The organism is Streptomyces sp. NPDC045778 (assembly GCF_056431945.1).
Genome location: NZ_JBWKJZ010000008.1, coordinates 1 through 56,100, shown reverse-complemented (window position 1 = coordinate 56,100; position 56,100 = coordinate 1). Strand labels below are relative to the sequence as shown.

Sequence of the window (56,100 nt, the reverse complement as noted above, 5' to 3'; positions counted from 1 at the left end):
GCAGCTGCGGCCAGCCCAGCTCCGCGCCACGAAACCCCTTGGGCAGCCCGGTGGCACCGCCCGACTGCCGCGTCGTCTGCGCCACGGCCACCATCTCCCTTGCCGACAAGCCGAGTTCGGCCTTCTTGTACGTGGATTCAATAGGCGGGGCCAGTCTCCGCCCGCTGTTGAACCGACGTCAAGTAAGGTGCTCGCATGGCCGCGAACGCCCAGGAGCGCATCCGCCGCAGACTCAGCACGCAGGAGCGCAGGGAACAGCTGCTCACGGTGGGCGCCCGTCTCTTCGCGCGGAACCACTACGACGAGGTCTGGATCGAGCAGGTCGCCGAGATCGCGGGCGTCTCGCGCGGCCTGCTCTACCACTACTTCCCGACCAAGCGGGACTTCTTCGCCGCCGTCGTCCAGCGGGAGAGCGCCCGCATGCTGCGCCTGACGGCGGCCGAGCCGGGCCTGCCCTTCCGGCAGCAGATCAGCGCCGGTCTGGACGCGTTCCTCGGCTACGTCGAGAGTCACGCCCAGGGCTTCCGCGCCTTCCACAGCGCGGAAGCCGCCGGGGATCCGGTGGCGCGCGAGGCCTACCGCGCGGGCCTCGCCGCCCAGGAGCGGCAGATCCTGGAGGCCATCGCCGCCGATCCCGGGACCGCGCACCTGGGTGAGGACCTGCCCGCCGTGCGCCTCGCCGTGCGCGGGTGGCTGGCCTTCATGGTCGCCGTGTGCCTGGAGTGGCTCGACACGCTGGACAGCGGGGAGCTGGGCCGCGACCAGGTGCGGGACCTGTGCGCGCGGGCACTGCTCGGAGCGATCCTGCCGTGAACGGCGGCCCGCGGGCCGCCGGACGACGACGGCGGCCCGTGGGCGTGTGTCGCTCAGGCCGCTATGGCCAGCGTCGGAGGCCGCGGTGAGAGCGGGCGCAGCGGTGGCACCACGCGTCCGTCGGGCAGGAGTTCACCGGTGTCGTCGAAGACGATCGTGCCGTTGCACAGCAGGCTCCAGCCCTGTTCGGGGTGGGCGCTGACGACCAGCGCGGCGTCCCGGTCGGATCCCTGCGCGGACGGGCACGGCGGCTGATGAGCACACATGGCACACCTCCGGGTCGCTGTACGTCGGTGCCGCTTCGCGTGGCACCCTCTAGTACGTGTAATGACTCCGGCTCGCTCATGGATCCATCGCGTCGGGGGCTTACTAGGGCATGTCGAGTCACGCGGGCAGGAAGCCCGTCGCGAAGTGCTCCAGCAGTGCGCGCCGTGCGCCCTCGGTGTCGCCGGTGAGGCGCTCGGCGGCCCAGAGGAAGAAGTCGTCAGCGACCGTGTCGATCCAGTCGTCCGCGGGGCCGGCGGGGCCCGGATCCGGTGCCGGGTAGCGAAGTTCCAGCTCAGGGCCGCGCGGCCCGAAGACCGTGAACAGGCGGTGCCCGTCCGCCTCGCACGCCTGCTGTACGGCCACCGTGGCGCAGTCCCACCGGCGGGGCCCGTACTGGAGCCACAGGACGCCCGTGCCCCGCTCCTCGGCGTACAGGGCGGCGGCGACGCGGAGTTCGCCCGCGCCGTCCGGTCCGGCGTCGAGGTGCAGGAAGCCGTGGCAGCGCCCGGACGCGGGGGTGAGCAGCCCCGTGGCCGGGGCCAGTGCCCACACCCGGCCGTGCTGGTCGTAGTCCTGGAGCACCACGGCGTCGCTCGCCGGTCTGGGAGACATCGGGGGCCTTTCCGAGGGGATCAGCGGTGAAGGGCGATGCGGACGTTACGACGACACGCGCGGCTTGCCGGGGCATGACGGGTGCGCGTCCGGGTGACGTGCCACGGGGCGCGTGCCCGCGCCGGTCGCCGTGCGCGCTCCGGCTCATCCTCGGGCGTGGAGGCGGCCGACGCGCCGGGAGGGCGCGGTGCAGGCCACATAGCCCGCCGCCGCGAGGAGTTCGCAGCCCGCGGCCACGAGCAGGGCGCCGGGCAGGGACCAGGTGGCGAGCGGCCCGCCGAGGCCCGCGCCGACCGCGTATCCGGTGATCTTCAGGCTGGCGCCCGTGGTGAAGATCTGGCCGCGCAGCCGCTCCGGCGCCTCGCGGTGCCGGACCGCGAACAGCGCGGTGAGCTGAGGGCCTGTGGCCGCCCCGGCGAGGATCATCGCGACGACGAGCGGCACCGGCGCGGCCGTCGCGGCGAGGGCGAACGCGACGGCCAGGACGAGGGTGCTCGTCAGCACGAGGGCGTCGGGCCGCAGCAGCCGCGGCCGCTTGGCGAGGACGGCGTTCGCGGCGAGGGACGCCGCGGCGAGGACGGTCAGCAGGACCGTACCTGAGTGGGACGAGCCGAGCGCCGCCGCGCCGAGCAGCGGAGTGGAGGTGACGAGCACGCCGACCCCCACGTACGACACCACGGACGTCAGCGTCGCGCGGGCCAGCGGCCGGGTGCTGCCGATGGCGACGAACCCGGCGACCAGATCGGCCGCGATCGAGGCCACGGGGCCGCGCCGGGAGGCCGCCGCAGGGCCGTCAGCGGACGCCGTGGGGCGCCCGGGCAGGGCCCAGGCCGCGGGCAGCGCCAGCAGGATCAGCGCGAGGGACACCACGACGCCCGCCGGGGCGCCCGCGAGCAGGGCGACGAGCCCCGCGAGGACCGGGCCCGCCAGGCCGGCGACATTGTAGGTGAGCGCGTCGAGCGCGGTGGCGCGCGGCAGGCCTTCCGGGGTGGCCACGCGCGGCAGTTGAGCGGTCCAGCCACCGGCGAGCGCGGGCCCGAGCAGCCCGCCGAGCACGGCGGTGGCGACCACCACCGGCAAGGGGATCCGCCCCAGGCCCACCAGGACGAGCAGCAGCGTCGCCGCGTACCCGGCAAGGGCGCCCGCCAGCAGCCGCCCCGGACGTGCCGCCCGGTCGAGCATGGCGCCGATGACGGGGCCGCCCACGGCCGCCGACAGCGTGATCCCGGCCAGCAGCGCGGACGCGGCGGACGCGGACCCGGTGACGGCGAGCCCCACGAGCAGCAGGGCGGGCCCCGACATCTCGTCACCGGTACGGGCCGCCGCGGCGCCCGCCAAGTAGCACGACAGTCTGTAACGTCTGATCATCATCAGGACGTTACGCAGTAACGTAAATACATGGAAAGAGCGTTACACTGCCGACGTGGACACTTCGAGAGACTCCAGGGGCGACACCGACGGCGGCTCGCACGACGACTGGTCGACCCGGCACTCCGTGCTCCGCACCGCGCAGCGCACCGCCGCGCTCGTCAACGTCCTCGCCGGCACGGCACCGGAGGTGGCGGCGGTCGAGGCGGTGCTGAGCGAGTACGGCGAGGACGGTCCGCTCGGTCTGACCGCCGGGGACGTCGAGGCGATGCGCGCCGCCGCCGTGTCCCTGCGCGACGTGTTCGCCGCGCCCGACGTCGACGCCGCCGCGCACCGTCTGAACAGGATCCTCGCCGAGAGCTGCGGTCCGGTCCGCCTGAGCGCGCACGGCGGCGGCGCGCCCTGGCACCCGCATCTGGACAGCGACGACGAGGCGCCCTGGGCGGAGTGGCTCCTGGCGTCATCGTGCATGGCCCTGACCGTGCTGGTGTGGGACCGCCAGCGCCCTCCGGGCGGTCTGTGCGCGTCGCCGCGCTGCGCGAACGTGTATCTCGCGGTCGGCGGCGGTGCGGCGCGGCGCTACTGCTCGCGCCGCTGCGCCACCCGGGAGCGCGTGGCGAGCCACCGACGGGCGAAGGGCGAGGAGCGCGCGCTGCCCGGACCGGGTGGCCCCGCCCGGGCCTAGCCCGCGTAGCCCGCGAAGTCGTTCCAGCCCGGCGCCTGCGTGAGCTGCTCCCACTCCGGGTGCGGAGTACCCTTCCGCTGCCGCAGCAGCTCGCCGGGCAGGCTGAACAGCGGCGCCTTGCGCGGCTCGGCGAGGGCCTGGCTGACGATCACGTCGCGGAGCACGGCGGCGGTGTGCAGGCGGGGGAGCGCGGCGTGCACACGGTCCGCGTAGCCGGGCGGCAGATCCGTGGCGCTGCCCGCGATGTCCAGCCGGGCCCCGGCGCTCACCAGCGCGATCTCGGGCCGCTTGCGCGAGGCGATGCCCTCGGACGTGTGCAGGGCGATCGCGTCCCACACGACCTCCACCCGTTCCGTCGGCACTCCCTGCGCGGTGAGGAACTCGGCGGCCAGGTCCGCGCCGTCGACCTCGAACCGCTGGGCGCCGTTGCCCTCCTCGGTGAGGCCGACGTCATGCAGCATGCACCCGAGGAAGAGCAGTTCGTCGTCGTAGTCACGCCCGGGAATCGTGCCGCGCTGCTCGCCGGAAAAGCGGCCGTACAGATAAGTCCGGATGCTGTGGTGGAACATCACCGGTGTCTCGATGGCCCGTGTGTAGCGCAGAGTCTCCCGCGCCAGCGGGCTTTCCGGAATTCCAAAATCTCCCCACGCGGTGTCACCACCCGCGTCCCTTTTCGTCTCCGCCACTGCCTGAGTGCTCTGTCGCGTCATGCCGGAAATTCTTCAGCGGCCCGGCGATGTCAGCAATGACGAAAAGCCCACCTATCCTGCCACGCGGGCTACGGCCGCGCGACGGAGTCGCGAGCCGCGCGGGCTTCAGGGGGCGGGGGCGGCGGAGGAGCCGGGGGCCGAGCCCACCCGCGCACGGCCAGGCGCGGGTGAGCTGGGCGGAGGACGGCCACGGCCAGGTGCCGCGGCCGGGAACTACACCAGTTCGGGCTGGGGTTCCGGCTGGAGCGACCGGGCGGGCTTCGGATCCGAGCGCCGCGTGGTGCGTATGTAGCCGTAGATCACGGAGGACATCGCGAGAAGGAGGAGCGGCCCGAACACCCACGGGTACGTGGCCATTTCCACGGCCAGATAGCGGTAGGACACCAGGAGCGCGGCGAAGACCACCGTGCCGTGGGCGACCAGCTGGACCGCCGATCGGTCCCAGCCGAGCCCGAAGGAACGCACGGCCACCTCGACCGTGAGCGCGAACACGACACCGGCGATGAGGTCCACGCCGTAGTGGTAACCGAAGCCCAGCGTCGCGGCGAGCGTGGCGACGAGCCAGAACGTGCCCGCGTAGCGCAGCGCCCGCGGGGCCTTGCGGGAGTGGATGAAGATGATCGTGGCCCACGCCGTGTGCAGGCTCGGCATGCAGTTGCGCGGGGTGATCTCGTCGTACGTCATGGGGCCCGGCGTGGTGCCCGGCAGCGTGTCCGGCCAGATGTCGGCCACCGCCCAGTGCCCGCCACCGGTGCCGAAGGCGCCGGTGCCGTAGGCGAAGATCGGCCCGACCACGGGGAAGATCATGTAGATGCTCGGCCCGAGCAGCCCGATCACGAGGAACGTGCGCACCAGGTGATGGCGCGGGAAGCGGCGCTCGGAGGCCACGTTCCGCAGCTGGTAGGCGGCGACGACCACCGCGGCCACCGCGAGCTGGACGTAGACGAAGTCCAGGAAGTGCTCGCCCAGCGGGCCGGTGGCCCTGATCACGCGGCCCACCACCCACGACGGGTTGCCGAGCGCGTGGTCGGCCGTCGCCAGGTACTGGTCGAGCACCGTCGGGCGGGTCTTCGACGTGATGAGCAGCCAGGCGTCACCGGTCTTGCGGCCGGCCACGAGCAGCAGACCGAGACCGACGCCTTTCAGGAGCAGCGTCCGCTCGTGGCCGGTGCGGCGCGTGAGCGCGATGACCGCACAGCCGAGGACCACCCACAACGCGCCGTTGCCGAAAGTCAGCTTTTCGCCGAGCGCCCACCGCACCACGAAGAAGGGGATGTCGATGGCGACCGCGACGCCCAGCGCGATGAACCTCTCCCGCCAGGTGAGCACCACCATCATCAAGGCCATGCCGGCATACAGCAGCGGCCCCGAAGCAGGCGGGAACACCACCTCTCGCACCTGGTTGCCGATCGGCCCCGGCACGCCGTAGCGGCGCGCGGCGATCTCCAGCACGACGAGGAATCCGAGGGTCACCACACCCGCGGTGACCCACAGGATCACCCGTGGTCGGCGCCACGTGGTGAACGAAATTCTGGAGTTAATTCGCGAAAACAACCGCGATACTATGGATATCAATTGTTTGGCCGATTTGTTAGACGCTGACTAAACGGGTCGCTCGGTGTGCCGGACGGCACGGGTGTGAGGTCGGGAGCGGGCACGGGTCGTTCCTGAGTCGGATCATGCTATCGGAGCCGCGCGGGTGGGTTTCGCTGGTCACGGGCTGTAAGAACGTAAGTCGATCCTGTGCTCGAAAGTCACGTGGCTAACGGGGATCGTGAAACTCCCGGCACCCCGTGGGCACCGAGGTGGGCAGCGAGAGCGTCACGCGCCCGCTCTCAGTCTCCGGGCCGTCGAGCCGTGCGAACAAGGGCCGTGGCGCCGGGATCCGGCCGTCGGTCTCGGCCAGCTGGGCCGCGACGCGGGCCGCCGACTCCGGCACGAAAGGGGCGAGCTGCCCGCAGAGCGTGCGGCAGGCGTGCAGCAGCGCGGCCAGGACCGTGTCGAGGCGGGCGCCCGCCTGCCCGTCCCCCGCGCGCTCGGCCTTGGCCAGCTCCCAGGGGCGCGTCGCGTCGACGCAGCGGTTGGCCTCCTCCACGATCCGCCACACCGCGGCCGTCGCCCGCCGGAAGTCGAAGTCCGCCAGAGCCGCGTCGACCTCGCCCTGCACCCGGCGGCAGGCCGCGTCGAGGCGCTCGGTGCCCGCCGCGGCGGACCGCGTACGACGGACGCGGCCGTCACGGAAGCGGTGGGCCATCGTCACGACCCGGTTGACGAGGTTCCCGAGCCCGCCGGCGAAGTCGGCGTCCGCCCGCGCGACGAGCCGCTCCCGGGTGAAGTCGGCGTCCCCGACCCGGGGTACGTCCCGCAGCAGCCACCAGCGCACCGCGTCCGTGCCGTACGCGGCGACAAGCTCCGCCGGGTCGACGGTCGTCCCGCTCGACTTGCTGATCTTGCGGCCGTCGACGGTGAGGTAGTCGTGGACGAGGACGTCCGTGGGCAGCGGCAGGCCGGCCGACAGGAGCATGGCGGGCCAGTAGACGGCGTGGAAGCGCACGACGCCCTTGCCGACGAGGTGGACGCGGCGGGTGCTCCGCTGCCACCAGCGGGTGTACGCGGGATCGCCGGTGCCGTGGCCGAGGCTGGTGACGTAGTTGCCGAGGGCGTCCCACCACACGTACACGACCTGGCTCGGATCGTCCGGGACGGGGATGCCCCAGCCGCGGGCGCGGGTGTGCGAGCGGGAGACGGAGAAGTCGTGCAGACCGCCGTCGATGAGGGCGAGCACCTCGTTGCGGCGCGCGGCGGGCTCGACGCGCAGCTCGCCGGACGAGATCAGCCCGCGCAGCCGGTCCGCGTACCGGGACAGGCGGAAGAACCAGTTCTCCTCCGCGACGAGCTGCGGCTCGGTGCCGTGCTCGGCGCAGCGCCCGTCGACGAGTTCGGCCGGGGTGCAGAACTGCTCGCAGCCGACGCAGTACAGGCCCTCGTAGTGCTTGCGGTACAGATCTCCGGAGGCCGCGCACCGGCGCCACAGCCGCTCCACGCCCACGCGGTGCCGCGGGTCGCTGCTGGTGCGGATGAAGTCGTCGAGGGACAGCGCGAGCGGTTCGCGGAGCGCCGCGAAGGCCTCCGCGTTGCGGTCGACCAGCTCGTGCACGGGCACGCCCTCGGCCTCGGCGGCCAGGACGTTCTTCAGGGAGTTGTCGTCCGTCCCGCTCAGGAACCGGACCTCGTCGCCCCGGTGGCGCCGGTGGCGGGCGAGCACGTCCGCCTGGACGAGTTCGAGGGCGAAGCCCAGGTGCGGGCGGGAGTTGACGTACGGGATCGTCGTCGTGATGTACGTACGGGGTGCGGTCATCGGAACCTCCAGTGGGAGAGGCGGGGCTCCGAAGCCGCTGGGAAACGGAACGAGGCCCCGAATCGGGGCCTCGGAAACGCGAACGTCCGGTATCAGCGGCCCCGTTGACGGGGCATCATGGCGCGGCGGCACTCGGACGTGATCATGGTGGGGATGGTAGCAGCCGTCGCCGGACGGGGGCGCGGAGTTTTTGGCGGCACGGGTCCGGCGCCAGGCCTCCCGGCCCGGGGCGCGAGGGCCTCGGCGGTGGACCACGGCGTCGCGTACCTGCCAGACCGCGGGCGGGGTGCCCTGCTGGACTGAGGCCCGCGATCAGCCCCTCACCAGGACGGACCCATGCCTTCCACCCTCGCCGCCCCAGCCCTGCCCGACCCGGCCGACCGGCCCCCGCTCGTCCGCCGGCTCTCCGTCGTCTGCGTCACGACGGGGCTCTTCGCCATCGTGACGGTGGAGATCCTGCCCATCGGCCTGCTCCCCGCCATCGGCCGGGACTTCCGGGTCACGGACGGCACGGCCGGCCTCATGATGACCATGCCCGGTCTGCTGGCGGCGCTGTCCGCGCCCGTCGTGACCATGGCGACCGCGCGCGTCGACCGGCGCACGACGCTGGGCGCCCTCATGCTGCTGCTGGCCGCCGCGAGCGCCCTCGCGGCGGCCGCGCCCGGCTACTGGCTCGTGCTCGTCTCCCGCGTCGCCGTGGGCGTCACCATCGGCGGCTTCTGGTCGATCGCGGCCGGCCTTGCCGAGCGCCTCGTGCCCCAGGAGTCGGTGGGGCGGGCGAAGGCGGTCATCTTCTCGGCCGTGCCCCTGGGGTCGGTGCTCGGCGTGCCCCTCGGCACCTTCGTGGGGGACGGCGCCGGGTGGCGGACCGCCTTCGCCGCCATGGGCGTCCTGTCCGTGGCCGTATGGGCGGCGACGCGTGCGCTGCTGCCTCCGCTGCCGCCCGCCGACGCCGTCCACCCGCGGGTCCTGCGCGGACTGCTGCGGGGCTCCGGGACCCGGCTCGCGCTGCTCATGACGTTCCTCGTCGTCCTCGCGCACTTCGGCGCCTACACGTACGTGGCGCCCTTCCTGGGCGAGGTGACGCGGCTGAGCCCGGGGCTCGTGACCCTGTTCCTGCTGGCGTACGGCGCGGCCGGTGTCCTCGGGAACTTCGTCGGCGGCGCGGTGGCGGCGCGCAGGCCGCGTGCCGCGTTCGCCGTAGCGGCGGGGCTGATCGCCCTGGCCGCCCTCGCGCTGCCGGTCGCCGGGCGGTGGGCGGGCGGTGCGGTCGCGCTGCTCGTCGTGTGGGGGGTCGCGTACGGCGCCGTGCCGGTGTGCTCGCAGACCTGGTTCGCCGTGGCGGCGCCCGCCGCCCCGGAGGCGGCCTCGGTCCTCTTCACCGCTTCCTTCCAGGCGACCTTCTCGCTGGGCGCGCTGGCGGGCGGCGTCGTGGTGGACCGGGTGTCGGTGGTCGCGGTGATGTTCTGCGGTGGCCTGGTCGCCGCATCGGCGGTGCTGCTCGCGTGGGGCGCCGGACGGGCGGGCGGCCCGGCGCCCACCGCGGCCGGTGAGCGCCGGAGCAGGTGACGGCAGGGGTCAGACGGCGGCCGCGAGCGCCTCGAACTGGGCGTCGGTGAGGGTGATCTCGGCGGCCGCGGTGTTCTGCTCCAGGTGCGCGACGCGGGACGTGCCCGGGATGGGGAGCACCACGGGCGAGCGGCGCAGCAGCCAGGCCAGGGCGAGCTGCGAGGGGGCGGCGCCGTGCTCCTTCGCGGCGGCGTCGAGCGGACCGCCCGGGCGCGCCAGTTCGCCGGTGGCCATCGGGTACCACGGGATGAACGCGATGTTCTCGCGCTCGGCGTACTCCAGGACGTCCTCGGAGGCGCGGTCGGCCAGGTTGTACTTGTTCTGCACGGAGGCGATCTCCGCGATCTCGCGGGCCTGTGCGAGCTGCTCGACACTCACCTCGGACAGGCCGATGTGCCGGATCTTGCCCTCCTGCTGGAGCTGGACGAGCGCGCCCAGCTGGTCGGCGAGGGGCACCTGCTCGTCGACGCGGTGCAGCTGGAGCAGGTCGACGCGCTCCACGCCGAGGTGCCGCAGGCTCAACTCGACCTGCTGGCGCAGGTACTCGGGGCGGCCGAGGGCCTGCCATTCGTCCGGGCCCGGGCGGGTGAAGCCGGCCTTGGTCGCGATGACCAGGTCGTCCGCGTACGGGTGCAGCGCTTCCTTGATGAGGACCTCGTTGACGAACGGGCCGTAGGCGTCGGCGGTGTCGATGAAGGTCACGCCCAGTTCGACGGCACGGCGCAGCACGCGTACGGCCTCGTCCCGGTCCTCGGGCTCGCCCCAGGCGCCGGGGCCGGTCAGCTGCATGGCGCCGTAGCCGAGGCGGTGGACGGGAAGGTCACCGCCGAGGGCGAACGTGCCCGAGGCGGCGGCGGGACGCGAGGTGTTTGCGGTGCTCATGGGGAGCGGTCCTTTCACAGCGTACGGATCGCGACATTTGGATCACAACGTACGAACGACACGGCAGGGGGGACACGAGGTCTCTGACACAAGGTCTCTGACACGAGGTCTGTGACCCCGAACCTATGTGCAACGCGGCGTGAAGAGAGACTCCGGCCGGGCACCGGCAGCCCGTTGGCCGGTGCCCGGCCGAAGCCTTACGCGCTGGTGAGGCGTCACGTCGGACAGGACATCCGGGCCGCGGCCCCTCAGACGTCCAGCTGCTTCAGCAGCTCCGCCGCCACACCGGCGGAGGACGCCGGGTTCTGACCGGTGATCAGATTGCGGTCGACGACCACGTGCGGAGCCCAGGGCTCGCCCGCGTCGAAGGCGGCGCCCGCCTCGACGAGGCGGTCCTGGAGCAGCCACGCGGCCTTGTCCGCGAGGCCTGCCTGGGTCTCCTCGGCGTTGGTGAAGCCGGTGAGGCGGTAGCCCGCGAAGGCGTTGGCGCCGTCGGCCGTCGTGGCGGCGAGCAGCGCGGCCGTGGCGTGGCACACGGTGGCGAGCGGCTTGCCCGAGGCCAGCGTGAGGGCGAGCAGCCTGCCGGAGGCCGCGTGGCCGGCCAGGTCCTCCATGGGCCCGTGGCCGCCGGGGTAGAAGACCGCGGCGTAGCCGGCCGGGTCCACGTCCTCCAGCGGCACGGGGGAGTTCAGCTCGGTGAAGGCGGCCAGCGCGGCTGCGGTGTCGGCGGCGCCCTGCTCGCCGCCGTTCACCTCCGGCGCGAGGCTGGCCGGGTCCACGGGCGGGGCGACACCGCCCGGCGTGGCCACCACGATCTCGTGGCCCGCGGCCTTGAGGGCCGTCCAGGGAGCCACCGCCTCCTCGGCCCAGAAGCCTGTCGGGTGCGGTGTGCCGTCGGCGAGGGTCCAGTGCGCGGCGCCGGTCATCACGAAAAGAATCTTCGACATGCCCCGAAGGTAGGCCGCCCCAGCCATAGGCGGCCAATAGGAGAACGAGTCGCTGCCATTGGATATCCGATGGGTGGGCGGGAATATCCCACGCCGGGCGGCCGCGTGCTCCGAGCCCTGTTCATCGCCCGTTCACAGAGAAATAGACCACCCGGTCCCGGGGTTGGAGGCACACACGCGTCGACGGCATCCGGTCGCGACGCCTCCCGGCCCTGGAGGACCCCATGAAGATCGGCATCATCGGCGCGGGCGAGATCGGCGGGAACCTCACCCGCCGCCTGACCGCGCTCGGCCACGACGTGTCCGTGGCGAAATCCCGCGGCCCGCACACGCTCACCGCCCTCGCCGAGGAGACCGGGGCCACGCCCGTCACGGCGGCCGACGCGGCGCGCGGCGCCGAGGCCGTCGTCGTGACGATCCCGCTCAAGAGCGTCCCGGACCTGCCGTCCGGCCTGTTCGACGAGGCGGCCGACGGCTTCGCCGTGATCGACACCGGCAACTACTACCCGCAGCGCGACGGAAAGATCGAGGCCATCGAGAACGGCCTGACCGAGAGCCGCTGGACCGAGCAGCAGATCGGCCACCTGGTCATCAAGGCGTTCAACGGCACGTACGCGGCGGACATCCTCGACAAGCCGCTGCCCGCGGGCGACCCCGACCGCATGGCGCTGCCCGTGGCCGGGGACGACCCGGCGGCGAAGCGGATCGTCCGCGACCTCATCGACGCCCTCGGCTTCGACACCGTGGACGCGGGCGGCATCGACGAGTCCTGGCGCCAGCAGCCCGACACCCCGGTGTACGGCCTGCGGGCGGGCGCCGCGGAGGTCACGAAGGCCCTGGCGGCGGCGAGCCCGGAGCGCCCCGAGGCCTTCCGGGCGTAGGCGCGGGCCCCGCCGGTCGACCCTGCGGCCCGTCCCACTGGATGATCATGCATTGGGTAGATTGGCGCGATGACGGAGGGGACGGACATCCCGGCGGGTATACCCCCGGGCGAGCGACAGCAGCGAAGCGGGCGAGTGGGGCGACGGGGCGGCAGGAGGGGCCGGCACGCGGCACCGAAGCGCGGCGCCAGGCCGAGCAAGCACGCCCCAGGGCCGGGCAAAAGCGCCGCCGGACCGGGCAAAAGCGCCGCCGGGCCGGGCAAAGGCGGCGGCCTCGCCCGCTCCTCGCTCCTGATGGCCCTGGGCACCGTCGTGTCCCGCGCGACGGGCCTCATCCGCCAGGTCCTCCAGGCGGCGGCCCTCGGCACCGGCCTGCTCGCCAGCACGTACAACACGGCGAACACGGTGCCGACGGGCCTGTACACCCTGCTGATCGGCGGCGCGCTCAACGCCGTGCTCGTGCCGCAGCTGGTCCGCGCACGGACGACGCAGTCCGACGGCGGCAGGGCCTACGAACAGCGCCTGGTCACGCTCGTACTGTGCGTGCTCGCCGTGGGCACGGCCCTCGCGGTCTGGGCGGCTCCCGCGATCGTCGGCCTGTACATGCGCGACACCCCGGGCACCCACGAGGCATTCGAACTCACCGTCGTCTTCGCGCGGTTCCTGCTGCCGCAGATCTTCTTCTACGGGATGTTCGGCATGCTGGGGCAGGTCCTCAACGCCCGGGAGAAGTTCGGCGCGATGATGTGGACGCCGGTCCTCAACAACATCGTCCTGATCGGCATGTTCGGCGCCTATCTGAGCCTCATGACGGCGCCGGACCGCGTCGGGGACATCACCGCGAGCCAGGTCCGCCTCCTCGGGATCGGCACGACCTGCGGCATCGCCCTCCAGGCCCTCGCCCTCGTTCCGTACGTCCGCGCGGCGGGCTTCCGCTTCCGGCCGCGGTTCGACTGGCGCGGCGCGGGCCTGCGCAAGAGCGCCCGGGCCGCCCGCTGGACCCTGCTGTTCGTCCTCGCCAACCAGGTCGCGCTCACCGTCGTCACCAACTACGCCAACGCGGCCGACCAGCAACTGCCCACCGCGGGCGCAGGCTACACCGCGTACTCGTACGCGCAGACCATCTGGCTCCTGCCGCAGTCCATCGTCACCGTCTCACTGGTCACGGCGCTGCTCCCGCGGCTGAGCACGGCGGCGGCGCAGGGCCGCACCGACGACCTGCGCGGCGAGCTGTCGCGCGCCCTGCGCCTGACCGGGGTCGTCATCGTTCCCGCCGGGTTCTTCTTCCTCGCCCTCGGCCCGCAGACCGCGACCCTGCTGTTCGGGCACGGCACGGCCGACGCCGCCTCCGCGCAGCCCCTCGGCCAGATGCTCCAGGCCTTCGGCCTCGGCCTCATCCCGTTCTCCGCCCAGTACCTGCTGCTGCGCGGCTTCTACGCCTTCGAGGACACGCGCACGCCGTTCTGGATGGCCGTGTGGATCGCCGCCGTGAACATCGCCCTGGCCACCGCCTGCCACCACCTCCTCCCGCCGCGCTGGGCGGTCGTGGGCATGGCGGGCGCGTACACGCTGTCGTACGCCGTGGGGCTGCTGCTCACCGCGCGGCTGCTGCGCAGGCGCCTCGGCGGGCGCATGGACGGCAAGCGCCTGCTGCGCACCTACGGCAAGCTCGGCCTCGCCGCCGCCCCCGCGGGGGCCCTGGCCTGGGCTGTCGCACGGGGGCTCGGGTCATCGGCGCCCGTGGGCACCACGGGGACCGCGCTCGCGCTCACCACCGGCGCGGCCGCGATGGTCCTCGGCTATCTGCTGCTCGCCCGGCTGCTGCGGGTCGGTGAGCTGCGGCTGCCGCTGCGCCGACTGGCTTGAAATCGACGGTCGAATGTCCGTGCGGCGCGTCAGGTAACCCACCCCCGCTCTGCGTCCTGCCAGGTGTGACCGGCACGGCCCCCGCCTTGGGCGAGCGGCCCCCTGTCGAGAGACCCCACCGAGCAGACCAAGGCTGAGTAAAACGTGACTGAACACAGCGGTAAGGAGCCCCCGCAGTCCGAGAGCGAGACGGGCAGACCCGAGCGCCTGCCCGCCAGAGAGACCTGGAGCGTGCTCTACCGGCACTTCCGGCCGCACCGCGGCGTGGTGGCGCTCGGCGCGCTGTTCACCCTCGTCGGCGCGGCCACCGGTCTCGCCCAGCCCGTGGCCATCGAGGAACTGGTCAACCGGCTGTCCGACGACGAGTCGATCTCCTCGATCCTGATCCTCCTGACCGGACTCCTCGTCATCGGCACCGCCGTCGAGTCCGTCGGCAGCTACATCCTGGAACGCACCGCCCAGTCCGTCGTCCTCGACTCCCGGCGCTCCCTGATCCGCCGTCTGCTGCGCCTGAAGGTCAGCGAGATCGAGCGTGTACAGCCCGGCGACCTGATGTCCCGCGTCACCTCGGACACCACGCTGCTCCAGGCCGTCACCACGCAGTCGGTGGTGTCGGCGTTCTCCGGCGCCCTCACGGTCATCGCGACCATCGTGATGATGGCCTTCATGGACGCGGTGCTGCTCGGGGTCACCCTCGGCGTGATCGTCCTCATCGGGGGCGCCACCGCCCTGGTCATGCCGCAGATCTCCAAGGCGACCGAGCGCTCCCAGGAAGCCGTCGGTATGATCTCGACCGCCCTGGAGCGCGCCTTCGGCGCCTTCCGCACCCTGAAGGCCTCCGGTGCCGAGCGGCGCGAGATGGCGGCGGTGGAGGAGGCCGCGCACGAGGCCTGGCGGTACGGCGTGAAGTCCGCCAAGTGGCAGGCGGTGGCGTGGAGTTCCATGGGCTTCGCCATCCAGGTGTCGTTCCTCGCGGTGCTCGGCGTCGGTGGCGCGCGCGTCGCCTCCGAGGCGATCTCCGTGGCCACCCTGGTGGCGTTCTTGATGCTGCTCTTCTACTTGATCGACCCGGTGAGCCGGCTCGTCGACGCGGTCACCCAGTACCAGGTGGGCTCCGCCGCGGTCGCCCGCATCGTGCGGGCCGAGCGCATGGAGACCGAGGAGCTGGACGAGCCATCGCCGCGCGCGGCCGGGGCGGAGAGCGCCCCCGCCTCCGTCGCCTTCGAGGACGTCACCTTCCGCTATCAGGCGGAGCTGCCCCTGGTCCACCACGGCGTGAGCTTCACCGTCCCCAGCCCCGGCATGACCGCCTTCGTCGGCCCTTCCGGCGCGGGCAAGACCACCGTGTTCGGACTCGTCGAGCGGTTCTACGAGGCCACCGGCGGCCGCGTCCTCGTCGACGGCAAGGACGTACGGGACTGGCCGCTCGCCGACCTGCGCGCAGCCATCGGTTACGTCGAACAGGACGCGCCGGTGCTCGCGGGCACCCTGCGCGAGAACCTCGTGTTCGCCGCTCCGGAGGCCACCGAGACCGACCTGCGCGACGTCCTGGTGAGGTCCCGCCTCGACGCGCTCGTCGAGCGCCTGCCCGACGGTCTCGACACGGTCGTCGGCCACCGCGGCTCCAAGCTCTCCGGCGGCGAGCGCCAGCGTGTGGCCATCGCCCGCGCCCTGCTGCGCAAGCCCCGGCTGCTGCTCCTGGACGAGGCCACCTCGCAGCTCGACGCGGTCAACGAACTCGCGCTGCGCGACGTCGTCGCCGAGGTGTCCCGCGAGGTGACGGTCCTGGTCGTCGCGCACCGCCTGTCGACGGTGACGCTCGCCGACCAGATCGTCGTCATGGACGCGGGCAAGGTCCGGGCGACGGGCACGCACGACGCCCTCGTGGCGTCGGACCCGCTCTACGGCGAGCTGGCGGCCACGCAGTTCCTGGCGACCGCCTCGTGACGTCCGAGCCCCGGGCGGTGGCGTGTTCAAAGCCCGCGCCGAGGCCCGAGGCATGATCTACCGTGAGGCCATGACCAAGGTGAGCTTCGATCGCCACGTATCCGAAATCAGCACGCAGGCCGACCACTTGAGGGCCCAGGTCAAGGACGCCGACCTCGCGGTGCCGGTGCGGACCTGTCCCGGCTGGAGCCTCGGCAACCTCCTGCGGCACGTGGGCGGCGCGCACCGCTGGGCCGAGGCCGTGGTCCGCACCCGGGCGAGCGGACCGGTGCCCCACGACCAGGTCGACGACGTCGCCGGGGACGACCGCGCCGACGCCGCCGCCCTCGCGGACTGGGTGGCCGAGGGCGCGGCGCGCCTCGCCGGCACCCTGCGCGAGGCGGGTCCGGACGCCCCGGTGTGGACGCCCGCGCCCGGCGGCACCTCGGAGTTCTGGGCGCACCGCATGCTGTTCGAGACGGTCCTGCACCGCGCGGACGCGGCCGTCGCCGTCGGCGGTCCGTACGCCCTGGCCGCGGACGTCGCGCTGATCGGCGTGGAGGAGTGGATGGAGTTCACCGTGCTGCCGCAGGTGTACGAGTCCGAGGAGCACCTGCGTGCCCTGCTCGGCCCCGGCCGCACGGTCCACTTCCACGCCACCGACGCCGAGCCCGCGAGCGCGGGGGAGTGGTTCGTCGACCTCACCGGCGACGCCATCACGACCCGGCGTACGCACGAGAAGGCCGCGGTCGCGGTCCGCGGCCCGGCCGCCGCCCTGCTGCTGGCCCTCTACCAGCGCGAGTCGGTCCTCGCCGAAGGGCCCGAGATCATCGGGGACCGCGCCCTGTTCGAGCAGTGGCGCGAGACGGTGAGCCACTGGCTGCGGAAGTGAGCGACCCCGGGGGCCGGGCAGGAGACGAAGGACGAGCCGCCGCCGAGGGCGCCGCCCGCCCCCCCCGCGTCGACTCCGGCTCCTCGGATCCCGGGAGCGCAAGCAGCCGCTCACGGCTTCGGCACCCGGTCCACAGGGAGGCCGCGGGGTTCCTTGATGCGCTTCATGATGATCTGGGAGTTGACCTCGGTGACCCCGTCCAGGGTCGTGAGCCGCTCGATCCACAGGCGCTCGTACGCGGCCAGGTCGGCGACCGCGATGCGCAGCAGGCAGCCGGGGCTGCCGAAGAGGCGGTACGCCTCGATGACGTCGGGGATGTCCTGGAGCGCCGCCTCGAACGCCTCGACCGTCTCCCGGTCCCGGCGGACCTCGATGGAGACCAGCACCTCGAAGCCGCGGCCGACCGCCTCCGGGTCGACGACCGCGCGGTAGCCCTGGATCACGCCGTCCTGCTCCAGCTGCCGCACCCGCCGCAGGCAGGGGGAGGCGCTGAGGCCGATGCGCTGGGCCAGCTCCTGGTTGCTGAGACGGCCGTCCTTCTGAAGCTCACGCAAGATATCGAGATCGATCCGGTCCATGGCGCAATTCTGCACCAAGCCATCCCGGGTAGCCGGGTGGATATCGCAATCCGATTGCGCAGAGACTCGCCTATTCTTGCGGCGCGACTGTCCGTGAACCTCTGGCCGTCGTTCAATGCGGCCGCGCGGTGTGACGAGCGGCGCCCGGCCGCCCCCCACTCATGGAGAGGCAGGCCCGCGCCCATGACGCAGCTGGCATCCCCGACGGCCCCGCGGCGGGTCGTCGTCATCAGCACCGGCGGCACCATAGCCAGCCGCTGGCAGGGCACCGGATACGCCGCCGACGCGTCCGGCGGCGAGGTCCTGGCCCAGTCCGCCGTGCCGGACGGCGTCCAGGTCGAGGTCGTCGACCTGTTCAACGTGAACAGCTCCAGCATGACCTCCGCCCGGCAGCTCACCCTCCTGCGCGCGGTTCGCGAGGTGCTCGCCGACCCCGGCGTGGCCGGGGTCGTGGTCACGCACGGCACCGACACCCTGGAGGAGTCGGCCTTCTTCGTCGACCTGCACCACGACGACCCGCGCCCCGTGGTGTTCACCGGCGCGCAGCGCCCGCTGGGCGCCGCCGACGGCGACGGCCCGGGCAATGTGTACGACGCCCTGCAAGTCGCCGTGACCGTACGGGACATGGGGGTCCTGGTCGTCTTCGACGGCACGGTGCACGCGGCGCGCGGCACCGTGAAGACGCGCACCCTGGACGCGCACCCCTTCGCCGACCCGTCCGGGCAGCTCGTGGGGCGCCTCGGCTTCGGTCGCGTGGACATCGACAGGCGCCCCGAGCGGCCCGCCCCGCTGCCCGTGCCCGTGGGCTCGGGGCCGCTGCCCCGGGTCGACATCGTGATGCACCACTGCGACGCCGACCCGCTGCTCCTGGACGCCGCGGTCGCGGCCGGGGCGCGGGGCATCGTGCTCGTCGCCACCGGGGCGGGCAACGCGACTCCGCGGTTCGCCGAGGCCATCGCGGCGGCGGTGGACCGCGGCGTCCTGGTGGCCGTCACCACCCGGGTGCACTCCGGCCCGGTCGCCGAGATCTACACCGGCGGCGGCGCGGTCGACCTCGTCGCCGCGGGCGCGGTCCTCACCGGCACCCTGCGCGCGGGGCAGGCACGCATCGCCGTCCTCGCCACGCTGCTGGCGGACGCCGCGCCCCAGCGGAGGGGCGCCCTGCTGCGACAGCTCCTGGGCGCCCCGGACCAGGCCCAGGAATCCGCCTCGGCCGCCTGACCCGCGCACCGCACTCCCGCCGCCCCCCGGGCCGCGCTTCCGTAAGGCCACACACCTTCACGCGCGCGGCCCCGCACCTCGCACCACCCCACGCACACAAAGGACCCACCCCATGACCGCCCCCGCCCGGCCGGCCGCCGCAGCCGCATCCGACCGCCCTACCGACGCGGCCACCACGAACACCCCGGCCGGGCCCCCGTGCACCCGCCGCGAGCACGACCTGCTCGGCGAGCGCGACGTACCCGCGGACGCGTACTGGGGCATCCACTCGCTGCGGGCCACCGAGAACTTCCCCGTCACGGGCCTGCCGATCTCCGTCTACCCGCAGCTCGTCGACGCGCTCGCCGCCGTCAAGCAGGCCGCGGCGCGAGCCAACGAGGAACTCGGTCTGCTGCCCGCGGCCAAGGCCCGCGCCGTCGTGGCCGCCTGCGAGGAGATCCGCGCGGGGCACCTGCACGACCAGTTCGTCGTGGACGTCGTCCAGGGCGGCGCCGGGACCTCCACGAACATGAACGTCAACGAGGTCGTCGCCAACCGCGCCCTCGAACTCCTCGGCCACGCCAAGGGGGAGTACGCGCACCTCCACCCCAACGAGGACGTCAACCTCAGCCAGTCCACCAACGACGCCTACCCGACGTCCCTGCGCATCGCGACCATCACGGCGGTGCACGGGCTGCTCCAGGCCATGGCCGTGCTCCAGGACGCCTTCGCCGCCAAGGCCGTGGAGTTCCGGGACGTCCTGAAGATGGGGCGCACCCAGCTCCAGGACGCCGTACCCATGACCCTCGGCCAGGAGTTCTCCACGTACGCGGTGATGCTGGAGGAGGACCGGAGCCGTCTGTCCGAGGCCGTCGAGCTGATGCACGAGATCAACCTCGGCGCCACCGCCATCGGCACCGGCCTCAACACCCCGCCCGGCTACGCGGAGACGGCCCGCCGCCATCTGTGCGAGATCACCGGACTGCCCCTGGTGACCTCCGTGAACCTGGTCGAGGCCACCCAGGACTGCGGCGCGTTCGTGCAGCTCTCCGGCGTCCTCAAGCGGATCGCGGTGAAGCTCTCCAAGACCTGCAACGACCTGCGTCTGCTCTCCTCGGGGCCGCGCGCGGGGCTCAACGAGATCAATCTGCCCCCGGTCCAGGCCGGTTCGAGCATCATGCCGGGCAAGGTGAACCCGGTGATCCCCGAGGTCGTCAACCAGGTCGCCTTCGAGGTCATCGGCAACGACCTCACGGTCACGATGGCAGCGGAGGCCGGCCAGCTCCAGCTCAACGCCTTCGAGCCGGTCATCCTGCACGCCCTGTCCAAGAGCATCACGTCCCTGCGGGCGGCCTGCCTGACCCTCGCCGAGCGCTGCGTCGCGGGCCCGGACGGGGGCATCACCGCCAACACCGACGCGTTGCGCGCCTCCGTGGAGAACTCCATCGGCCTGGTCACCGCCCTCAACCCGCACATCGGCTACACCGCGGCCACCGCCATCGCCCAGGAGGCCCTGCGGACCGGCCGCGGTGTCGCCGAACTCACCTTGGAGAAGGGCCTGCTGCCCGCGGAGCGGCTGGCCGAGCTGCTCACCCCCGAACGCCTGGCCGGCGCGTCCGGCCCGCGCGCTCAGTGGTCCTAGTGCTTTCGGCCGAGCCCGGCCGCGACCCCGGACGGAAGTCCCCGAGGTCCGCCCTGGACTAGCGTGCGGATCATGAGCGACGGGCAGCGGGGAACAGGCGAGCGGGGCACGCCCGGCACGGCCGCGGACCGTGCCCTCGGCGTGGTCCGCGGCTACGCGGAGCGTGACGCCGACGCGGTGGCCGAGGCCCTGGCCCGGGCGGACGAGGACGAGCGGCAGCAGACCTACGGCGTGCTGGGCGGTCTGCTGCGGTCCTCCCTCGCCGTGGTCGAGGTGACGGGCCGGGAGCTGCGGACCCGCGAGGTGGTGGGCCTCGCCGACGAGGTGGCCGCCGCCGCGCCCGCCCACTACGAGTTCACCGTGACGCAGGCGGTCCGCGCCTGGGCCCGCGGCGACCGGGAGGGGTACTGGAGCGCCCACGCCGAGGACACGCTCGGCGGCGTCCACGTGACCGCCGTCTTCATCGTGCTCCTCGGTCTGGCGCTCTGGGGCCGCGAGGCCTTCCTGGACACGTTGGCGGCCTACGAAGAGGTCGCGCGGAGCCTGACCGCGCCGCCCGAGGCCTGACCCACCCCTCTCCTGAAGGTCGGGATCCGGCCATCATCCTGCCTCAGTGGAACCGCCAACAGTCAAGCGAACAAGCACAATTGACGGCTCATCAGCGCCCCAAGGGCCCCGGCGACCCCAGGCGATGACGTCCTCTACGGCGCCCCTCACGTCACACACATCACTCAGGCATCACCAGACCCGTGACATCCGACGGAACTCACCCCTCCCCTTGGTGTGCCGCCCGGTGTGCGCCTCGTACGGCCCTCCTGGACGCTTTTCGGTCAGCGGCCCCGGCACCTTGTAGCGCGCTCCGGCGCCTGGCTACGATCCCGCTCTCGTTTCACTTTCTACACATCTCTGCACAGGCAATTCACAGTTGTGAGGGGGTTGCGTGGAGCCATATCCGCAGGCGGACACACCTGATCGTCAGGGCGCCTCGCCCCGGCCCGCCTCGGCCCGGGACTTCCGCCTCTTCTGGTGGGCCAACGCCGCCGACGCGCTCGGCACCCAGGCCTCCGGCGTCGTCCTCCCGCTGCTGCTCCTCTCGCTCGGCCACTCCGCGCAGACGGCCGGCCTCGTGGCCGGTCTCTCGCTGGCCGCCGGGATCCTGCTCGGCCCGCTCGCCGCGGTCCCCGCCGACCGGGGCGCCCGCAAGACGATCATGTTCTGGTCCGCCGCGGTCTCCGCGCTCGCCATGGGGTCCGTCGCCCTGACCCTCGCGCTCGGACACCTCACCCTCGTCCACCTCCTGGCCGCCGTCCTGGTCGAGCGGTTCGCCACCGCCTGCCACGAGGCGGCCTCGCGCGGCACCGTCGCCCTGGTCTGCCCGCCCGCCGAGCAGCCCCGCGCGGTCGCCCGGCTCGCCGCCGCCGACCAGGGCGCCCTGATCCTCGGCCCCGCGCTCGGCGGCGCCGCCTACCAGCTCTCGCGCGCCCTGCCCTTCCTGGCCGACGCCATCTCCTACGCCGTCGCCGCCGGCTGCGTACGAGGGATGCGCACCGACCTGAAGGCCCCGGCGGAGCCCTCCGGCGACAGCCTGCTCCGCGAGGCCGCGGCGGGCCTGCGCCTGGTACGGCGACAGCCCCTGCTCCGCCTCGTCCTGGTCTGGGTCGCCCTCGTCAACGGCGTCGCCGTCGCGCTCTACTACGCCACCGTCTTCGCCCTGGAACGCTCCGGCACGGGCGCGCTCCCGCTCGGCGTGGTCCTCGCGGTCTCCGGCGGCGCGGGGCTCGCCGGTTCGCTCGCCGCGCCGAAGGTCGCGGTCCGCGTCGGCGCCGCCCGGCTCGTCACCGCCGTGACCTGGCTGCTCGTCCCGCTCACCGCGGCACTCGCCACCGCCACGGGGCCGTGGGCGTACGGGGTGCTGCTCGGCGCGGTCTGCCTGGTCATCCCCCCGGCCGCCGTGGTCCTCCAGGCGCGGGTGCTGCACGTGGCCGAACCCGCGGTGCAGGCACGCGTCGGCGCCGTGCTCGGCACCGCGTCCGGCGGGGCCGCGGCCCTCGCCCCGGTCCTCGCGGGCCTGTTCGCCGACCGGGTGGACACCGCGGCGCCCGCCATCGGCTGCGCCGCCCTGCTCACCCTGCTCGCCGTGCACACCACCCGGCGCGCCGCCCTCACGGAGGTCACCGCGTGAGCCGCTTCCAGGTCTACCGCGCCGCGCTGCCCGAGGTGTGCGCCGCCGACCCGCGCCGGATGGTGTTCACCGCCGACGCCGACGGCCGCTGCGAGGTCTTCACCTGGGACGCCGCCACCCGCCGCGCCCGCCAGGTCACCGACAGGCCCGGCGGCACCCTGCACGGCGCCATCGACCGGGACGCGCGGGTCTGGTGGTTCGCCGAGGACGCCCGTGGCGTCGGCCACTGGCGGTTCCAGCCCTTCACCGGCGGCCCCGACCGGCCCGGACTCGGCGGCGTCCCGGACGGCACCGCCCGCGGCCTCGCCGTGACCGGCGGCGCCATCGCCGCGGTGGGCATCGGCCTCGACGACGGCACCACCGTCCACATCGGCTCCCGGGGCGGCCCCGGCCGCGAGGTGACGCGCGTCGACGGGCCCGCCGCGCTCGCCGGGCTCACCCCGGCGGGCGACCTGCTGGTCCTCACGCGCGCCGCCGGATCACCCCGCGCCGTCACGGTCCTCACCCCCGAGGGCGCCGAGGCCGCCGTCCTGCCCGGGCACGGCGCGCACGGCAGGCTGTGGGCCCTCGGCTTCGCGCCGGCGGGGCCGGACGCCACCCTGCTCCTCGTCCGCGAGCGCGACGACCGCTACCTGCTGGAGACCTGGACCCCGGCCACCGGCACCGTGACGCACGACTGGTGCTCCTTCGACACCCAGATCACCGCCCGCTGGTACCCGGACGGCCGCTCCGTCCTCATCCGCCAGGACCGCCACGGCCGTTCCCTGCTGTACCGCGCCGGCCTCGAACGGCGCACCCTCGACGCCGTCCCCGCCCCGCCGGGCACCCTCCTCGACGCCGCCCCGCACCCCGGCGGCGACCTCCACACCCTCTGGACCGACACGACGCACCCGCCCCGGATGACCTCCACCGCCGGCACGCCGCTGCCGCCGCTCGGCAGCGTCGAGGGCCGTGTCCCCGGCACCCTGCGTGACATCCGCACCCCCGGCCCCGACGGCCCCGTGCACACCCTGCTCAGCCTCCCCGAGGGCGGGGAAGGGCCCTACCCGGCCGTCTTCCTGGTGCACGGCGGCCCCGCCGACCACGACCGGGACGCCTACGACGGCACCGTGCACTCCCTGGTCGCCTCCGGCTTCGCCGTCGCCCGCGTCAACTACCGCGGCTCCACCGGCTACGGCCCCCGCTGGCAGCGCGCCTTCCCCGAAGGAGTCGGCCACACCCAGGTGCAGGACCTCGCCGCCGTGCGGGCCGACCTCGCCGCGCGCGGCCTGATCCGCCCCGACGCGACCGGCCTGTGGGGCACCTCCTGGGGCGGCTACCTCGTCCTGCTCGCCCTCGGCACCCGGCCCGGCCTGTGGCGGGCGGGCGTCGCCGTGAAGCCGGTCGCCGACTACGCCGCCGCCCACGCCTCGGCCACCCCGGCCCTGCGCGCCCTCGACGAGCGCCTGTTCGGCGGCACCCCCGAGCAGGTGCCCGCGCGCTACGCGCACAGCTCCCCGATCCGGTACGCCGTGCACGTACAGGACCCGCTCCTCGTCGTCGCCGCCACCCACGACACCAAGTGCCCCGCGGCACAGGTCCGTTCCTATCTCGCCGCCCTCCACGCCATCGGCGCCCGGCACGAGTCCCTGTGGCTGGACTCCGGACACGACGGCTACGACGGCGGCGACCACGTGGCCGTGCTGCGCCGCGCGGTGCTCTTCCTCGACCGGGAGCTGCGCGGCACCACCCCACCCAGACGCCCCCCTCCGCCCGGAAGGGGGTCAGCGCACCGCACGACCCATCACTGAGAGGAGAGAGCCCATGCAGAAGGACGTCATCCACAACGACCCGCTCGCGGAGGACGAGACGAACCGGAAGCCGAGCATCGGCATCACGGTCACCGTCCCGTTCCGCAACGCCGAGGACGGCGACGAGAGCGTCGAGGACTGATCCCGAACCGGCCGGCCCCCGGGCGCAGCCCCCGAGGGCCGGCCGGCCCCACCATCGGAGGAACGCCCGTGCGCGTACTGCTGGTCAACATGCCCTGGTCGCCCATCGACCTTCCGTCCCTCGCCCTGGGAATCCTCAAGCGGAGCGTCGACGAGCGCGTCCCCGGGGCCACAGCCGAGGTGCTGCACGCCAACCTCGCCTTCACCGACTGGATCACCGAGCGCACCGAGTTCACCGGTGACGACTACGAGTACTACGCGCTCTCCTCGTACTTCATGGGCTGCGGCGACTGGGTCTTCTCCTCCGCCCTGTACGACGACCCGGGCTGGCGGGACGAGGAGTTCACCGCCACGATGACCGGCAAGCTGAAGGCCGCGCGGATGACGATGACGCGCGAACTGCACCGGATCGTCCCCGAGTTCGTCGAGATGATCGCGCGGCAGATCGTGGCCGAGGAGCCCGACGTCGTCGGCTTCACCTCCACCTTCCAGCAGAACACCGCCGCGCTCGCCGCCGCCCGCAGGGTCAAGGAACTCGCCCCGCACCTCGTGACCGTCATGGGCGGCGCCAACTGCGACGGCGAGCAGGGCGCCGCCGTGCACCGCAACTTCCCCTTCGTCGACTACGTCGTACGCGGCGAGGGCGAGGGCGCCTTCCCGCAGCTGCTCACCGCGCTGAAGGAGAAGGCGCCGGTCGACGACGTGCCGGGCCTGTGCCGCCGTGACGCATCGGGCACGAGCGTCGCCAACCCCATGGCCACCCGGCCGCTGCCGCCCGCGGCCATACTGCCGCCCGACTACAGCGGCTACTTCGAGCGCCTCGCCGCCTCGGTGGCCCGCAACTGGGTGGAGCCCAAGCTCGTCGTCGAGGGCGCCCGCGGCTGCTGGTGGGGCGAGAAGCACCACTGCACGTTCTGCGGGCTCAACGGCTCGTTCATGGAGTTCCGCTCCAAGAGCCCGGACACCTTCTACGAAGAGATCATGGACCTGGCCCGCCGCCACCGGGTGCTCGACATGTACGTCGTCGACAACATCCTCGACATGCGCTACCTCACGTCCGTCCTGCCCCGCATCATCGACAGCGGCTACGACCTGCGTCTGCACATCGAGATCAAGGCCAACATGAAGCGCAGCCAGCTGCGCACCCTCGCCGACGCCGGACTGATCTACGTCCAGCCGGGCATCGAGAGCCTCAACAGCCGCGTCCTCGACCTGATGGACAAGGGCGTCAGCGGCTGCCAGAACGTCCGGATGCTCCGCGACGGCGCCGAGACCGGCCTGTCCGTCGCCTGGAACTACCTGCACGGCTTCCCCGGCGAGAGCGCCGAGGACTACGACCCGGTCGTGGCGCAGATCCCCGCCCTGGAACACCTCGACCCGCCGGTCGACCTCTCCGCCCGCATCGCCATCGAACGCTTCAGCCCCTACTTCGAGCGGCCCGAACTCGGCTTCACCGGACTGCGCCCCGAGGCGCACTACCGCTTCACCTACGACCTGCCCGAAGAAGAGCTGTACGGCATGGCGTACGTCTTCGAGGCCCCGGCCCGCGGCGTCGGCGAGCAGACCGTGAGCGCCCTCAACGCGGCCCTCGCCGACTGGAAGAAGCACCACACGGACGCCCGCCTCACCCACGACGACCACGGCGACCGCATCGTCCTGGTCAGCCGCAGGCGGGCCTTCGCCTGGCGCGCCATGGAGCTGAGCGACCCCCTCGAACTGGCCGTCTTCCGCCTCCTCGACCAGCCGCACACCGTCCAGGCCCTCACCCGCAAGGCCGCCGCGCGCGTCTCGGGAGCCACCGTCGACGAGGACCTGCTGCGGCGGCTCCTCGACTCCTGGCTCGGCCTCGGCATCGTCTTCGCGGACGCGGGCCAGTACGTCCACATCGCCCCGGCCGCGGTCAACGAGGACCTGCTGCGCCTCGACTTCATGCGGCACGTCCACGCGGAGGACGGCGCGGCCGATGCCACGGCCGTCCCCGAGCCGGCCTGACCCGCCCGACCGCCGAAGCGGAGGAGCCCGATGACCGCAACCCTCACCTCGCCCACGCTCCTGGCCTGGCGCGACTACGACCCCGCCGCGTGCGCGCTGCCCGGCATGTTCCTGGGCGAGCTGCCGCTGCCGGGCCCGGCCCGCGGCGAGGCGGCGCGCCTGTGGGAGCTGGGCGCGCGCCGGGTGCGCCTGCCCGCTCCCGTCGACCTGACCGCCGCCACCGACCCCTTCACAGCCCTGCACCGGCTCAGCCTCGTGCGGGACCTGACCGCGCGCGCCGTCATGGTGGAGTGGGAGCTGCTGCTCGACCCGGACGCGGGGGAGACCTGGCGGGCGCTCAGCCACCTCCAGCCGCCCGCGGCCCTGCGCGGCCCCACCGCCGCCGAGGACTCCCTGCGCGCCTGGCGACGCGGCCACTACATGTGCAAGTGCCTGTGGCGCAAGGGCCCCGGCTTCATCCAGATCCGTGACCGCCGCTGGGGAGAGCTGCGCCGCTTCACCGCCGACGAACCCGAGTACGCGACGGCCATCGACCTTCTCGACTACGGCGCCCGCGCGGACACCGTCCCGCAGGCGGCCCTCGACGACTTCCGCGGCGAACAACTCGCCCTGGACGTGGGCCCGTACGCCTGGTGGATCCCCTACCGCGTCAGCCGCTGGCTCCAGCAGTCGATCGCGATCTGAGCGCGGGCCGCGGGGGAGGGCCGCACCGGAATATTCGGTCGACGGCCCTGAACCCGTGGTGCGACCATCTCCGGAGCAGTCCGAGAGATCAAGGAGACGGCGATGCGCGGAACGTCCATGTCCCAGACGAAAGGACCAGTCATCAACCTGAAGGACATGACGCTCTGTGCGCACTACGCACCGCACGCTGAACCTGGGGATCCTGGCGCATGTTGACGCCGGCAAGACGAGCCTGACCGAGCGGCTCCTGTACGAGGCCGGGGTCGTCGACGCCATCGGCAGCGTCGACGCGGGCAGCACCCACACCGACTCGCTCGACCTGGAGCGCCGCCGCGGCATCACCATCAAGGCGGCGGTCGTCAACTTCCGGCTCGGCAGCGGCGGTTCGGCAGTCTCCGTGAACCTCATCGACACACCCGGCCACCCCGACTTCATCGCCGAGGTGGAGCGGGCCCTCGGCGTGCTCGACGGGGCCGTGCTCGTCGTCTCCGCCGTGGAAGGCGTCCAGCCGCAGACGCGCGTCCTCATGCGGACGCTGAAACGGCTCGGCATCCCGACCTTGCTGTTCCTCAACAAGACCGACCGACGCGGCGCGGACGACACCCGCGTCCTGCGCGAGGCCGAGCGCAGGCTCGGTGTGCCCATCCTCGCGATGGGGAGGGTCACCGACGGCCTCGGCACGCCCGCGGCACGCGTCACGGCCTTCACCGAAGGCGACAGCTCGTTCACACGCGGGCTCCTCGACGTGCTGACGGCCCGGGACGACGCGCTGCTCGCCGCCTACGTGGCGGACGAGACCTCCGTCCCGTACGAGCGGCTGCGTGCCGCCCTCGTGGCGCAGACCCGGAAGGGCTGGGTGCATCCGGCGTACGTCGGTTCGGCGATCACCGGCGGGGGCATCCGCGAACTGATCGAGGGCATCCAGGCGCTGCTGCCCGCCGAGCGCCACGACGCCGAGGGGCCCGTGTCGGGACGGGTGTTCAAGGTGGAGCGCGGCGAAGGCGGCGAGAAGATCGCGTACGCCCGGCTCTTCTCCGGGCAGCTCACGGTCCGCGGGCGCGTCACCGTCGGCGCCACCAAGGCCAAGATCACGGATGTCGCCGTGTTCGACCGGGGCGCGCTGGAACGCCGGGCCTCGGCGCGCGCCGGGGAGATCGCGACGCTGCGCGGGCTCGCGGAGGTCCGGATCGGGGACGTGATCGGCGAACCCCCGGCCGGCCGGCCCTACGGTCACGCGTTCGCGCCGCCCTCCCTGGAAACCGTCGTGGTGCCCACCGACCCGGCCGACCTGGGCGCGCTGCACGTGGCGCTGACCCGGCTCGCCGAGCAGGACCCCCTGATCGGACTGCGGCAGGGCCCGGACGGGCGGGAGCTGTCCGTCTCCCTCTACGGCGAGGTGCAGAAGGAGGTCCTCGCGGCGAGCCTGGCCGAGCAGAACCTGACGGTCGACTTCCGGCGGACGACGCCGATCTGCGTCGAGCGCGTGACCGGTACGGGCGCGGCCCACGAGGCCCTCGGTGAGGAGGGCAACCCCTTCCGGGCGACGGTGGGGCTGCGGGTGGAGCCGGGGCCGGTCGGTGGCGGTGTCGCCTTCCGCCTGGCGGTCGAGCTGGGTTCGCTGCCCCTTGCCTATGTGCGGGCCGTGGAGGAGACCGTCCACGCCACGCTGGAGCAGGGGTTGTACGGCTGGCGGGTGCCCGACTGCGTGGTCACGATGACCCACTCGGGGTTCTGCAGCATCACGAGCACGGCGGGCGCGTTCCGCGGCCTGACCCCGCTGGTCCTGATGTCCGCGCTGCGCCGGGCAGGGACGGTCGTGCACGAGCCGATGCACCGGTTCGTCCTCGAGGTCCCGCAGGCCGCGTACGCGCCGGTGGCGCTCGCCCTGGCCCGTCACCGCGCCCTGCCGGGGACGCCGACGGCACGCGGAGACGCGTTCGTCGTCGAGGGGCACCTGCCCGCCGCCCAGGTGCACGGCCTGGAGCGGGAGCTGCCCGAACTCACCGGTGGCGAGGGTGTCCTGGAGACGTCCTTCGGCCACTACCGCGTGGCGACGCCCCCGCAGAGCCGGGCCCGGACGGACCACAACCCGCTGCACCGGGAGGAGTACCTGCTGCACGCTCACCGGCGGCTGTGAGCGGGGGCCGACGCGGAGGCTGTTCCTACGCTTCTACGCTTCCTACGCTTCGCCGTTGCGGCGGCCGGTGAGGGAGCCGAAGTCCAGCATCGCGTCGGCCTCGCGCCGGGTCTCCTCCGCGGTGCGGGCGGCGATGGCGACCACGTCACCCCGTTCGGCTATGAGCAGGTCGTAGATGGGCGCGGTGGGCTCTGGAGCATGCACGTCTTGTGGTCCGTTTCTACTGGTCGTCGCGGGTATCACCCTACTGGGCGCCGTCGGCGGCGGAAGGTGGAGGGGGACCCGGCGATCGGGTCCCGGCGCGTTCCCAGGGCCATCGGCTTGCCGTCGCGTACGTGTTCCTGACGCCTGCTCCGGGTGTCCATGGTGACGCCGGGCCGGGCGCCGGGCGCGCAGGGCCAGGGGCGGCGATAGGGCGTGCGGCCGTGTACACCCTGGTCGGCGTGGCCTGCGCCGGCATATGTGCTTCCGAACTTGGAGGTTCCGTCGGCGCGGGCCGGGCCCTGGAGTGGGGACCGGTTTCCGGCCCGCGCCGGTCGGGGGTGTGCCGCGGTCCGTCAGGAGGCGGTGAAGGCGGCGGCGTGGTCGGCGGCCCAGGTGCTGAAGGGCCGGGCGGGGTGGCCGGTGAGGTGCTCGACCGTGGCCGTGAGGGGCGCGGGCTTGCCGTCGTGGGACGCCCACCAGTCCAGCAGGCTGTCGGCGTACGCGGCGGGGATGTGGTCGGCCATCTCCCGCTTCCACTCCTCGCGGGTGGCGTGGTGGACCGGGATCGGGCGGCCGATGGCGGCGGCGAGCAGTTCGATCTGCTCGGCGAAGGTGAGGGAGGCGGGGCCGGAGAGGGTGAACCGGCCGCCGCGGTGGCGGGGATCGGTCAGGACGGCGTGCGCGGCTTCGGCGATGTCGTGTTCGTGGAGGGGGTCGGTGTGGGCGTGGGGGTAGGGCAGGCTGACGGGCTTGCCCGCCTTGATGGGCCAGGCCCAGCCGCCGGCGTTGGCGGCGAAGGAGCCGGGCCGCAGGATCGTAGTGGTGATCGGCGAGGCCGACAGGGCTTGTTCGACGTCGAGGTGGGACTTGGCGAGCGGGTCGGCGGCGGCGTCGGGGCCGAGGACGGCGGCCGACGACAGCAGGACGACATGGGTGACACCGGCGCGGTGGGCCCGGTCGGCGAAGTCGGTGGCGTGGTCGGGGGTGGCGTAGAGGAAGACGCTGGTGACGCCGTCCAGGGCGGCGGGGAAGGTGGCCGGGTCGGTGAGGTCGAGGCGGACCGTCCCGACCCCGCCGGGCGGCGTGAGGTCCTCGGGCCGCGCGGAGCCGACGCGGACGGGCAGCCCGTCGCGGTGGAGCAGGGTGGTCAGGTGGGTGGCGACCGCGCCGCGGCCTCCGGTGATCAGGAACATGGAGCTGGTTTCTTTCTGCTGGTCGGTCAGTGGGCCAGGGGTGCCGGTGCGGGCCGGAAGGCGCATGAGCCGGCAGCCAGGCGTGGGTCACGACGGGGGCCGGCGGTCATGGCCCGTACGCGGTGGTGACGGCGGTGCCGAGGGCGTGGGCGAGCTGCTCAACAGCGACGGTGATGGTGATGGGGCCCGTGACGGCGACGGCCGACGTGGCGCACGGTGACGCATGCGGCTCTGCCAGGGCTGCCAGCACCTCGCGAGCGAACGACGTTCGTCGCGAACGTCGTTCGTCCCGAAGGTAGGTAACGAACGCCGTTCGTGTCAAACGGTGTTCGTTGGGAGCTAGGGTTTCCCCATGAGTTCGCAGCCCGTCAGCCGCCGCGCGCGGCCCGCCAAGGCCCCCCTCAGCCGTGACGTCATCGTGCGCACCGGCCTGACGATCCTCGACCGCGACGGGCTGGAGGCGCTGACCATGCGCCGTGTCGCCAAGGAACTCGACACGGGCCCCGCCTCGCTCTACGTGTACGTCGCCAACCGCGACGACCTCATGGCCGCCATGCTGGACGAGGCCCTCGGACAGGTCCGCCTGACCTGGGAGGGCACGTGGCGGGAGCAGTTGCGGGCCCTGACCGCCGCGGCCGTCGAGGCGATGAGCCGTCACGAGGGCCTGGCCGCCGTCGCCCTGGGCGCCATCCCCACCGGGGACAACGTCCTGCTCGTCCTCGATCGCATGCTCGCCCTGCTCAAGGACGGCGGACTCGACGACGAAGCCGCCGCCTGGGCCGTCGACCTCCTCTGGCTGCACACCGCCGCGGCCGCCGCCGAACAGAGCGCCTACGACACCAAGGGCTCCGACGAGGAGACCACCATCGCGGCGGCCGACCGCCGCTACGCCGCCCTGTCCGCCGACCGCTACCCGATGATCACCTCGCTGCGGCAGGCCCTGTTCTCACCCGGCGACCGGGACGCCTGGGCCCTGGAGGTCCTGATCAACGGCATCCTCCACACCCCTGTCCGCTGAGCCCGGGCTCAGCGCTCCTCGCGCCGGGGCAGGTCACGGGCGACGGTGGCGTCGGCCTCGGTGCCGCGGGGCAGTGCCGGGATGCAAGGATCAGGCGCGTGAACACTGACACCACCGTGCTCGACAACCCCGTCGCCGAGTCGCTGCTCGGGCAGCACGCACCGCTGGCTCGAAGAGTGGGGCAGGCCGCCACGTACCTGCCGGAGGTCACGACCTTCTGCGCGCTGCCGATACGGCCCGGCCCCAAGGACTGGTCGGACCTGGCGCGGTTGCTCGGCCGCGACGGCTTCGCCGACATGTTCAGCCACCCGGCGCTCCCGCCGTCGGACTGGGAGCCGGTCTTCGTCCTGGAAGGGCGGCAGATGGTCTGGCCCGGCGGGCGCCGCCCCGAGGAGCCGCGTCCCGCGGACGACGTGGAGATCGTGGAGCTGGGGCCGGACGACGTGGCGGAGATGCTCGACCTCGTCAAGCGGGCCGAGCCGGGGCCGTTCTGGACCCGCACCATCGAACTCGGCACCTACCTCGGCATCCGCGCGCAAGGTTCCCTCGTGGCCATGGCGGGCGAGCGGCTGCGGCCCCCGGGCTGGACCGAGATCAGCGCCGTGTGCACGGCCCCCGAGGCCCGCGGCAGGGGCCACGCCGCCCGCCTTGTGAGCGCGTTGTCCACACGCGTCCTGGACCGCGGCGAGCAACCGTTCCTGCACGTGGCCGAGGCGAACTCCGGCGCCATCGCCCTCTACGAGCGGCTCGGCTTCGAGACCCGCAAGCCGGTGACCTTCCGCGGCTTCCGCACCCCGTGACCTTCCGCTCGCGCGGACGGTCGCCCGCGCGGCCCTGTCCGCGCTGAGTACGCGGCTGCCAGGACGGGCCACCCGGCCGGAGGCCCGCCCGCTCACTCGTCCCACCACGGCTTCACGCCCTCCACGGCGACGAAATCGCGGAAGTCCATGTTGCTGATCTCCAGGTTGCAGGCCATGGATCCGACCTTGCGGCACGGGAGGAGCGTGGCCTGCCCCGGGGTGTCGTACAGATCGACGACGGTCAGGGGCCGGGCAGGATCGGCAAAGGTCGCACGGTCGGCGAGCGCGACCAGGACGGTGTGCTGATCGGGCGGGACCAGCGCCGGGACCTGCCCCGGCTTGAGGTCCCCGAACGCCCGGTCGTCCACGACCTGGGCCGTCAGCGGGAAGTTCTCCACGTCGATCTCGTCCGCCTCCAGGTCCGTGCCGACCCAGCCGTCCTCGTCGACCCCGCCCAGTTCGTCGAGCAGGGCGCGCCAGCCCTCCTCGTCGTCGAAGCAGGTGCGGACCAGCAAGGTGGTGGAGGTCGCGGGCAGCAAGGGGAAGGGCCCGCGCACGGGAGACGTCGGTGTGGGGAAGGCCGGGCGGCCGCTGTCCCCCTGGTACACGCCGGAGCTGTCCATGGCGCGTACGAGGTCGTCGAAGGTGAGCGTGCCGTCCAGCAGCGCGGCCAGGACCTCACCGAGGCGGGACGACGCCACCCGGACGCCGCGCCCGGGCACCACCGCCGTGTCCACCAGCAACGGACCGGCTCCGCCGTACGCCACGGAGCTGTCCGCGAGGACGACGACCAGCGGCGCGGGGTCGCCGTCCGGGACGAGCGCGGGGACGTTGCCGCCGTGCAGGTAGTCCCACGCGCGGCCCTCGACCGGGCGCAGCCGGACCTCGCCGCCACCGAGGAGCAGGAGATCTCCCTCCCGGCGTCCCCCGACGCGACGTCCCTCGATTCGGCGTCCCTCGATGCAGCCTTCCTCGATGCGGCGTCCCTCGATCTCGTGGAGCAGTCCGCCCCACAGGGCCTTGCCGCGCTCGTAGCACGTGCAGACCAACAGCACCTCACCCGGTGCGGCCTCGGGAAGCTCGGGAAAGGACATGGCTCTCCTTCGAAGGGTCGGCGGAGACCAGGACGCTAGCCCACCGGGCCCGGGCGGAAAACCGGCCTTGGCGGAACTCCTCCCACGCGTCGACGGGGCGCACGGGTGCGGCACCGCCGTGCGTAGCCCGGCCCGAGGTGGGCACTCGCCGGGCACGTGACGCCGTGTCACGGTGGCGGAACCCGGTGCACGCGTCCGGTGTCGGCGTGCGGAACCCGATCCATCACTGCATCACCGCCACATCGCTCGCGAGACGGCAGGGGGGCGCATGCGGGACACGCGTGAAACACGTGAAGCAGAGGGCAGGGCCACAGGCGAACCACCTTGGTGGGACGTCGCGTTCGACGCGCACGGCGACGCCGTGGACGAGCGGCAGGCCGGCCGGGTCGCGGACGCGGCACGTGAGGCGGGTGTGCGCCACCTGGTCGTGCTCGTGCACACCGCCCACCACGAGCCCGAGCTGACGCAGCGGGTCGACGCGCGCTGCCGCGCCCTGTTCGCGGAAGCCGGGGGCACCGAGGGCGTGGGACTCGTCGGCGTGCGCTGGCCCAGCATGTGCTTCGCGCCACCGCAGGGCGGTGACGAGGGGGGCAAGGAGCGCCTCGCCGAGTCCGACCTCACCGGCCTTCGCCGCGTCTTCCCCGAAGGGGAGGCCACCCTCACCAAGCTGATCGGACTCCTCGACGAACGCCCCGTGCGGAACGGCGCCCTGGACGACGTGGGCATCGCCCTGCGCCGCCTGGTCGAACAGCCTCTGGACACCCCCCTGCACGCCTACGGCACCGACCTGGGCGCCGACGCCCTGCCGCAGACCGACCCGGCCATGCTGATCGACAGCCCCACCCAGGTGTGCGAGGGCTTCGCCGAGGCGCTGGACGCGGCCAGGCAGGAGGCCGAACGGGTGCAGGAGCGCAACCCCGAGCGGGTGGAGGAGGCGCACACCGGCTCCGGGGCGCCCGACGTCTCCGAACACGGCACGCTCACCGAGACCGGCACGGCCGGGCCGCGTCCCGCCGACGACCCCACCGAACGCCTGACCCGGCCCGAGTCCCTCGCCCCGAGCGAGCGCCCCCTGCGCGACCCGCGCGCCGAACGCACGCCCGGCCGGGTGTGGGACGGCGCCCACGAACTGCTGTGTCAGGTCACGGCGTACGCGATGAGGAGGCACGCGGGGCTCGTCGGCGAGCGCGGGCTCGCCCCGCTCCTGCGGAGCCTCGGTGAAGACCTGCCCGACACCCGGATCCACCTCGTGGGCCACGGCACGGGCGCGCGCCTGGCCGCGTACGCCGTGCGAGGTCTCGGCCGGGACGAGTCGGTCGCCTCGCTGTGCCTGTTCCAGGCGGCGCTCTCGCACTTCGCCTTCGCCGAGCACCTGCCCCAACTCAGCGGCGGGGGAGCGCTGGCGGGCCTGCACCGACGGGTGACAGGCCCTGTCGTGTGCTGCTACTCGCACCACGACCTGGAACTCGGCCTGTTCTTTCCCCTCGCGTGCCGCAGGATCGGCGACGGGGCCCTGCTCTCCGGCGCGGGCCGGACCTGGGGCGCGCTCGGCTACGACGGGGTGCAGGGCATCGACGGCTGCCCCACCCTCACGCTCGCCGACGCGCTCACCGAGGGCGCCCTGCCGGAGTCCGGGTACGTCGGCGTCGACGCGTCCGAACGGATCCGCGAGGGCGGACCGCCCCGAGGCGCGCACTACGACGTGTTCCACCAGGACCTCGTGCGCCTTGTCCGCGCGGCGGGCGGACTGGACTAGCGCTCGGTGTAGCCGTAGCGCTGCCCGAGCGGCCAGCCCGTGCTGCGCCCGGCGTCCGTCACCAAGAGGTGCTGGTACTGCGGGACGGTGACGAGGTTCTGCGTCAGGGAGGGGCACAACACCGCGCACCCGGCGGCCGTCTGTGTGCCCAGGCGCAGCCCCGCGCCGTCGAAGAAGACGTACTCCACGTCGCCCGCCGCCTTCGTGGTGTCGACGCTCACCGAGGCCGGGACCGGCGAGGGCAGCCGGAACATCACCCCACCCACTCCGGCGGCGCGCAGCTGGCGGGCGCCGATGCCCAGGGTGCTCCACCTCGGCTGCGGCGAGTCCACGTCGAGCACGGCGATGCGCAGGGAGTCGAGACCGGGCCCGCGGAGCACCGCCCGCGGCGCGCGGCCGAGGCGCGCCGCCGCGCCGTCCTCGTCGGTGTCCTCGTCGTCGACCGGGGGCGTCGGGGACGACGTACGCGTACGACTGGGAGAGGGGGACGGGCTGTCCGACGGCGATGGTGACGGTGTGGCCGATGGCGGTGGAGACGTCGGCGCGGGTGGCGGCGACACGATGAGGGTGCCGTTGACGCACTGGTTGTTCTGGCCGTTGCAGGCGAGGTTGTCGCCGCTCTCGTTGCTCTGGCCCTGGGAGGGCCCCTTGTTGCCGCCGCAGCCGCTGACAGGGGCGAGCAGACAGAGCAGCAGCACCACGGGAACGGTGCGACGCGGTGTTCCCGTCATTCTCCCGAACTCCCTCGCGACGCGCTCACGTCCATGCCGGGAGTGCTCGTCGGCGCCCCCGGGCCGCATGCGTTGTGCTCGCCGACGCACACCACGTTGTCGCCGTGCCGGTTGGTCTGGACGATCGACCCCGGGCCGTGCTGGGAGCCGCCGTCCTGCCCCCACACCGTGATCACCGCCGCCACGATCACGGCGACCGCGCTGATCACCGCTGCGGCCACCGCGCCCCTGACCCCCATAGCGCCCCCCTTTGCCCGGCGTGCACCGCGCGGGTGCCGGTGCGCCGGGAGGCCAGCGTAGGCGCGGCGCCACCGCCGCCCAAGGGAGTGGTGAACGGGCTACGCCAGACGGCCGGGACGCCGCCCCCGCGCCCGAAGGGGCCTGTCTACGCGCCGTCTTCGCCGACCGGGGCGCGCACGCGCAGGCGGGCGCCGCGCCTCAACGCTCGGGGCGTTCCAAGAGTTCAGCGGAGCGACCGTGTCAAGCAACACAATCAGTCGACATGGTCAGGTGACAAAGTCGCCTGTACCTTGTGACTCAAGCGACTGCCGGTGCGCAACGAAAGGCCCGTTCATGACTCACGCGTCCCCCACCAAGGCGACCTCCACGGCGACGGCCCAGGCGATCCCGGAGCGTCCGGCGCTCCCCCTGATCGGCCACGCCCTGGACATCCCGAGCGGGGCCGACGGCCTCGTCCATCTGATGAAGGAGGTCAAGGAGTTGGGCCCGGTGTTCCGGATCCGTGCCTTCGGCTCCGAGACCGTGATGGTCGGCGGCCTTGACCTGGTGGCCGAGCTGGCGGACGAGACCCGGTTCCGCAAGAACGTGCACGGGGACCTGGTGGAGATCAGGGAGATCGCCGGGGACGGCCTCTTCACGGCCTTCCACCACGAGCCCAACTGGCAGAAGGCGCACGACATCCTGATGCCCGCCTTCTCGCTCGGGGCCATGCGCGGCTACCACGCGACGATGCTGGACGTCGCCCGTTCGCTGATCGTCAAGTGGGACCGGATGGCCGGCGAGGGACCGGTGGACGTGCCCGAGGACATGACCCGGCTGACCTTCGACACGATCGGACTCTGCGGGTTCGGCTACGACTTCGAGTCGTTCGGGCGCGACGACGCACACCCCTTTGTGGACGCGATGAGCAGGGCGCTCGCCTTCACCCAGGTCAAGGGCGAGTCGATCCCGGGCACTGAGGTGTTCCGCTGGAAGCAGGCCGACCAGTTCCGCAAGGACGCCGCGCTGATGACGGACCTGGTCGACGAGGTGATCCGGCAGCGCAGGGCGTCCGGGGACACCAGCACCGACGACCTCCTGGGACGGATGCTGCACACCCGTGACGCGCGGACCGGTGAGCCCCTGGACGACGTGAACATCCGCAACCAGGTGATCACGTTCCTCATCGCCGGGCACGAGACCACCAGCGGGGCCCTGTCGTTCGCCCTCCACTACCTGACCAAGCACCCCGAGGTCCTGGCCCGCGCCCAGGCGGAAGTGGACGCGCTGTGGGGCGACGCGGACGCGCCCGCGCCCGCGTACGGCGACATCGGCAAGCTGACGTACATCCGCCAAGTGCTCAACGAGAGCCTGCGGCTCTGGCCGACCGCGCCCGCCTTCGCCGTGGAGCCGATCGAGGACACCGTCATCGGCGGCACCTACCCCGTGCGCCGGGGCGAGACCCTGATGGTGCTCACCCCGGCCCTGCACCGCGACCCCGCCTGGGGCGAGAACGTCGAGCTGTTCGACCCCGACCGGTTCACGCCCGAGCGCGAGGCGGCCCGCCCGGTCCACCTCTTCAAGCCCTTCGGCAGCGGCGAACGCGCCTGCATCGGCAGGCAGTTCGCCCTGCACGAGGCCACGCTGCTCCTCGGCCTGCTCGTCCACCGCTACCGCCTGCTCGACCACACCGACTACCAGCTCACGATCAAGCAGTCGCTCACCATCAAGCCCGACGCGTTCACCTTGCGGCTCGCCCGGCGCACGAGCGGTGAGCGCCGCCTGCCCGCCGCCGCGAGCGCGGCGCCCGTGAGCGAGGACCGGCTCGCGGCCCGCCGCGCCGCCGCGACCGCGCTCACCGTGCTGCACGGTTCCAACCTGGGCACCTGCGCGGGGCTCGCCCGCGACCTGGCCGCCGACGGCGACGACCACGGCTTCACCACCGCCGTCGCCCCTCTCGACGACCGCGCCGGCAAGCTCGACCCCGCCGACGGGCCCGTGGTGATCGTCGCCGCCTCCTACAACGGCCGGCCCACCGACGACGCCGCCGAGTTCGTCACCTGGCTGGAAGGCCTGGAGCCGGGCGCCCTCGACGGCCTTCGGTACGCCGTCCTCGGCGTCGGCGACCGCAACTGGGCCGCCACCTACCAGCACGTGCCGACCCTCATCGAACAGCGGCTCGCCGCCGCGGGCGCCACCCCGCTCCTGGAGCGCGGCGCCGCGGACGCATCCGGGGACTTCGCAGGCACCGTGGACCGCTGGACCGCGGACCTGTGGACGGCCCTGCTCGACCGGTACGGCACCACCGACGGCGAGGCCGCGCGACCCGATCCCGACTCCGCGGAGCAGGGCCTGTACGAGCTGGAGGACGCCACCGCCTCCGTCACCGGCGAACTCGCCGCCCGGCACGGCGTCCAGCACATGGAGGTGCTCGACGCGTACGAACTCGTCGACATGGAGCACGAGCTGGGCCGCTCCAAGCGCTACCTGAAGCTGCGGCTGCCCGAGGGCGTCACCTACCGCACCGGCGACCACCTGGCCGTCCTGCCGCGCAACCCCGAAGCCCTCGTCCAGCGGGCCGTGAGCCGCTTCGGCCTCGACCCGGAGCGCACCGTGCGCCTGAGCGCCCGCCGCCGCGCCCGCAACACCCTGCCCGTCGACCGGCCGCTGGCCCTGCGCCGGCTGCTCACCGACTTCGTGGAACTCCAGACCCCGGCCACGCCCGAGCAGGTCGCCGTCCTCGCCGAGCACACCGCCTGCCCGCCCGAGCACCGCCCCCTGGCCGAGCTGGCCTCGGCTGCCGCCGACGCCTTCCACGAGCAGGTGACGGCCACCGGGCTCAGCGTCCTGGACCTGCTGGAGCGCTACCGCTCCTGCGAACTGCCGTTCACGCGCTTCCTGGAACTCCTCCCGGTGCTGCGCCCGCGCCACTACTCCATCTCGTCCTCCGCGCAGGCCAGCCCCGGCGAGATCGACCTGATGGTGTCGCTGCTCGCCGCGCCCCACCGCGCCGGCGACGGCACCTTCCACGGCATCGCCTCGCACTACGTCCAGAACGTACGGGCCGGTGACACCGTCCAGGCCAGGGTGCTCCCGTGCGGCGAGTCCTTCCGGCTGCCCGCGGACGACGCGGTCCCGGTCATCCTGGTCAGCGCGGGCACCGGTCTCGCCCCCTTCCGGGGGGCCGTCCTCGACCGCGTGCACACCGGGTCCACCGGCACGCTCCTGTGCTACTTCGGCTGCGACCACCCGGAGGTCGACTACCTGCACCGCGAGGAGTTCGAAGCGGCCGGGACGGCCGGGGCCGTCAGCATGCGGCCCGTCTTCTCCCAGGCCCCCGAGGACGGCGCCCGCTACGTCCAGGACCGCATCGCCCGGGAGAGCGACGAGGTCTGGGACGTCCTGAAGGCGGGCGGGCGGGTGTTCGTCTGCGGCGACGGCCGCCGAATGGCCCCCGCGGTACGGGAGGCGTTCATGGCCGTCTACCGCGAGCACACCGGCGCGGACGACGCGCGGGCCACCGACTGGCTGGACGGCCTCATCCGCTCCGGCGGCTACGTCGAGGACGTCTGGACCGGCTGAAACCGGCGGCCCGCCTCCTCGACCCACCCCGCCCCGCCCCGTGGTCACGGACGCCCGACGCGCCCGTGACCACCGGGCCCCGAAGCACCGCTTCCACACCTCCTGCCGACTACCGACCACCGATCCCCGAGAGGACTCCGATGGCCCTCGCACACCCGACCCCACGCCGAGCAGCCGCGCCCATGGCCCACCCCACCCCGCGGAGACACCGGTGACGGCGCCCAGGACAGCCGTCCTGACCTTCGGCGTCGCGGTGGCGCTCATCGCCGGAACGACCCTGGGCAACGGCGGGGCGAACCTGATGCCCGTCTTCGTCGACGACTTCTCCGCCCGGTTCTCGCTGGGGGAATCCGGCGCGGGACTCGTCGGCGCGACGCAGCTCATGGCCACCGCGGTCGTCACGCTGCTCATGGCCGCGCGGGCCGCACGGCCGGGGCGCGTGCGCATGACCCGCATCGGCCTGACCGTCGCCTGCGCGGGCTTCGCCGGAGCCACCGCCGCGAGCGACGTACCGACCCTGATCCTGGCGAACCTCGTCCTGGGCGCCGGGCTCGGCGCGGTCTACGCCGCGGCCACGGCCGCGATCGCCGCCACCGACGACGCCGACAAGGCGTCCGCGGTCACCATCGCGGGCACCGTGGCCGTGACCGCCCTGCTGATCATGGCCGTGCCCGCGGTCGACCACGGCGTGGGGGAGGGTACCGGCTTCCTCGTCATGGCGCTGTGCTGCGTGCTCGCGTGGCCCCTGGTGGGAGGGCTCCCCGACGGACCCGCCACCGGCGGCACCGCCTCGGACGACGCCGGCGCACCGGCCACCGTCCCGGCCCCCGCGCGGAACCGGGCGGCCACCCCCTCGTGGATGCTCCTCGGCGCGATCGCGCTGCTGTGGGCGGTCACCCAGGGCGCCTGGGCCTACGCCTCGGTGCTCGGCCGCGAGCACTCCGGCCTGTCCCACTCCGCCGTGTCGGTGGTCCTCGCCGTGTCCAGTGTCGTGGCCCTCGCCGGGGCCGCGCTCGGCCCGGTCGCCGCACGCCGCTTCGGCCGTACGCGCTCCCTGGCCGCCTTCATCACGGCGCAGGCCCTGTCGATGGCGGCCCTGGTCCTCACCCACGACCCGGTGCTCTTCACCGTCGCGGCCGTGCTCTGGCAGGCCTGCCAACTGGCCGTCCTGGTGCAGACCCTCGCGGCCGCGGCCCTCCTCGACCCGACCGGGCGCCTGGTGGCCTCCCTCAGCGGAGCGAGTGCGCTCGGCACCGGCATCGGCCCGCTGGCCGTGGGCGCCGTCCTGGACTCGGCGGGCGCCGGGGTACTCGCCCTCCTGCTGGCGCTCGGCACCTTCGTGGCCTCGCTGCCGCCGCTGCGGATGACGGTCGCCAGCGCGACGATCGACGGCGACCAGCGCGCCGAGGCCGCGTCGATGGCCAAGAGCGGCTGAGCCGGCGCCACGCCTCCGGTGCCCCGGCCCGCACCACGCGAAGCGGCCACCACCCCTGACACCGAATCAGGGGCGGTGGCCGCTCTCGCGTACCGTCACCTCACCTCAGGTCCCGGGCAACGGCAGCAGGTCGAGCTTGCCGCCCGCCAGGGCCACGACGCTGGACACCAGGGCCCGCAGGCAGAGCAGTTCGGCCTCCTCGTCGGGCAGGGCCAGGCGTTGCAGGACGAGCCCGTCGAAGCCCGCGAGCCAGAACCGCGCGATGACCTCGGCGGGCACGGCCAGCCGCTGCCCGGTGCGCTCGGCCGCCTCCTCCACCAACTGCGCGGTCACGTCCGTCACTTCGCGGAAGTGGCTCTCCAGCGCCTCGTGCAGCGTCGGTGTCCGCAGCGCGAACATGGTCAGCTCGGTGAGCAGCTGATGACTGGCCGGCTGCTCGCGCAGGGTGTGCCACGTCGCCGTGGCCAGGGCGGCGACGGTCTCCTCGAATCCGGCCTCCGTGGGCGCGGCCGCCTTGGCCTGGGCCACCAGGTCCTGGCTGAGCTGCCGCATGACAGCCCGGTAGAGGTCCTCCTTCGTGCCGAAGGTGTAGTGCACCGTCGCCTGCGCGACGCCCAGCTCGGCGGCGATGGCGCGGGTGCTTCCGGCGGCGACCCCCTCCCTGGTCATGAGGGCGATGGCCGCTTTGATCAGCTGGGGGCGGCGCTCGGCCGCGGTCACATGAGCCATGGGTACATAGTAGCGACATAGTCGACTGAGTAAGTCGTATGAACAAGTCGGCTGAACCCAGTCGGCTGAACCAAGTCGGCCGGAATCCCTCCCCGGGCACCCCGACGGGCCTCGCCCGCGCTCTTCTCCGCGACCGGGTCCGACCGTACGATCCAGACCCCGCCCCGCGCACATCCGCCCCGCGCGGCGCCCGCGCACGCTCCGGGGCGCCCAGGGCGCGTCCCAGGCCCGTCACCGCACACGCTCCGCGAACGACCCCCGTCCTCGACTCCAGCGAGAGGTGACCCGTGGACACCCAGACCCCCCTCATCCGCCTCGACGCGAGCGCCGGTGACCTCCACGGCGAGAACGAGAGGCTCCGCGCGCTCGGCCCGGTCGTGCGGGTGCGACTGCCCGGTGGAGTGCCCGCCTGGGTCCTCACCCGTCACGAACTCCTCCAGGCACTCCTGGCGGACCCTCGCGTCGCCAAGGACCCGGCGCACTGGTCCGCGTTGCGCGCGGGAGAGGTGCCGGAAGGGTGGCCCCTCATCAGCCTCGTCACCAACCGCGGCATGACCACCGCCGACGGCGAGGAGCACCGCCGCCTGCGCGGCCTCGTCACGCAGGCTTTCACCGCGCGACGCGTCACCGCGATGCGGCCCCGCGTCGAGGCGATCACACGCCACCTCGTCGACGACCTCGCGGGGCGCGGCGGCGACGCCGTCGACCTGCGCCGCCACTTCGCCTATCCCCTGCCCATGGCGGTGATCGGCGACCTCCTCGGCGTACCCGAGGAGCGCTACGACGACTTCCGGAACCTCTCCGCGAGCCTCACCAGCAGCGTCACCACGCCCGACGAGACCCTCGCCACCCAGCGACGCCTGCACGCCCTCCTCACCGACCTCGTCGCCGCACGGCGGCAGCGGCCGCGCGAGGACCTGACCAGCCATCTGATCGCCGCGCGCGACGACGGGGACCGGCTCTCGGAGCCGGAGCTGATCGGCACCCTGGTCCTCGTCCTCGTCGCGGGCCACGGCACCACCCTCAACCTCATCACCAACGCGACCAGGGCCCTGCTCACCCACCCCGAACAGCGCGCCGCCGTCACGGCAGGGCACCGGCCCTGGGAGGCCGTGGTGGAGGAGACCCTGCGGTGGGACGCGCCCGTCGCGCACTTCCCGCTCCGCTACGCCCTCGACGACATCACCATCGGGGGCGTGGTGATCCCCCGCGGCGACGCCGTCCTCGCCTCCTACGCGGCAGCGGGCCGGGACCCCGGGCAATTCGGCGCCGACGCCGCCCAGTTCGACCTCGCACGCCCGCAGCCGAAGCATCTCTCCTTCGGCCACGGCCCGCACTACTGTCTCGGCGCGGCCCTGGCACGCCTGGAGGCGGGCATCGCCCTGCCGGCCCTGTTCCGGCGGTTCCCGCGCATGGAGCTGGCCGTGCCGCCCGGCGAGTTGGTGCCGCTGCCGTCCTTCGTCAGCAACAGCGTCCAGGCCCTGCCGGTCACCTTGTACGGCTCGTACGGCCACTGACGCTCGTACGGCGGGCGCGGCACCGGAAACGGGCCCCCGGCCGGTCACGTACGGCCGGATGGAATGATGACGGGCGAACAAGGCGACGGCGGTCCGAGGAAGCCGGTGTGAATCCGGCGCGGTCCCGCCACTGTGATCGGCGAGCGCGTCCCGACCGGCCACCGCCCCCAGGGGGTGGGAAGGCCGGGACGAGCGACGACCCGAGAGCCAGGAGACTCACGCGGTCGCCTCCTCCACGGAACACCGGGGCGGATCTCCCCGGAGAGAGGCAGGACGCGGCATGCCCGCAAGACCGGCCCGGACGTCGTCCGGCACCGCGAGGAGTTTCGAGTCGGCCACCGCCCCGGCGCCCTGCCGGGTCGTCGTGTGCCGGGACTGCTGCTGCGGCAGCCCGAAGGTGACCGGCGTCGACCACGCCGAGCAGACCGCGCGTCTGCGGGCCGAGGCGCCCGTGCGCGTCTCCGCCTGCCTGGACGTGTGCGACCAGGCCAACGTCATCGTGGTCCAGCCCTCCGCGGCGGGCCGGGCGGCGGGCGCCCGGCCGGTGTGGCTCGGCCTGGTCAACGACGCGGACGCGACCGAGGACATCGTCGCCTGGGTCCGCGCCGGAGGCCCGGGCATCGCGCCGCGACCGGAGATCCTCGACCTGTACGCGTTCAGCCCGCCGCGGCGCCGCGCGCTGCCCTGAACGCCGGGCCGGGGCGGCGCGCCCCCCCGCGTCAGCGGAGCGGGCGCGCCTCGGCCGGCGTCACCGCCGCCCCGGCGCGCACCCCGTGCAGGACGTGGGCCAGCACCTCCGCCCCGCGGACGACACGCGGCCCTGGCCGGTTGAAGTACGCGGGCCCGTCCAGGACCCAGACGCGCCCCGACCGGACGGCCGGCAGCCCGGACCAGCCGGGCAGCCGGGTGAGCAGGTCCGACTCGCGCAGCGTCCGCTCGGGCGGGAAGCCGCACGGCAGGACGAGCAGCACCTCGGGGCGGGCGGCGCGCACCGCGTCCCACGTCATGGGCCCGGTGTGCTCGCCGGGCGCGGCGAGGAGCGGTTCGCCCCCGGCGGCAGTGATCTGCTCGGGCACCCAGTGTCCTGCGGGCCACAGCGGATCCAGCCACTCGATCGCGACCACCCGGGGCCGCTCGCGCCCGGCGGTCAGCGCGCGCACCCGCTCAAGGCGGGCCCGCAGCTCCCCCCGGCGCAACTCGGCCCGCTCCCGCACACCGAGAACGGAGCCGACGGTGACCAGGCAGTCCAGGACGTCTTCAAGGGTGCGCGGCTCCAGGCTCAGGACCCGCGTGTCCGCGTCCAGGAGCCGCACGGTGCGGCTGACCCTCTCGTACGACACCGCGCACACGTCGCACAGGTCCTGCGTGAGGACTACATCGGGCCGCAGCGCCGCCAGCGCCTCCGTGTCCAGGGTGTACAGCGAGGACCCGGAGTGCGCCGACCCGCCCACCGCGTCGGAGATCTCCCGGCTGCTCAAGACGTCCTGGTCCAGGTCGGCGCCCGTCACCACGGGGACGGACGCCACGTCCTGCGGCGGCCAGTCGCACTCATGGGTGCGCCCGACCAGCCGCTCCACCAGGCCGAGTTCGGCGACGAGGTCGGTGGCGGCGGGGAGCAGGGACACGATGCGCATACGCCGACCCTAAGGCGTGAGCCACCGTCCGCGCCCCGCACGGGTGTGGCCGATCCGACGCCTCCCGACGGTGGTGTTCGCGGTCGCCGGAGCCGATACTGCGCCGGGCGGACCGACCCGACGACGGAGGGGAACCGATGACGTTGAAGGTGAGCCGGAGGCTCCGCGGAGCCGTGCGCCGGCCGGGCCGCGGCATCCTGTCGATGGCCCTCCTTGCCGCGGCCGCGGGTGTGCTCGCACCCGCCCCCGCGTCCGCGGCACCGGCCTGTGCCGCCACCGGGGCGGGCGCGCCGGTCCAGGTGGCACGCGTCCCCGACTGGGTCGAGTCGATCGTCGTGGACGAGCGCGGGAGGATGTTCGCCACCGCGTACTTCTCCGGCCGCGTCTACCGGATCGACGCGCCGGGCCGCACCCCCGTACCCCTCACCGGCGATGTCGGCGCCAACGGCGGGATCGTCGTGCGGGACGACGGCCGCCTCCTCGTCGGCACCGGCAACGACCTTCTGCACTCGCTCACCGGCGACGCGCTGCCCACGTCGAAGCTCCTGCTCGTCGACCCGGACACCGGCGAGGTCAGCACGTACGCCGCCGGTCTCGGCGGCATCGACGGTGTCGCCCTCGCGGCCGACGGCACCGTGTACACCACGACGCTGGGCGGGCGGAACATCGGCCGCGTCACGCCGGACGGCGAGGTCGACCCCGCCTGGGCCCAAGTGCCCCAGCCCAACGGCGTCGCCGTCTCTCCGGACGGGCAGCAGGTCTACGTCGTCCAGACCACCGTCGCCCCCGGCCTCTACCGGATCCCGGCCGCCGACCCGGCACACCCGCGGCGCTGGATCTCGGTGGCCCCGTCCGATGTCCTCGCCCTGCCCGACGGGCTTACCCTCGACAGCAAGGGGCGGCCGCTGATCACCACGCACGCCGCGGGCCAGATCTGGCGCGTCGAGGACGGACGCCTGTGCGCGGTGGAGTCGGGCCTGCACCTCTCCACCCAGGTGGCCTACGGCCACGGCGACCGCGGCTTCTCGGCGGGCAAATTCTATCGGGCGGGCGTCGACGGGAAGATCTACGAAGTGCCCGCGGGCGCCGACCCCGCGTAAGCCCCCTGCCCGCGCAGGGCGCGGCGCCGCGGGGCGGGTGAGCCGCGTCTCACCTGCCCTGCGTCGCTTGTCTATGCAACGAGTTGCATAGAAGGATTCGGGCATGGCGCTTGAGCACGCGATTCTCGTCTCCCTGCTGGAGCGGCCGGGCTCCGGATACGAGCTGGCCCGGCGGTTCGACCGGTCCATCGGCTACTTCTGGACCGCCACGCACCAGCAGATCTACCGCGTCCTCAAGCGCATGGAGAGCGACGCCTGGATCGAGGCCCGCGAGGTGGCGCAGCAGGACCGGCCCGACAAGAAGGAGTACTCCGTCGCGGCCCTCGGCCGCGCCGCGCTCTCCGCGTGGCTGCACGAGCCGATCGAGCCCGAGAGCGTCCGGCACGAGCTGGCCGTGAAGATCCGCGGCGCGGCCTTCGGCGACCCGGCCGCGCTGATCCGCGAGGTGCGGAGCTACCGCCAGGCGCACGCCGACCGCCTCGCGCACTACCGCGCGGGCGAGCGGCGGGACTTCACCGGACCCGAGGCCCCCGCCACGCTGGACGACCGTCAGGAACTCCAGCACGTCGTGCTGCGCGGCGGCATCGCGTACGAAGAGATGACGCTCGCCTGGCTCGACGACGTGATCGCCACCCTCGAACGGCTCGGCGCCCGGCGCTGACGCACCCACCGCTCTCCCGCACCCTTCCCCCACGTCCTCGACTCCCCGAGCCGGAAAGGCGAACGACCATGGCCGACCCGCTGCTGTTCAACCCCCACACCTACGACCCGAAGCACTTCGACGCGGAGACGCGCAGGCTGCTGCGGGCGACCGTCGACTGGTTCGAGGCGCGCGGCAAGCGCCGGCTGATCGAGGACTACCGCTCCCGCGCCTGGCTCGCGGACTTCCTGGAGTTCTCCGCCAAGGAGGGCCTGTTCGCGACCTTCCTCACCCCGGCCGCCGCCGCGGGCCCTGACGAGGGCGACAAGCGCTGGGACACCGCCCGGATCGCCGCCCTCAACGAGATCTTCGGCTTCTACGGGCTCGACTACTGGTACGCCTGGCAGGTCACCATCCTCGGCCTCGGCCCGGTCTGGCAGAGCGACAACGCCGCCGCCCGCGCCCGCGCGGCCGAACTCCTCTCCCAGGGCGAGGTGTTCGCCTTCGGCCTCTCCGAGAAGTCCCACGGCGCCGACATCTACTCCACCGACATGCTCCTGGAGCCCGACGGCGAGGGCGGCTTCCGTGCGAGCGGCTCCAAGTACTACATCGGCAACGGCAACGCCGCGGGCCTCGTCTCCGTCTTCGGCCGCCGCACCGACATCGAGGGCCCCGAGGGCTACGTCTTCTTCGCCGCCGACAGCCGCCACGCGGCGTACCACCTGGTCAAGAACGTCGTGGACTCGTCGAAGTACGTCAGCGAGTTCCGCCTCGACGACTATCCGGTGACCGCCGACGACATCCTGCACACCGGCCGTGCCGCCTTCGACGCCGCCCTCAACACCGTCAACGTCGGCAAGTTCAACCTGTGCACCGGCGCGATCGGCATCTGCGAGCACGCGATGTACGAGGCCGTCACGCACGCGCAGAACCGCATCCTGTACGGCCGTCCGGTCACCGCCTTCCCGCACGTGCGCCGCGAGCTGACCGACGCCTACGTCCGGCTCGTCGGGATGAAGCTGTTCAGCGACCGCGCCGTGGACTACTTCCGCTCCGCAGGACCCGACGACCGCCGCTACCTCCTCTTCAATCCGATGACGAAGATGAAGGTGACCACGGAGGGCGAGAAGGTCATCGACCTGATGTGGGACGTCATCGCGGCCAAGGGCTTCGAGAAGGACACCTACTTCGCCCAGGCCGCCACCGAGATCCGCGGCCTGCCGAAGCTGGAGGGCACGGTCCACGTCAACCTGGCCCTGATCCTGAAGTTCATGGGCAACCACCTGCTGAACCCGGCCGAGTACGCGCCCGTGCCGACCCGCCTGGACGCGACCGACGACGACTTCCTCTTCCGGCAGGGCCCCGCCCGCGGCCTCGGCGCCATCCGCTTCCACGACTGGCGCGCCGCCTACGACGCGTACGCCGAGGTGCCCAACGTCGCCCGCTTCCGCGAACAGGCCGACGCCCTCTGCGAGTTCGTCACCACCGCCGCGCCCGACGAGGAGCAGAGCCGCGACCTCGATCTGCTCCTCGCCGTCGGCCAGCTGTTCGCGCTCGTCGTGCACGGCCAGCTGATCCTGGAGCAGGCGCGCCTGACCGGCCTGGAGCAGGACGTCCTCGACGAGCTGTTCGCCGTCCTCGTACGGGACTTCTCCGCGTACGCCGTCGAGCTGCACGGCAAGGACTCCGCCACCGCGGCGCAGCAGAGCTGGGCCATCGGCGCGGTCCGGCGCCCGGTCGTCGACGAGGCCCGCTCGGGGCGCGTCTGGGCCCGCGTCGAGGCGCTGGCCGGGACGTACGAGATGGCGCCGTAACTCCTGGGAGCCGTATGGGGGAGGGGCCGCCGTGGGTGACACGGCGGCCCCGGCCGTCACAGGGTGAGGAGCGTGCGGCTCGCGACCCTGGTGTCCTGGAACGGTCTGAGGGCCAGGCGCATCAGGGCCAGCGCGTTGTCGTCGCCCGCGACGCGGTTGGCGCTGAGTTCGCCGCACGTCAGGCACTCGTGGATGAGCACCCACTCGCCGTCGGGGCGCGCGGCCATGGTCAGCGCCTGCATGCGGCCACGGCACGGCGAGGCCCGGTCGCCGGGGACGCGGTGGTCGACGTGCAGGCTGGCCAGGCAGTGCGGGCAGTGGTTGCGGTGCCCGGTGCCCGGCGCGTCCAGGGACACGTCGAGCCGGCAGCCGACGCACCGGAAGTCCCGGGCGCGGTGGCCGCCCTGGCCGTGCAGGACGTCCTTGTGCCGTTGCGGGCGGCGGCGCGCCGACGACGGCTCGCGGGTGTGGTTGCGTCGCGGCATGGCGGTCTCCCTCTCTCCGGCCCGGCTCACAGAGCGCCGAACGCTTCGAGCGGGAAGGGCGGTTGGGCGAGCGGCCGGACCGCCATGCGCATCAGGATGAGCTGGTTGTCGTCCGTGCGGACGGGGCTTGAGGTGAGTTCGTCGCAGCGCACGCAGCGGTGGATGACTCTCCAGTCGCCGGTCCGCAGGACGGCGATGGCTATCGGCGACATCCGCCCGTGGCACTGGCTCGGGCCGCCCTCGACGTGGTCGACGACGTGCCGCGAGTGCAGACACGACGGGCAGTGGTCGCGCGGGACACCGTCGGTGGTGGCGGCGGACACGGTGAGACCGCACCACGCGCAGGTGAACGTGCCGATCTTGAGGGTGTTGTGGGCGTCGCTGTGACGCGCGCCGGTGGGGTGGGACACCCGGGGTACTCCTTGCTGAGGGATGGAAAACGACAGCAAGAGCAGGCCGAGCGGCTTCGGCTGAAGGAAGGCACCGGGAACCGGCGTCCGGGTCGCCGCGCGGACGTGGCGGCGTGCGGAGCGGAGGTTCAGACGGTGCGGCGAGGCGCGCTCGGCGCGACCCGGGGCATCAAGACACCCCTCTCTGCGGGCGTACGGCCCGGTCGGCGATCAACAGTGCGAACGCCAGGCTAGCGACGGTGCCCTGGCCCGCGCCAGCGAATATCGGGCCGGCCGGGCACGGGCCGACCGGGGCCCCGACCAGGGGAGACGCTTCAGGCGATGGGGTCGATGATGACGTCCTCGACGCTGAAGGCGCACTTGGATTCGCTCTTGGACTCCCTGGTGCCGCCTTCGGCGTTGTTCTGCCACGTGCCGTAGTACGTGAATCCCAGCTTGCACTTGACCTTGGCCCGCCAGGTGACGTTCATGGTGCCGGTGCAGCTCAGTGCGCCGTTCTTGTTCATGTCCGCGGTGGCGAGGCAGTCCAGGGCGCCGTAGCGGAACCGCTGGCCCGGCTCGACGGCCGAAGCGGCGGGGGCCATGAGCACCATGGTCGCGGCGAGCGCGGTGCCGAGGGTGGTGAGCTTGCGGATCGAGAGTTTCATTCCGTTTCCTCCCTGTACGGACAGCCTCTAGAGCGTGCTGCCGGGGAGTTCCCGGGCGACAGGGGAGCGGTGCCGGGGCGGGCCGGGAAACGTTCCCGGTCCGGACGGGAAGGGGGGCGGTGAAGTGACGGCCGCGGGGTGTGAGGTGCCGGGTCAGCCGTGCGCCGGACGGCAGTCGGCGCACAGGCCCCACCAGATGATCTCCGCCTCGTCGACCGCGAAGCCGCGGTCGCTCTCCGGCTCCAGGCACGGGGCGTGGCCGACGGTGCAGTCGACGTCCTCGATGCGGCCACAGGACCGGCAGACCAGGTGGTGGTGGTTGTCCCCGACGCGCAGTTCGTAGCGGGTGGGGGAGCCCGCCGGCTCGATGCAGCGGATCAGCGCGGCTCGCGCGAGGTCGTCGAGAACGTTGTACAGACCCTGCCGGGACAGGCCCGCGGAGGAGGGCGACCCGCCGGCGGCGACGCCGATGCGGCTCTCCAACTCGGCCGCCGTGGAGTGCGGGTGGCCGTGCAGGGCGGTGAGCACGGCGCGGCGCTGCGCCGTGCTGCGCAGTCCCTTGGCTCTGAGCAGGTCGGCGGCTTGCTGCTCCATGACGATGCACCCCCAGTTCCGTCCCGGAAGTCTAACGGGATCACGCCCGGCACCCCGAGCGCGATCCGATCCTAGAATTGACTCTGTCCAAACTAGCGGGCTACTGTCTCGTACGGCAACGGACCGCCGATCGCCCGAGCCGATCGGCGCGCGCCCGCCGCTGCCGTACGCGACCCCGCCCCTCTTCCGACGCGCCGCTCCGCCGGTTCCAGGGACAGCTGTGCCCCGAACCGGGAGGCCGCCGGCGCGCGACCCCGACGGAGATCTCCATGAAGTGCTACGACTGCGACCTCGACGGCAGGAGCGCCACCGCGGGCATCGGCATCTGCAGCGACTGCAACCTGGTCGTCTGCGCCGACCACGGTCACGTCACCCCGACCGTCCTGCACCGGCCCAGCGGCATGGGCAGGGCGACGCGGGGCCGGCCGGGCCGCCGCGTCGTCTGCCACACGTGCTACGCGGCGGAGCGGTCCGCCTGACCCCGTCCGAGCAACCGCCACCTCCCTGACCGGCCGGGCGCTGCGCCCCGTCACCCCCGAGGAAGTGCGTCGTGAACTCTCCCGCCGAGCCCGGAGCCACCACGTCCTCCGGCCCTGATTCCTCAGCGGCAGCCGGAACGGCAGCCGCGCCGACATCCGTGGGCGCGCCGAGGCCCGCGCACGGGTCGACATCCGCGCCGGGCCCCTCCCGCCGCCTGCTCCCGTACGCCCTGGCCGTGCTCTTGATCGGCCTGAACATGCGGCCCGTCATCGTGGCCGTCTCGGCTCTCCTGGACGACATCCGGCACGCCACCGGCCTGTCCAACGGCGCCGCGGGCGTCCTGTCGACGCTGCCGCTGATCTGCTTCGGGGTCTTCGCCCCTCTCGCTCCCCGCCTGGCCCGTCGCCACGGGATGGAGCGCACCCTTCTCGCCGTGCTCCTGGTCCTGCTGGCCGGAACGGCCGTGCGCCTCGTGCCCGCGCTGCCCCCGCTGTTCGCCGGGACTCTCCTGATCGGCGCGGCCGTGGCCGTGGCCAACGTCGTCGTGACGGCGCTGATCAAACGGGACTTCCACCGCCACGTCGGCCTGATGTCCGGCCTGCACTCGACGATGCTCGTCGGCGGCGGCGCCGTGGCGGCCGCCGCGACCGTGCCGCTGCGCGACGGACTCGGCCTCGACTGGTCCGGCGGGCTCGCCCTGTGGGGGCTGTTCGCGCTGCTCGCGGTGGTGGTGTGGGTGCCTCTGCCGCGCCGCGCTCCGGCGCGTGGTCCCCACGCCGTCGCGGGCGCGGGCGGATCGCTGTGGCGCGACCGGCTCGCCTGGGCCGTGGCCCTGTTCTACGCGTTCCAGTCCCTCATCTACTACACGTCCACCACCTGGCTGCCCTCCTTCTACATCTCCCACGGGTACTCCGAGAGCCGGGCCGGCGTGCTGCTCGCCGTCTGCATGGGTTTCGCGATGCTGACCTCCCTTCTGGTGCCCGTGGCCGCGCAGCGCTCGCGGCGCCAGAGCCACTTGGCCGTGCTCGGCAGCGCGCTGTGCGCGGTGGCGCTGATCGGCCTGGCCGCGGCCCCGACCGGCGCCGCCGCAGTGTGGGCCGCCCTGCTCGGCCTCGGCCTCGGGGCCGTGCTGAGCCTGGGGATCGCCTATATGTCGATGCGGGCCCGCACCACGGAGGAGGCCGGGCTGCTCTCTGCGATGTCGCAGTGCGTCGGCTATCTGGTGGCCGCCGTCGGGCCCACGCTCTTCGGCGCCGTACGGGACGTGAGCGGACACTGGACCGCGGGCCTGGCCGGCCTGGTCGTGCTCACCGTACCGATGGCCGTCACCGGCGCGCTCGCCGGCCGCGGCGGGAACGTGCGCCCGCGCTGAACACGGGAACGGGCCCGCACCCCCGGTTGGGGTGCGGGCCCGCGCCGTGGAACGTCGCTCAGCAGCTCATGGCCCAGGTGTGGGAGTCGCCGTTGTCATTGGCCGCGCCGTTGTAGTGGACCTCCTGGCCCGGCGTGAGGCAGATGGTCATGTGGCCGCCCTGGTGGGCCCGTGAGTACACCTTGACGTGGTCCTTGACGCCCGGCCCTGAGATGCCGTGGTTGGCCCAGGAGGAGTCCTCGTCCGCGATCCAGCTCTCCCACCAGCCGTCGTCACCGGACCAGTTGGCGCGCTGGCCGTCGTAGTTGGAGTGCTCCCAGGTGCAGAAGTGGCCACTGGGGCAGTCGGCGGCACCGGCGGGCGTGGCGGCGACCAGGCCGCCCGTCATCAGGAGGGCGGCAGCGGCGACGGCGGCGAAGAGGCCGCGCTTGGCGGAGTTCTTGGGGGCGGAGGAGACGAGCTTCGTGCTCATGGGCGGGTGGGGCCTTTCTGTTCGCTTCTCTTGGACCGCTTCGGTATGCGGGTGGCTGGTGCGGGGCGCGCGCTGGGCCGGTCAGGCCGCGTGGCAGCCCTCGGTCTTGTCGGACACGCCGTCGATCCGCGATCCCCAGGACCAGTTGTCGCTGAAGTCGTACGGCCGGATCAGGCGGTAGTAGCAGTCGTGCCGCCCCCAGTCGATCGCGTACATGTTCTGGTTCACGTCCGAGCGGAACGAGCTGGTCTTGTCGTGGTGGGACCCGGGCACGTCCCGATAGCCCGGGGGCCGATAGCAGAAGCCTGTGCCGTGCTGGCCCGGCTGGGTCCAGAAGCACACTTCGCCGGGGCCGCGCTCGACGCCGGGCCCGGCCGCCGACGCGGGAGCCGTCGTGAGCGTGGGGACGAGAGCGGTGGCCAGGGCGGCGGTGGACAGGGCGAGTCTGCGGAGCATGGGCACCTTCGCGTCACTGGGGGACCCTGCCCAAGGCTGGTGGGCGGGCACCGCCAGACTGCCCTCGGCGCGAGGGTGACATTCGGGCATTCACCCGAATGATGGACACATCGGCGAGAAGAAGCCTTTCTGTGCATTCAGGGCGTGAGGCCCTGGTGAACGCCTGGGCGCGGAACGTGCGGCCAAATCCCCCTCATCTCAACTGGGTACGGTGTACGCTATGGCTCGCCAGTCGAACCTACGTGCGAGGAGCGCTCGTGAACGTCACCCCCGCCGACAGCCACACCGTGATCCAGGTCCGCGGTGCGCGGGCGAACAACTTGCGGGACGTCTCCCTCGACCTGCCGAAACGGCGGTTGACCGTGTTCACAGGAGTCTCGGGCTCGGGGAAGTCATCCCTGGTCTTCGGCACGATCGCCGCCGAGTCGCAGCGGCTCATCAACGAGACGTACGCCGCGTTCATCCAGTCGTTCATGCCGAGCGTCGGCCGCCCCGACGTCGACGAACTGCGCAACCTCAGCGCCGCGATCGTCGTCGACCAGGAGCGGATGGGGGCCAACGCGCGCTCCACGGTGGGCACCGCCACCGACGCCTACACGATGCTGCGCATCATCTTCAGCCGCCTCGGGGAGCCGGCCGTCGGCACCGCGGGAGCCTTCAGCTTCAACGTGCCCGAGGGCATGTGCCCGGACTGCGAGGGCACCGGCGAGGTCTCGACCGTCGACGTCGACCAGCTGGTGAACCCCGACCTCTCGTTGAACGAGGGCGCCATCACCGTCCCCTACTACGCGGTGGACTCCTGGAGCTGGCAGATCGTGGTCAGCTCCGGCTTCCACGACCCCGACAAGAAGCTGCGGGACTTCACCGCGCGGGAGTGGGAGGACCTGCTGTACAAGGCGCCGGTCAAGGTGAAGGTGGGCTCCAACGGCTTCACGTACGAGGGCCTGGTCCCCAAGATGCAGCGGAGCTGGCTGGCGAAGGACCGCGAGTCGCTCCAGCCGCACATCAGGAGCTTCGTCGAGCGAGCCGTCGTCTTCACCCGCTGCCCGCTGTGCGAGGGCACCCGGCTGACCCGGGCCGCGCTCTCCTCGAAGGTCAACGGGCTGAACATCGCGCAGTGTTCGGCGATGCAGATCAGCGACCTGGCGGCGTTCGTCCGCGGCGTCGAGGCGCCGGGCGTGGCACCGCTGCTCGCCGGCCTGCGGGACCTCCTCGACTCACTCGTGGAGATCGGCCTCGGCTACCTCAGCCTGGACCGGCCGTCGGGCACGCTGTCCGGCGGCGAGGCGCAGCGCGTGAAGATGGTGCGCCACCTCGGCTCCAGCATCACCGACGTGACGTACGTGTTCGACGAGCCGACCGTGGGCCTGCACCCGCACGACATCCAGCGCATGAACGGCCTGCTGCTGCGGCTGCGCGACAAGGGCAACACCGTGCTCGTGGTCGAGCACAAGCCGGAGGTCGTCGCGATCGCCGACCACGTCGTGGACCTCGGCCCCGGCGCGGGGGAGGCGGGCGGCGAGATCTGCTACACCGGCGACGTCGCGGGCCTGCGCACGTCCGGCACGCTCACCGGACGGCACCTCGGCCACCGGGCGAAGCTGCGCACGAGCGTCCGCACGCCGCGGGGGAGCCTGTCCATCAAGGGCGCCGACCGGCACAACCTCAAGGACGTGAGCGTCGACGTGCCGCTCGGCGTGCTCACCGTGGTCACCGGTGTCGCGGGGTCCGGCAAGAGTTCGCTGATCCACGGCTACCTGTCCGGACAGGACGGCGTCGTGGTCGCCGATCAGACGCCGATCCGCGGCTCGCGGCGCTCGAACCCGGCGACGTACACGAACCTCCTCGGCCCCATCCGCACCGCCTTCGCCAAGGCCAACGGCGTCAAGGCCGCCCTGTTCAGCGCCAACTCCGAAGGCGCCTGCCCGAAGTGCAACGGCATCGGCCTCGTCTACACCGACCTCGCCATGATGGCGCAGGTCGCGTCGGTGTGCGAGGACTGCGCGGGCAAGCGGTTCACGCCGGAGGTCCTGACGTACACGCTGCGCGGCAAGAACATCAGCGAGGTGCTCGCCATGTCGGTCGCGGAGGCGTACGACTTCTTCCCGTCCGGCAAGGCGCACACCATCCTCGGCCGCCTCACCGACGTCGGCCTTGGCTACCTGCGCCTCGGGCAGCCGCTCAACACCCTGTCCGGAGGCGAGCGGCAGCGCCTGAAGCTCGCCATCCACATGGCCGAGAAGTCGTCCACGTACGTCCTGGACGAGCCGACCACCGGACTGCACCTGGCCGACGTGGACAAGCTGCTCGCCCTGCTCGACCGGCTCGTCGACGACGGCAATTCGGTCGTCGTCATCGAACACCACCAGGCCGTCATGGCCCACGCCGACTGGATCATCGACCTCGGCCCGGGCGGCGGACACGACGGCGGCGAGGTGGTGTTCACCGGCACTCCCGCCGAACTGGTCGCGGACGCCGACACACTGACGGCCCGTCACCTGCGGGAGTACGTGGCCTCCTGAGCCCCGTGGGGGGGGGGGGGGGGGGCCGCCCCCCCAAAACCCCCCCCCCCCCCTTTTTTTCTCCCCTTTGAAAA

The 56,100-nt window shown here is 73.1% G+C and carries 53 protein-coding genes and 1 riboswitch (1 of these 54 only partly in view); of the genes, 29 read left to right on the top strand and 24 right to left on the bottom strand.

Translation table 11 applies throughout. From position 1 onward, the window contains the following. Positions 1-94, bottom strand: partial view of a cytochrome P450 gene (locus AC07GB_RS12615; RefSeq protein ID WP_478844833.1) — the 5' portion only. Its footprint begins 1,412 nt before the window's first position; the window shows 94 of its 1,506 coding nt (coding positions 1-94); it begins with the start codon at positions 92-94; its stop codon lies off the left edge, out of view. A 101-nt stretch (positions 95-195) separates the two neighbouring features. Between AC07GB_RS12615 and AC07GB_RS12610 the strand changes: the two genes are divergently transcribed. Continuing rightward, positions 196-813, top strand: a complete 618-nt coding sequence (locus tag AC07GB_RS12610; protein ID WP_478844416.1) for a TetR/AcrR family transcriptional regulator — start codon at positions 196-198, stop codon at positions 811-813. 53 nt (positions 814-866) lie between these two features. Here AC07GB_RS12610 and AC07GB_RS12605 read toward each other — a convergent pair whose 3' ends face one another. The 3 genes from AC07GB_RS12605 to AC07GB_RS12595 form a co-directional block, all read right to left on the bottom strand. Next, positions 867-1,079: a DUF5999 family protein gene (locus tag AC07GB_RS12605; RefSeq protein WP_478844414.1), complete on the bottom strand. Its 213-nt coding sequence runs from the start codon at positions 1,077-1,079 to the stop codon at positions 867-869. Positions 1,080-1,197: 118 nt separating this feature from the next. Next, positions 1,198-1,692 (bottom strand): hypothetical protein, encoded by a 495-nt coding sequence (locus tag AC07GB_RS12600; RefSeq protein ID WP_478844412.1) that lies wholly within the window; start codon positions 1,690-1,692, stop codon positions 1,198-1,200. Between the two features lie 144 nt (positions 1,693-1,836). After that, entirely contained in the window at positions 1,837-3,060 is a 1,224-nt protein-coding gene (locus AC07GB_RS12595; protein ID WP_478844410.1) for an MFS transporter, read from the bottom strand. Positions 3,061-3,115: 55 nt separating this feature from the next. Between AC07GB_RS12595 and AC07GB_RS12590 the strand changes: the two genes are divergently transcribed. Continuing rightward, the gene (locus AC07GB_RS12590; RefSeq protein WP_478844408.1) at positions 3,116-3,745 is read left to right on the top strand and encodes a CGNR zinc finger domain-containing protein; all 630 of its coding nucleotides are present in this window, start codon (positions 3,116-3,118) and stop codon (positions 3,743-3,745) included. On the opposite strand, the gene AC07GB_RS12585 is transcribed toward AC07GB_RS12590, so the two are convergent. The 3 genes from AC07GB_RS12585 to AC07GB_RS12575 all read right to left on the bottom strand — a co-directional run bounded on the left by AC07GB_RS12585 (position 3,742) and on the right by AC07GB_RS12575 (position 7,813). After that, a complete protein-coding gene (locus AC07GB_RS12585) occupies positions 3,742-4,455 on the bottom strand; it encodes an HD domain-containing protein (protein WP_478844406.1) in 714 nt (237 codons plus the stop codon). The two genes, AC07GB_RS12590 and AC07GB_RS12585, sit on opposite strands and share 4 nt — an antisense overlap. 213 nt (positions 4,456-4,668) lie before the next feature. Further along, positions 4,669-5,985, bottom strand: coding sequence for a phosphatase PAP2 family protein (locus tag AC07GB_RS12580; protein WP_478844831.1), 1,317 nt, complete (start codon positions 5,983-5,985; stop codon positions 4,669-4,671). 232 nt (positions 5,986-6,217) lie between these two features. Then, positions 6,218-7,813 (bottom strand): methionine--tRNA ligase, encoded by a 1,596-nt coding sequence (locus AC07GB_RS12575; protein ID WP_478844404.1) that lies wholly within the window; start codon positions 7,811-7,813, stop codon positions 6,218-6,220. Between the two features lie 336 nt (positions 7,814-8,149). Here AC07GB_RS12575 and AC07GB_RS12570 point away from each other — a divergent pair, with 336 nt between their 5' ends. Continuing rightward, positions 8,150-9,382 carry an MFS transporter gene (locus tag AC07GB_RS12570; protein WP_478844403.1) on the top strand — a complete coding sequence of 411 codons (1,233 nt, stop codon included), beginning with the start codon at positions 8,150-8,152 and terminating at the stop codon, positions 9,380-9,382. 9 nt (positions 9,383-9,391) lie between these two features. Here AC07GB_RS12570 and AC07GB_RS12565 read toward each other — a convergent pair whose 3' ends face one another. Continuing rightward, complete coding sequence (locus tag AC07GB_RS12565; RefSeq protein ID WP_478844402.1) at positions 9,392-10,264, bottom strand: aldo/keto reductase; 873 nt, start codon at positions 10,262-10,264, stop codon at positions 9,392-9,394. Positions 10,265-10,512: 248 nt separating this feature from the next. Then, on the bottom strand, positions 10,513-11,211 hold the full coding sequence (locus AC07GB_RS12560) for a type 1 glutamine amidotransferase domain-containing protein (RefSeq protein ID WP_478844400.1): 699 nt from the start codon (positions 11,209-11,211) through the stop codon (positions 10,513-10,515). A gap of 224 nt (positions 11,212-11,435) precedes the next feature. On the opposite strand from AC07GB_RS12560, the gene AC07GB_RS12555 reads away from it, so the two are divergent. From AC07GB_RS12555 to AC07GB_RS12540, 4 genes are all read left to right on the top strand, one after another. Continuing rightward, positions 11,436-12,092, top strand: a complete 657-nt coding sequence (locus AC07GB_RS12555) for an NADPH-dependent F420 reductase (protein WP_478844398.1) — start codon at positions 11,436-11,438, stop codon at positions 12,090-12,092. Positions 12,093-12,386: 294 nt separating this feature from the next. Beyond that, positions 12,387-13,958 (top strand): murein biosynthesis integral membrane protein MurJ, encoded by a 1,572-nt coding sequence (gene murJ / locus AC07GB_RS12550; RefSeq protein WP_478844396.1) that lies wholly within the window; start codon positions 12,387-12,389, stop codon positions 13,956-13,958. A 207-nt stretch (positions 13,959-14,165) separates the two neighbouring features. Beyond that, positions 14,166-15,905 (top strand): ABC transporter ATP-binding protein, encoded by a 1,740-nt coding sequence (locus AC07GB_RS12545; protein ID WP_478844829.1) that lies wholly within the window; start codon positions 14,166-14,168, stop codon positions 15,903-15,905. Between the two features lie 70 nt (positions 15,906-15,975). Next, positions 15,976-16,776, top strand: a complete 801-nt coding sequence (locus AC07GB_RS12540) for a maleylpyruvate isomerase family mycothiol-dependent enzyme (protein WP_478844394.1) — start codon at positions 15,976-15,978, stop codon at positions 16,774-16,776. A gap of 110 nt (positions 16,777-16,886) precedes the next feature. Here AC07GB_RS12540 and AC07GB_RS12535 read toward each other — a convergent pair whose 3' ends face one another. Further along, complete coding sequence (locus AC07GB_RS12535; RefSeq protein ID WP_478844392.1) at positions 16,887-17,354, bottom strand: Lrp/AsnC family transcriptional regulator; 468 nt, start codon at positions 17,352-17,354, stop codon at positions 16,887-16,889. Between the two features lie 183 nt (positions 17,355-17,537). Between AC07GB_RS12535 and AC07GB_RS12530 the strand changes: the two genes are divergently transcribed. From AC07GB_RS12530 to AC07GB_RS12490, 9 genes are all read left to right on the top strand, one after another. Continuing rightward, complete coding sequence (locus AC07GB_RS12530; protein WP_478844390.1) at positions 17,538-18,575, top strand: asparaginase; 1,038 nt, start codon at positions 17,538-17,540, stop codon at positions 18,573-18,575. 112 nt (positions 18,576-18,687) lie between these two features. Continuing rightward, entirely contained in the window at positions 18,688-20,196 is a 1,509-nt protein-coding gene (gene aspA, locus AC07GB_RS12525) for an aspartate ammonia-lyase (RefSeq protein WP_478844388.1), read from the top strand. 72 nt (positions 20,197-20,268) lie between these two features. Then, positions 20,269-20,763, top strand: coding sequence for a hypothetical protein (locus AC07GB_RS12520; RefSeq protein ID WP_478844386.1), 495 nt, complete (start codon positions 20,269-20,271; stop codon positions 20,761-20,763). Positions 20,764-21,136: 373 nt separating this feature from the next. After that, positions 21,137-22,378 (top strand): MFS transporter, encoded by a 1,242-nt coding sequence (locus AC07GB_RS12515; protein WP_478844384.1) that lies wholly within the window; start codon positions 21,137-21,139, stop codon positions 22,376-22,378. Between the two features lie 59 nt (positions 22,379-22,437). Beyond that, entirely contained in the window at positions 22,438-24,168 is a 1,731-nt protein-coding gene (locus AC07GB_RS12510; protein ID WP_478844827.1) for an alpha/beta hydrolase family protein, read from the top strand. A 13-nt stretch (positions 24,169-24,181) separates the two neighbouring features. Continuing rightward, on the top strand, positions 24,182-24,310 hold the full coding sequence (locus AC07GB_RS12505; RefSeq protein ID WP_264081221.1) for a hypothetical protein: 129 nt from the start codon (positions 24,182-24,184) through the stop codon (positions 24,308-24,310). A 68-nt stretch (positions 24,311-24,378) separates the two neighbouring features. Beyond that, positions 24,379-26,301, top strand: a complete 1,923-nt coding sequence (locus AC07GB_RS12500; protein ID WP_478844382.1) for a RiPP maturation radical SAM C-methyltransferase — start codon at positions 24,379-24,381, stop codon at positions 26,299-26,301. A gap of 30 nt (positions 26,302-26,331) precedes the next feature. Then, entirely contained in the window at positions 26,332-26,985 is a 654-nt protein-coding gene (locus AC07GB_RS12495; protein WP_478844380.1) for a DUF5825 family protein, read from the top strand. A gap of 166 nt (positions 26,986-27,151) precedes the next feature. Then, positions 27,152-29,122 carry a GTP-binding protein gene (locus AC07GB_RS12490; RefSeq protein WP_478844378.1) on the top strand — a complete coding sequence of 657 codons (1,971 nt, stop codon included), beginning with the start codon at positions 27,152-27,154 and terminating at the stop codon, positions 29,120-29,122. A gap of 42 nt (positions 29,123-29,164) precedes the next feature. Here the strand turns inward: AC07GB_RS12490 and AC07GB_RS12485 are convergent, their stop codons facing one another. The 3 genes from AC07GB_RS12485 to AC07GB_RS12475 all read right to left on the bottom strand — a co-directional run bounded on the left by AC07GB_RS12485 (position 29,165) and on the right by AC07GB_RS12475 (position 30,769). Further along, positions 29,165-29,326 (bottom strand): hypothetical protein, encoded by a 162-nt coding sequence (locus tag AC07GB_RS12485; protein WP_478844376.1) that lies wholly within the window; start codon positions 29,324-29,326, stop codon positions 29,165-29,167. Positions 29,327-29,679: 353 nt separating this feature from the next. Next, positions 29,680-30,519: an SDR family oxidoreductase gene (locus AC07GB_RS12480; RefSeq protein ID WP_478844374.1), complete on the bottom strand. Its 840-nt coding sequence runs from the start codon at positions 30,517-30,519 to the stop codon at positions 29,680-29,682. 106 nt (positions 30,520-30,625) lie between these two features. After that, positions 30,626-30,769 carry a hypothetical protein gene (locus tag AC07GB_RS12475; RefSeq protein ID WP_478844372.1) on the bottom strand — a complete coding sequence of 48 codons (144 nt, stop codon included), beginning with the start codon at positions 30,767-30,769 and terminating at the stop codon, positions 30,626-30,628. A 102-nt stretch (positions 30,770-30,871) separates the two neighbouring features. On the opposite strand from AC07GB_RS12475, the gene AC07GB_RS12470 reads away from it, so the two are divergent. Next, on the top strand, positions 30,872-31,537 hold the full coding sequence (locus AC07GB_RS12470) for a TetR/AcrR family transcriptional regulator (RefSeq protein WP_478844370.1): 666 nt from the start codon (positions 30,872-30,874) through the stop codon (positions 31,535-31,537). A 98-nt stretch (positions 31,538-31,635) separates the two neighbouring features. After that, positions 31,636-32,337, top strand: a complete 702-nt coding sequence (locus AC07GB_RS12465) for a GNAT family N-acetyltransferase (protein WP_478844368.1) — start codon at positions 31,636-31,638, stop codon at positions 32,335-32,337. A gap of 92 nt (positions 32,338-32,429) precedes the next feature. On the opposite strand, the gene AC07GB_RS12460 is transcribed toward AC07GB_RS12465, so the two are convergent. Continuing rightward, on the bottom strand, positions 32,430-33,431 hold the full coding sequence (locus tag AC07GB_RS12460) for a DUF6924 domain-containing protein (RefSeq protein WP_478844366.1): 1,002 nt from the start codon (positions 33,429-33,431) through the stop codon (positions 32,430-32,432). A gap of 268 nt (positions 33,432-33,699) precedes the next feature. On the opposite strand from AC07GB_RS12460, the gene AC07GB_RS12455 reads away from it, so the two are divergent. Next, complete coding sequence (locus AC07GB_RS12455) at positions 33,700-35,187, top strand: hypothetical protein (RefSeq protein ID WP_478844364.1); 1,488 nt, start codon at positions 33,700-33,702, stop codon at positions 35,185-35,187. Here AC07GB_RS12455 and AC07GB_RS12450 read toward each other — a convergent pair. Beyond that, positions 35,184-35,918: a hypothetical protein gene (locus tag AC07GB_RS12450; RefSeq protein ID WP_478844362.1), complete on the bottom strand. Its 735-nt coding sequence runs from the start codon at positions 35,916-35,918 to the stop codon at positions 35,184-35,186. The genes AC07GB_RS12455 and AC07GB_RS12450 overlap by 4 nt on opposite strands. Further along, entirely contained in the window at positions 35,915-36,157 is a 243-nt protein-coding gene (locus tag AC07GB_RS12445) for a hypothetical protein (RefSeq protein ID WP_478844360.1), read from the bottom strand. Before AC07GB_RS12445 ends, AC07GB_RS12450 begins: the two co-directional genes overlap by 4 nt. 334 nt (positions 36,158-36,491) lie before the next feature. Between AC07GB_RS12445 and AC07GB_RS12440 the strand changes: the two genes are divergently transcribed. Beyond that, positions 36,492-39,719 (top strand): bifunctional cytochrome P450/NADPH--P450 reductase, encoded by a 3,228-nt coding sequence (locus AC07GB_RS12440; RefSeq protein WP_478844358.1) that lies wholly within the window; start codon positions 36,492-36,494, stop codon positions 39,717-39,719. A 211-nt stretch (positions 39,720-39,930) separates the two neighbouring features. Next, positions 39,931-41,154, top strand: a complete 1,224-nt coding sequence (locus AC07GB_RS12435; protein ID WP_478844356.1) for an MFS transporter — start codon at positions 39,931-39,933, stop codon at positions 41,152-41,154. 105 nt (positions 41,155-41,259) lie between these two features. On the opposite strand, the gene AC07GB_RS12430 is transcribed toward AC07GB_RS12435, so the two are convergent. Beyond that, positions 41,260-41,883, bottom strand: coding sequence for a TetR/AcrR family transcriptional regulator (locus AC07GB_RS12430; protein WP_478844354.1), 624 nt, complete (start codon positions 41,881-41,883; stop codon positions 41,260-41,262). Positions 41,884-42,170: 287 nt separating this feature from the next. Here AC07GB_RS12430 and AC07GB_RS12425 point away from each other — a divergent pair, with 287 nt between their 5' ends. Both AC07GB_RS12425 and AC07GB_RS12420 read left to right on the top strand, forming a co-directional pair. Continuing rightward, positions 42,171-43,400: a cytochrome P450 family protein gene (locus AC07GB_RS12425; protein ID WP_478844352.1), complete on the top strand. Its 1,230-nt coding sequence runs from the start codon at positions 42,171-42,173 to the stop codon at positions 43,398-43,400. Positions 43,401-43,496: 96 nt separating this feature from the next. Further along, a riboswitch (cobalamin riboswitch) is annotated at positions 43,497-43,617 on the top strand. Positions 43,618-43,680: 63 nt separating this feature from the next. Next, on the top strand, positions 43,681-44,088 hold the full coding sequence (locus tag AC07GB_RS12420; RefSeq protein ID WP_478844350.1) for a (2Fe-2S) ferredoxin domain-containing protein: 408 nt from the start codon (positions 43,681-43,683) through the stop codon (positions 44,086-44,088). 31 nt (positions 44,089-44,119) lie between these two features. On the opposite strand, the gene AC07GB_RS12415 is transcribed toward AC07GB_RS12420, so the two are convergent. Further along, a complete protein-coding gene (locus AC07GB_RS12415; RefSeq protein WP_478844348.1) occupies positions 44,120-45,034 on the bottom strand; it encodes a cobalamin-binding protein in 915 nt (304 codons plus the stop codon). 137 nt (positions 45,035-45,171) lie between these two features. Between AC07GB_RS12415 and AC07GB_RS12410 the strand changes: the two genes are divergently transcribed. The 3 genes from AC07GB_RS12410 to AC07GB_RS12400 all read left to right on the top strand — a co-directional run bounded on the left by AC07GB_RS12410 (position 45,172) and on the right by AC07GB_RS12400 (position 48,588). Then, on the top strand, positions 45,172-46,134 hold the full coding sequence (locus AC07GB_RS12410; RefSeq protein ID WP_478844346.1) for an SMP-30/gluconolactonase/LRE family protein: 963 nt from the start codon (positions 45,172-45,174) through the stop codon (positions 46,132-46,134). A 103-nt stretch (positions 46,135-46,237) separates the two neighbouring features. Continuing rightward, on the top strand, positions 46,238-46,795 hold the full coding sequence (locus tag AC07GB_RS12405) for a PadR family transcriptional regulator (protein ID WP_478844344.1): 558 nt from the start codon (positions 46,238-46,240) through the stop codon (positions 46,793-46,795). A gap of 68 nt (positions 46,796-46,863) precedes the next feature. Beyond that, positions 46,864-48,588 (top strand): acyl-CoA dehydrogenase family protein, encoded by a 1,725-nt coding sequence (locus AC07GB_RS12400; protein WP_478844342.1) that lies wholly within the window; start codon positions 46,864-46,866, stop codon positions 48,586-48,588. Between the two features lie 56 nt (positions 48,589-48,644). On the opposite strand, the gene AC07GB_RS12395 is transcribed toward AC07GB_RS12400, so the two are convergent. The 4 genes from AC07GB_RS12395 to AC07GB_RS12380 all read right to left on the bottom strand — a co-directional run bounded on the left by AC07GB_RS12395 (position 48,645) and on the right by AC07GB_RS12380 (position 50,724). Beyond that, positions 48,645-49,073: an RNHCP domain-containing protein gene (locus AC07GB_RS12395; protein WP_478844340.1), complete on the bottom strand. Its 429-nt coding sequence runs from the start codon at positions 49,071-49,073 to the stop codon at positions 48,645-48,647. Between the two features lie 26 nt (positions 49,074-49,099). Continuing rightward, entirely contained in the window at positions 49,100-49,483 is a 384-nt protein-coding gene (locus tag AC07GB_RS12390; protein ID WP_478844338.1) for an RNHCP domain-containing protein, read from the bottom strand. A 314-nt stretch (positions 49,484-49,797) separates the two neighbouring features. Then, positions 49,798-50,130 (bottom strand): hypothetical protein, encoded by a 333-nt coding sequence (locus tag AC07GB_RS12385; protein ID WP_478844336.1) that lies wholly within the window; start codon positions 50,128-50,130, stop codon positions 49,798-49,800. Between the two features lie 153 nt (positions 50,131-50,283). After that, positions 50,284-50,724, bottom strand: a complete 441-nt coding sequence (locus AC07GB_RS12380; RefSeq protein ID WP_478844334.1) for a Fur family transcriptional regulator — start codon at positions 50,722-50,724, stop codon at positions 50,284-50,286. 269 nt (positions 50,725-50,993) lie between these two features. Between AC07GB_RS12380 and AC07GB_RS12375 the strand changes: the two genes are divergently transcribed. Then, entirely contained in the window at positions 50,994-51,203 is a 210-nt protein-coding gene (locus tag AC07GB_RS12375; protein ID WP_478844332.1) for a DUF2180 family protein, read from the top strand. Between the two features lie 236 nt (positions 51,204-51,439). Beyond that, a complete protein-coding gene (locus tag AC07GB_RS12370) occupies positions 51,440-52,576 on the top strand; it encodes an MFS transporter (RefSeq protein WP_478844330.1) in 1,137 nt (378 codons plus the stop codon). 58 nt (positions 52,577-52,634) lie between these two features. Here AC07GB_RS12370 and AC07GB_RS12365 read toward each other — a convergent pair whose 3' ends face one another. Then, entirely contained in the window at positions 52,635-53,048 is a 414-nt protein-coding gene (locus tag AC07GB_RS12365) for a peptidase inhibitor family I36 protein (RefSeq protein ID WP_478844328.1), read from the bottom strand. A gap of 81 nt (positions 53,049-53,129) precedes the next feature. After that, positions 53,130-53,504: a hypothetical protein gene (locus tag AC07GB_RS12360; protein ID WP_478844326.1), complete on the bottom strand. Its 375-nt coding sequence runs from the start codon at positions 53,502-53,504 to the stop codon at positions 53,130-53,132. 257 nt (positions 53,505-53,761) lie between these two features. Here AC07GB_RS12360 and AC07GB_RS12355 point away from each other — a divergent pair, with 257 nt between their 5' ends. Then, positions 53,762-56,026 (top strand): ATP-binding cassette domain-containing protein, encoded by a 2,265-nt coding sequence (locus tag AC07GB_RS12355; RefSeq protein WP_478844324.1) that lies wholly within the window; start codon positions 53,762-53,764, stop codon positions 56,024-56,026. The last annotated feature ends 74 nt before the right edge of the window (positions 56,027-56,100 follow it).

Excerpts from the sequence above, each read along its gene's own strand:
- AC07GB_RS12610 (WP_478844416.1), top strand. The coding sequence starts at position 196 with ATGGCCGCGAACGCCCAGGAGCGCATCCGCCGCAGACTCAGCACGCAG.
- AC07GB_RS12605 (WP_478844414.1), bottom strand. The coding sequence starts at position 1,079 with ATGTGTGCTCATCAGCCGCCGTGCCCGTCCGCGCAGGGATCCGACCGG.
- AC07GB_RS12600 (WP_478844412.1), bottom strand. The coding sequence starts at position 1,692 with ATGTCTCCCAGACCGGCGAGCGACGCCGTGGTGCTCCAGGACTACGAC.
- AC07GB_RS12595 (WP_478844410.1), bottom strand. The coding sequence starts at position 3,060 with ATGATCAGACGTTACAGACTGTCGTGCTACTTGGCGGGCGCCGCGGCG.
- AC07GB_RS12585 (WP_478844406.1), bottom strand. The coding sequence starts at position 4,455 with ATGACGCGACAGAGCACTCAGGCAGTGGCGGAGACGAAAAGGGACGCG.
- AC07GB_RS12575 (WP_478844404.1), bottom strand. The coding sequence starts at position 7,813 with ATGACCGCACCCCGTACGTACATCACGACGACGATCCCGTACGTCAAC.
- AC07GB_RS12570 (WP_478844403.1), top strand. The coding sequence starts at position 8,150 with ATGCCTTCCACCCTCGCCGCCCCAGCCCTGCCCGACCCGGCCGACCGG.
- AC07GB_RS12565 (WP_478844402.1), bottom strand. The coding sequence starts at position 10,264 with ATGAGCACCGCAAACACCTCGCGTCCCGCCGCCGCCTCGGGCACGTTC.
- AC07GB_RS12560 (WP_478844400.1), bottom strand. The coding sequence starts at position 11,211 with ATGTCGAAGATTCTTTTCGTGATGACCGGCGCCGCGCACTGGACCCTC.
- AC07GB_RS12555 (WP_478844398.1), top strand. The coding sequence starts at position 11,436 with ATGAAGATCGGCATCATCGGCGCGGGCGAGATCGGCGGGAACCTCACC.
- murJ (WP_478844396.1), top strand. The coding sequence starts at position 12,387 with ATGGCCCTGGGCACCGTCGTGTCCCGCGCGACGGGCCTCATCCGCCAG.
- AC07GB_RS12540 (WP_478844394.1), top strand. The coding sequence starts at position 15,976 with ATGACCAAGGTGAGCTTCGATCGCCACGTATCCGAAATCAGCACGCAG.
- AC07GB_RS12535 (WP_478844392.1), bottom strand. The coding sequence starts at position 17,354 with ATGGACCGGATCGATCTCGATATCTTGCGTGAGCTTCAGAAGGACGGC.
- AC07GB_RS12530 (WP_478844390.1), top strand. The coding sequence starts at position 17,538 with ATGACGCAGCTGGCATCCCCGACGGCCCCGCGGCGGGTCGTCGTCATC.
- aspA (WP_478844388.1), top strand. The coding sequence starts at position 18,688 with ATGACCGCCCCCGCCCGGCCGGCCGCCGCAGCCGCATCCGACCGCCCT.
- AC07GB_RS12520 (WP_478844386.1), top strand. The coding sequence starts at position 20,269 with ATGAGCGACGGGCAGCGGGGAACAGGCGAGCGGGGCACGCCCGGCACG.
- AC07GB_RS12510 (WP_478844827.1), top strand. The coding sequence starts at position 22,438 with ATGGTGTTCACCGCCGACGCCGACGGCCGCTGCGAGGTCTTCACCTGG.
- AC07GB_RS12505 (WP_264081221.1), top strand. The coding sequence starts at position 24,182 with ATGCAGAAGGACGTCATCCACAACGACCCGCTCGCGGAGGACGAGACG.
- AC07GB_RS12495 (WP_478844380.1), top strand. The coding sequence starts at position 26,332 with ATGACCGCAACCCTCACCTCGCCCACGCTCCTGGCCTGGCGCGACTAC.
- AC07GB_RS12480 (WP_478844374.1), bottom strand. The coding sequence starts at position 30,519 with ATGTTCCTGATCACCGGAGGCCGCGGCGCGGTCGCCACCCACCTGACC.
- AC07GB_RS12470 (WP_478844370.1), top strand. The coding sequence starts at position 30,872 with ATGAGTTCGCAGCCCGTCAGCCGCCGCGCGCGGCCCGCCAAGGCCCCC.
- AC07GB_RS12460 (WP_478844366.1), bottom strand. The coding sequence starts at position 33,431 with ATGTCCTTTCCCGAGCTTCCCGAGGCCGCACCGGGTGAGGTGCTGTTG.
- AC07GB_RS12455 (WP_478844364.1), top strand. The coding sequence starts at position 33,700 with ATGCGGGACACGCGTGAAACACGTGAAGCAGAGGGCAGGGCCACAGGC.
- AC07GB_RS12450 (WP_478844362.1), bottom strand. The coding sequence starts at position 35,918 with ATGACGGGAACACCGCGTCGCACCGTTCCCGTGGTGCTGCTGCTCTGT.
- AC07GB_RS12445 (WP_478844360.1), bottom strand. The coding sequence starts at position 36,157 with ATGGGGGTCAGGGGCGCGGTGGCCGCAGCGGTGATCAGCGCGGTCGCC.
- AC07GB_RS12440 (WP_478844358.1), top strand. The coding sequence starts at position 36,492 with ATGACTCACGCGTCCCCCACCAAGGCGACCTCCACGGCGACGGCCCAG.
- AC07GB_RS12430 (WP_478844354.1), bottom strand. The coding sequence starts at position 41,883 with ATGGCTCATGTGACCGCGGCCGAGCGCCGCCCCCAGCTGATCAAAGCG.
- AC07GB_RS12420 (WP_478844350.1), top strand. The coding sequence starts at position 43,681 with ATGCCCGCAAGACCGGCCCGGACGTCGTCCGGCACCGCGAGGAGTTTC.
- AC07GB_RS12415 (WP_478844348.1), bottom strand. The coding sequence starts at position 45,034 with ATGCGCATCGTGTCCCTGCTCCCCGCCGCCACCGACCTCGTCGCCGAA.
- AC07GB_RS12410 (WP_478844346.1), top strand. The coding sequence starts at position 45,172 with ATGACGTTGAAGGTGAGCCGGAGGCTCCGCGGAGCCGTGCGCCGGCCG.
- AC07GB_RS12405 (WP_478844344.1), top strand. The coding sequence starts at position 46,238 with ATGGCGCTTGAGCACGCGATTCTCGTCTCCCTGCTGGAGCGGCCGGGC.
- AC07GB_RS12400 (WP_478844342.1), top strand. The coding sequence starts at position 46,864 with ATGGCCGACCCGCTGCTGTTCAACCCCCACACCTACGACCCGAAGCAC.
- AC07GB_RS12395 (WP_478844340.1), bottom strand. The coding sequence starts at position 49,073 with ATGCCGCGACGCAACCACACCCGCGAGCCGTCGTCGGCGCGCCGCCGC.
- AC07GB_RS12385 (WP_478844336.1), bottom strand. The coding sequence starts at position 50,130 with ATGAAACTCTCGATCCGCAAGCTCACCACCCTCGGCACCGCGCTCGCC.
- AC07GB_RS12380 (WP_478844334.1), bottom strand. The coding sequence starts at position 50,724 with ATGGAGCAGCAAGCCGCCGACCTGCTCAGAGCCAAGGGACTGCGCAGC.
- AC07GB_RS12375 (WP_478844332.1), top strand. The coding sequence starts at position 50,994 with ATGAAGTGCTACGACTGCGACCTCGACGGCAGGAGCGCCACCGCGGGC.
- AC07GB_RS12365 (WP_478844328.1), bottom strand. The coding sequence starts at position 53,048 with ATGAGCACGAAGCTCGTCTCCTCCGCCCCCAAGAACTCCGCCAAGCGC.
- AC07GB_RS12360 (WP_478844326.1), bottom strand. The coding sequence starts at position 53,504 with ATGCTCCGCAGACTCGCCCTGTCCACCGCCGCCCTGGCCACCGCTCTC.